Below are 56,852 nucleotides of genomic sequence, written 5' to 3'. Positions count from 1 at the left end.
CACGCGCTCCGGGTGGACACCGCGAACGCCTTATTGCGCATGTACGCCCACCGCGACCGCTTCGGCGAGCAGCGGGCCCGCCACCGGCGGACCCTGAACTCCTGGTACTGGCTGGGCTGGTGGGTACAGCCGGTGCTGGAGAGCCGGCGGGACCTCCTGCTGGCCCACGCCTCGCACTGGCTGGACGGCCGGCACGTACCCGAACTGGACCAGGCGCTGGCCGCGCTGCCGCCGGTGGACGCCGATACGCAGGTGCGGTTCCTGCACGCCTGCCGGTCCTACCTGGTCAAGGACTGGGAGCAGCTGGTGCGGCACACCGAGCCGCTGGTGAACGATCCGCTGCTCGGCATCGAGGCGGGCCTGTTCGGCGGGATGGCCCGGGTCCGCCTGGAGATGTACGGGCAGGCCGAGCCGATGCTGTCGGCGGCGCTGATGCGCTGCCGCAGCGAACAGCCGCAGCGCAAGGAGCTGCGGTACTGGCTGGCGCGGGCGCACGAGGGGACCGGGCGCAGCGCGGCGGCGCTGCCGCTGTACCGGGCGGTGCACCGGGTGGACCCGGCGTTCATGGACACGGCGGCCCGGCTGACGGCGATCGAGGACAGCGACTACGTCGACGGGGCCGACGGATACGCCGGGTACGCCGCGTCCGGCTACGAGGGGTACGCGGGCCACGATCTCTCGCCGGTCGGCGGGGACTTCGCGGCGGTGGCCCTCGGCGGCGGCCCCGTCCAGGACGTCGCGGCGGACGGGCAGGCGGATCCGGACCCGCTGATCGCGCCGGATCCGGACCCGCGGTTCGGGGCTCCGGGCGGCCCGGGCACGGGCCGGGTGGAGGGCGTACGCCGCAAGGTGGCGGTCCCGCCGCAGGCCGGGCCCGGGGGGCTGCCGACCGGGCCGGCCGATCCGGCGCTGCTCGCCGAGGCGCTGGCGGAGCTGGAGCGGATGGTGGGCCTGGAGCCGGTGAAGCGGCAGGTGAAGGCGCTCTCCGCGCAGCTGCACATGGCCCGGCTGCGGGCCGGGCAGGGGCTGCCGGTGCAGCCTCCGAAGCGGCATTTCGTCTTCTCCGGGCCGTCGGGCACGGGCAAGACGACGGTGGCGCGGATCCTGGGCCGGGTCTTCTACGCGCTCGGGCTGCTGGGCGGGGACCATCTGGTGGAGGCCCAGCGGGCGGACCTGGTGGGCGAGTTCCTCGGGCAGACCGCCGTGAAGGCGAACGAGCTGATCGACTCCGCGATCGGCGGGGTGCTGTTCGTGGACGAGGCGTACAGCCTCTCCAACACCGGGTACAGCAAGGGCGACGCGTACGGGGACGAGGCGCTCCAGGTGCTGCTGAAGCGGGCGGAGGACAACCGGGACCACCTGGTGGTGATCCTGGCCGGCTATCCGGCCGGGATGGACCGGCTGCTGGCCGCCAATCCGGGGCTGTCCTCGCGGTTCACGACCCGGGTGGACTTCCCCAGCTACCGGCCGCTGGAACTGACCGCGATCGGCGGGGTGCTGGCGGACGCGAACGGGGACTGCTGGGACGCGGAGGCCCTGGAGGAGCTGCGCAGCATCAGCGGGCACGTGGTGGAGCAGGGCTGGATCGACGAGCTGGGCAACGGCCGCTTCCTGCGCACCCTGTACGAGAAGAGCTGCGCGTACCGGGATCTGCGGCTGGCGGGCTTCCCGGGCGAGCCCTCCCGGGAGGACCTGGCGACGCTGCGGCTGCCGGACCTGATGCAGGCGTACGGGGAGGTCCTGTCGGGCCGCGGCCCGCAGGACCGCGACCGGCCGGAGCCGCCGCCGCTGTAGCGGGGGCGGCTGCGGCCCCCGCTACGGCAGCGGCGCGTCAGACTCCGGCGGCGCTGGTCTGCCGGGGGCCCGGGCGGCGGGCCGGGACGCGGTGCGCGGGGTCGCGCACCTCGCCGACCAGCATCTCCAGGACGTCCTCCAGGGCGACCAGCCCCAGCACCCGGCCGGCCGGGTCGGCGACCTGGGCCAGATGGGTGGCGTCCCGGCGCATGACGCTGAGCGCGTCGTCCAGCGGGAGGGTGGCGGACAGGGTGGTCATCCGCCGCCAGACCCGCTGGGGCACGGCCCGCTCCCGCTCCTCCAGGTCCAGTACGTCCTTGACGTGGACGTAGCCCATGAAGGCGCCGTTCTCGGAGCGGACCGGGAAGCGGGAGTATCCGGTGCGGACCGTCAGCTGCTCGATCTGGCGCGGGGTCGCCGAGGGGCCGACCGTGACGAGCCGGTCCCGGGCGAGCAGGACGTCGGTGACCGGGCGGCTGCCCAGTTCCAGGGCGTCCTCCAGGCGCTCCTGCTCGCCCGGCTCCAGGAGCCCGGCCTGCCGGGAGTCCTCGACGAGCCGGCCGAGCTGGGCGCTGGTGTAGACGGCTTCGACCTCGTCCTTGGGCTCCACCTTGAAGAGGCGCAGGACCAGGTGCGCGCAGGAGCCGAGCGCGGCGGTGACGGGGCCGCACAGCCGGGCGAAGGCCACCAGCCCCGGGCTGAACCAGAGGGCGGTCTTCTCCGGCGCGGCCATGGCGAGGTTCTTGGGCACCATCTCGCCGATGACCAGGTGCAGGAAGACGACGGCGGCGAGCGCCACCGCGTAGCCCAGCGGGTGGATCATGCCCTGCGGGACGTGCGCCGCGTGGAAGAGCGGCTCCAGCAGGCGGGCCACCGTCGGCTCGGCGACCGCGCCGAGGGTCAGGGAGCAGATGGTGATGCCGAACTGGGCCGCCGCCATCATCCGCGGCAGGTTCTCCAGCCCGTACAGGACCTGGCGGGCCCGCTTGGACTCCTTGGCCAGCGGCTCGATCTGGCTGCGCCGTACGGAGACGAGCGCGAACTCGGCGCCGACGAAGAAACCATTGGCCAGGACCAGGAGCAGGGCGAAGAGCAGTTGGAGGGCGTTCATCGGCCGGCGCCTTCCAGCTGGGCCGACTGGGCCGGCTGCGGCGACCGCGCGTCCGGGGAGGCCTGCCGGCCGGGCCCGGTGCGTACGGAGCCGGCGTCGATCAGGACGGTGGCGCGGGCGGCCTCGGGGCCGGTCCCGTGCCCGGCGGCGGGGACGGTGCCCAGCCGGACCAGCCGGACGCGTTCGGCGCGGTTGCGGCCGACCTGGCGGACGGACAGCTTCCAGCCGGGCAGTTCGGCGCGGTCCCCGGGGGCGGGGATCCGGCCCAGCAGGTCCGCGACGAGGCCGGCGACGGTCTCGTACGGGCCCTCGGGCACCTCCAGGCCTATCCGGCGCAGGGTCTGCACCCGGCAGCTGCCGTCGGCCTCCCAGGAGGGGCGGCCGTCCTCGGCGGGCACGGCCGCCAGTTCGGGGCTCTCGTCCTCGGCGAGGTCGTGCTCGTCGCGGACCTCGCCGACGAGCTCCTCGACGATGTCCTCCAGGGTGACCACCCCGGCGGTGCCGCCGTACTCGTCGACGACGACGGCCATCGGCTGCTCGCTGCGCAGCCGCTCCAGCAGCGGCTGCACCGGCAGGGAGCCGGGCACCAGCAGCGGGGCGACGCAGATCCGGCTCACGCTGGTGCGGGCGCGCTCGGACTCGGGCACGGCGAGGGCGTCCTTGAGGTGGACGACCCCGGTGACCTCGTCGATGCGCTCCCGGTAGACCGGGAAGCGGGACAGCCCGGTGGCGCGGGTCAGGTTCAGCACGTCGGCCGCGGTGGCCGTGTGCTGGAGGGCGCTGACCTTCACCCGGGGGGTCATGACGTGCTGGGCCGTGAGCTCGCCCAGCGAGAGGGTCCGTACGAAGAGGTCGGCGGTGTCCTGTTCGAGGGCGCCGGCCTGGGCCGAATGGCGGACCAGGGAGACCAGTTCGCCGGGGGTGCGGGCGGAGGCCATCTCCTCGGCCGGCTCCACGCCGAGCGCCCGCACGAGGCGGTTGGCGACGGCGTTGAGGCCGGCGATGACCGGCCGGAAGGCACGGGAGAAGACCTGCTGCGGGCCGGCCACGAACCGGGCCACCTGCAACGGCCGGGAGACCGCCCAGTTCTTCGGGACGAGCTCGCCGACGACCATCTGGACGGCGGAGGCGAGCAGCATGCCGATGAAGACGGCGATGCCGGAGACGGCTCCCGCGGGCAGGCCGGTGGCCGCGAGCGGCCCGGCCAGCAGTCCGGCGAGGGCCGGTTCGGCGAGCATGCCGACCACGAGGGAGGTGATGGTGATGCCGAGCTGGGTGCCGGAGAGCTGGAAGGACAGCTCCCGCAGGGCCTCGACCACCGTGCGGGCACGGCGGTCGCCGTCGGCTGCGGCGCGTTCGGCCTCGGGCCGTTCCACGGTGACGAGGCCGAACTCGGCCGCCACGAAGAAGCCGTTGGCGAGGATCAGGGCGAATGCCGCCACGAGCAGGAGTAGCGGGATGGTCATGCCGCCGCCTCCGTGGGGAGGGCGGCGCGGGTACTACCGGACGATCCGTCCATTGCTGGAGGGAGTCACTCCTCAAGTCGCAGGTGCCCGCGGGCCTCGGGGTCCCGGGGCCGGTGGGAGGGCGCTGGGGTGCGCCCCGCCACCAGGGTAGTCACTGAGATCGCCGCCGCAATGGGACGCAGCCGTCGGCTGTGGCTGCGGTGCTTCGTCCGAGAGCCGCTCGAGGCCCGTTCGAGGCCCGCTCCACGGCTGTTCGCCGTGTGTTCGATCTCCGCCGTCCGGGGTGCGGCGGCGGGGCGTCCGTGCGGCGGGCGGGTCAGTGGTGGTGCGGCCCGGTTCCCCGGGCCTCGGCGAGCGCGCGCAGTGCGCGGGCGTCGCCGATGGCCTGCTGCTTGGCCACGCCGGGCTGGATGCCGAGGGCGGGCAGGCTCGTACCGTCGCTCAGGTCCAGGAACACCCACGGATCGCCCGGGCGGAGGTTGACGCGCAGGATCTGCGCCCACTCCAGGCGGCGGGTGTTGGTCAGGTTCACGACGGTGACGCCCGCCTCGTCCGCGACCACCTTGGGGCGGCTGAGCAGGACGAGTACGGACGACAGCAGGACGGCGGTGAAGATGAAGCTGATCCGCTCCCCCGGGCCGAGGTTCTCCAGCAGGAGGGCGATCGCCGTGATGGTGGCGAACATGGCGAGCCCGACGCCCAGCAGGACGGCCCGGGTACGGGTCGGCCGGAAGGTGACCGGCAGGGCGGGCAGTGCGGGCTGGGCGGCGGACTCGGCCATGATGCGGGAGATGCCTTCGGGAGGGGGCGTACGGATCTGAAGGACGTACGGGTCAGAGACGGCAGGCGTGGATCGAGGTGGTGAGGATCGCGCGCGCGCCGAGCTCGTACAGGTCGTCCATGATCCGCTGCGCCTCCTTGGCCGGGACCATCGCGCGGACGGCGACCCAGCCCTCGTTGTGCAGCGGGGAGATGGTCGGCGACTCCAGGCCCGGGGTGAGGGCGACGGCCCGCTCCAGGTGCTCGGCCCGGCAGTCGTAGTCCATCATCACGTAGCTGCGGGCCACCAGGACGCCCTGGAGGCGCCGCAGGAACTGCTGGGCCTGCGGGTTCTCGGCGTCGGCCCCGTTGCGGCGGATGACCACGGCCTCGGAGGTGAGGATCGGCTCGCCGATGACCTCCAGGCCGGCGTTGCGCAGGCTGGTGCCGGTCTCGACGACGTCCGCGATGATCTGGGCGACGCCGAGCTGGATGGCGGTCTCGACCGCGCCGTCCAGGTGCACGACGGAGGCGTCGATGCCCTGCTCGGCGAGGTGCTTGGCGACGATTCCCTCGTACGAGGTCGCGATCGTCATCCCCGTGAAGTCCTCGGGGCCCTTCGCGGTGCCGGGCTTGGTGGCGTAGCGGAAGGTGGAGCGGCCGAAGTTCAGCGGGAGGATCTCCTCCGCGCTGGCGCCGGAGTCGAGCAGCAGGTCACGGCCGGTGATGCCGATGTCGAGCTTGCCCGAGGCGACGTAGATCGCGATGTCCTTGGGGCGGAGGTAGAAGAACTCCACCCCGTTCTCGGGGTCGAGGACCACGAGCTCCTTGGACTCCTTGCGCTGGCGGTAGCCGGCCTCATGGAGCATCGCCGACGCCGCTCCGGAGAGTGAACCCTTGTTCGGGACGGCGATGCGCAGCATGGGTCTTCCTTCAGTGCGTGGATTGCGAAAGATGTGGGTTGAGCGGCGGGCGGGGGACCTGCGGGACGGGCTCCGGCCTAGAGGTGCGCGTAGACGTCGTCGAGGGAGATCCCGCGCGCGACCATCATCACCTGGACGTGGTACAGCAGCTGGGAGATCTCCTCGGCGGCGGCTTCCTTGCCCTCGTACTCGGCGGCCATCCAGACCTCGGCGGCCTCTTCGACGATCTTCTTGCCGATGGCATGGACGCCCTTGCCGACGAGCTCGGCGGTGCGGGAGGAGCCGGGGTCGCCGGTGGCGGCCTTGAGCTGGAGCTCGGTGAAGAGCTCTTCGAAACTCTTGGAGGGTGTGTTCGCCATGATGGTCCTCAGAATACGGGGTCCCCCGTCGCCACTCAGCGCCAGGGTTCGCTGACGGACCGCAGGGTCGCAGCAGTCGAGACGGCGGCGATGACCGCTTCGTGCCCCTTGTCCTCGTTCGACCCCTCGAGCCCGGCGCGGTCCAGCGCCTGCTCGTCGTTGTCGCAGGTCAGTACGCCGAAGCCGACGGGGACTCCGGTGTCGATCGACACCTGCACCAGGCCTTGGGTGACGCCCTGGCAGACGTATTCGAAGTGCGGGGTGCCGCCGCGGATGACGACTCCGAGGGCGACGATGGCATCGTAACCGCGACCGGCCAGTACCTTCGCCACGACCGGGAGCTCGAAGCTGCCCGGGACGCGGAGCACGGTGGGCTCGTCGATGCCCAGTTCGTGCAGGGCGCGCAGGGCGCCGTCGACGAGCCCGTCCATGACCTTCTCGTGCCACTGGGCCGCGATGACGGCGACCCGGAGGTCTCCGCAGTTCCTGACACTCAGTTCGGGTGCGCCCTTGCCGCTCACAGCTGTGCTCCTCGGTTCTTCGTGGTTCGTGGTGTGTGGTGCGTGTGGTGGTGGTTCGTACGTGCTTACTGGTTGCCGCAGGCGGAGGTGGGTACGGCCTGGTCCAGCCAGGGCAGGTCGTGGCCCATCCGGTCCCGCTTCGTGCGCAGGTACCGCAGATTGTGCTCGCCCGCCTCCGTGGGCATGGCCACCCGGTCGTTGACCGCGATGCCGTGCCGTACGAGGGCGGCGGACTTGTCGGGGTTGTTGGTCAGCAGCCGCACGCTCTTGACGCCGAGGTCGGCGAGGATCTGCGCGCCGGCGCCGTAGTCGCGGGCGTCGGCCGGCAGGCCGAGTTCCAGGTTGGCGTCCAGGGTGTCGCGGCCGCGCTCCTGGAGCTCGTACGCGCGCAGCTTGGACACCAGTCCGATGCCGCGGCCCTCGTGGCCGCGCAGGTAGACGACCACGCCGCGGCCCTCGTCCTTGATGCGGGCCATGGAGGCGTGCAGCTGGGGGCCGCAGTCGCAGCGCAGGGAGTGGAAGATGTCGCCGGTCAGGCACTCGGAGTGGACTCTGACCACGATGTCCTGGCCGTCGCCGATCTCTCCGTGGACGAGGGCCACGTGCTCGACGCCGTCGGCGATGGAGCGGTAGCCGTACGCCGTGAAGTCGCCGTGGGCGGTCGGCAGGGCCACCGTGGCCTCGCGGCGCACGGTCGGCTCGGCGGAGCGGCGGTAGGCGATCAGGTCCTCGATGGAGATGATCGTCAGGCCGTGCTTGCGGGCGAACGGGATCAGCTCGGGCAGGCGCAGCATGACGCCGTCCTCGCCGGCGATCTCCACGATCGCGCCGACGGGGCGCAGGCCCGCGAGACGGGCGAGGTCGACGGCGGCCTCCGTGTGGCCGTTGCGGACCAGGACGCCGCCCGGCTTGGCGCGCAGCGGGAAGACGTGGCCGGGGCGCACGAAGTCCGAGGGCTCGGAAACGCCGTCGGCGAGCATCCGCAGCGTGGTGGAGCGGTCGGCGGCCGAGATGCCGGTGGTGACGCCGTGGGCGGCACTGGCGTCGACGGAGACGGTGAAGGCGGTCTGCATCGACTCGGTGTTCTTCTGGACCATCTGGGGCAGCTCGAGCCGCTCCAGCTCCGGGCCCTCCATGGGGGCGCAGATCAGACCGCGGCACTCGCTCATCATGAACGCGACGATCTCGGGGGTGGCCTTCTCTGCGGCGATCACGAGGTCGCCCTCGTTCTCGCGGTCCTCGTCGTCGACGACGACGACCGGCCGGCCGGCCGCGATGTCGCGGATGGCCTGCTCGACGGGGTCGAGCCGGAAAACGGCGTCGAGGACGGCGTCGATGTCGGGCACGGGCTTGAGGGTGGTCATGCCGTTGCTCCTTCCAGGGCCGGGGCGGGGGTGGTGCGCGAACGCTGGTACCAGTCGTGGGCGCCCCACAGGACGAGCGCGAAGTAGACGACGTAGACGAGGCCGGAGAAGGCCAGTCCGTTGGTGAAGGCGAGCGGGACGCCGACCAGGTCGACGAGGAGCCAGGCGAACCAGAACTCGACGAGGCCGCGGGCCTGGGCGACCATCGCGACGATCGTGCCGACGAAGATGTAGGCGTCGGCCCACGGGCTCCACGACAGGTTCGGGAAGAGCGTGAACAGGCCGCCGACGGCCAGGGTGCCGAGGGCCGCCCCGGCGAGGAGCAGTCCGCGCTCCGTCCAGGTGGCGGTGCGCACCGCCAGGGTGCCGTCCTGGGCCTGCTGACGGCCGCGCTGCCAGGCGCGCCAGCCCCAGGCGGCCACGCCGATGACGAGGAGCTGCTTGCCGACGCCGCCGGCCAGGTGGGCGGAGGCGTACGCGGCTATGAGGATCAGGCCGGACAGGAGCTGGGCGGGCCAGGTCCATATGGAGCGCCGCCAGCCGAGGGCGAGGGCGGCCAGGCCCATCAGGTTCCCGATCATGTCGGACCAGATGACCTTCTGGCCGAAGACCGTGAAGGCCTCCGCGTTGAGCCAGGTCAGGGCGGTCACTGTCGGCCCTCCTCGGCGGTCAGCGGGTCCACACCCGCGGCCAGCAGGCGCTCTACGTACTTCGCGAGGACGTCGACCTCGAGGTTGACCGGGTCGCCGGGTTGCTTGAGGCCGAGGGTGGTCAGCGCGAGGGTGGTGGGGATGAGGCTGATGGTGAACCAGTCCGCGGCGGCCTCGACCACGGTGAGGCTGACGCCGTCCACCGTGATGGAGCCCTTCTCCACGACGTACCGGGACAGGTTCTCCGGGAGCGAGACCTTGACGATCTCCCAGTGCTCGGAGGGCGTCCTGGACAGGATCTCGCCCGTGCCGTCCACGTGCCCCTGGACGAGGTGTCCGCCGAGCCGTCCGCCGAGGGCCATCGGGCGCTCCAGGTTGACCCGGGAGCCCGCGTGGAGGGCGCCGAGGCTGGAGCGCTTCAGGGTCTCCTGCATGACGTCGGCGGTGAACTCGCCGTCGCCGGTCTCCACGACGGTCAGGCAGACGCCGTTGACCGCGATGGAGTCGCCGTGCTTTGCGCCGTCGGTGACGACGGGTCCGCGCAGGCGGAAGCGGGAGGCCTCCGAGAGCTGCTCGACGGCGGTGACCTCGCCCAGTTCTTCGACGATTCCGGTGAACACTCAGTGCTCCTTGGGGGCGGTGGGGGTGGGGACGGCTTCGGGTACGGGTACGGCGGTGATGCGGAGATCGGTGCCGACGCGGACGGCCTCGGTGATGTCGAGGCGCACCGCGCGGGCGATGTTGGTGATGCCGGCGTCGGCGAGGGCGGCGGGGCCGGAGCCGAGGAGGGCCGGGGCGAGGTAGCCGACGACGCGGTCGACGGCTCCGGCTTCGAGGAAGGCGCCCGCGAGGGTGGGGCCGCCTTCCAGGAAGACGGAGCGCACACCGCGGGCGTACAGCCGGCCGAGCAGGTCGTGGACGGCGATGCGGCCGTCGTGCAGGGGGAGCCGGAGCAGGTCGACGCCCGGCAGGTGCCGGGTGTCGGCGTCCTCGCCGACGACGAGCAGCGTGGGCGCGGCGTCGTCGAGGATGCGGGCGGCCGGCAGCAGGGCGGCGCGGGTGTCGAGGGCGACGCGCAGGGGCTGGGTGGCGCCTTCGACGCCGCGTACGGCCAGGTGCGGGTCGTCGGTGCGCAGGGTGCCGCCGCCCACGAGGACGGCGTCGGCCTCGGCGCGCAGCCGGTGGACGTCGGCGCGGGACTCCGGGCCGGTGATCCAGCGGCTGCTGCCGTCCGCGGCGGCGCTGCGGCCGTCGAGGGTGGCGGCGTACTTCCAGGTCACGTACGGGCGGCCCAGGCGTACGGAGGTGAGCCAGGCGGCGTTGCCGGCCGCCGCCTCGGCCTCCAGGAAACCGCCCTCGGCCTTGACCCCGGCGGCGCGCAGGGTGGCGGCGCCGCCGCTGGCCTGCGGGTTCGGGTCCGGGACCGCGTAGACCACGCGGGTGACGCCGGCCTCGACGAGCGCCTGGGCGCAGGGCCCCGTACGACCGGTGTGGTTGCAGGGTTCGAGGGTGACGTACGCGGTGGCGCCGCGGGCCGCTTCGCCCGCGGCGCGCAGGGCGTGGACCTCGGCGTGCGGGCCGCCGGCCCGCTCGTGCCAGCCCTCGCCGACGACGGTGCCCGCGGCGTCGGTGATGACGCAGCCGACGACCGGGTTGGGGCTGGTGGAGCCGAGGCCGCGGGCGGCGAGCTCGACGGCGCGGCGCATGGCCCGCGCGTCGGCGCCGGTGATGGCATCGACGTGGGCGTCGGGCTCGGGCTCGCCGAAGGCGTCGTGCGGTGCGTGCGCGGCGTGGTTCGCCACCGGGTCCTCCTGCCTCGTCGGGCACGGACTCCGGGGCCTGTCGGGATACGACAGATGAAGCGGTACAGCACACGCGGGGACGCCGAGGCCGAAAAAACGGTCCGCCCGGCCGCATCCGCAGGGATGCGCCGATGAACCGCCGACGGCGGCGTACCGGTGACTGGCCCGCCGCGCACTGCCTCCCATCCGGACTTTCACCGTCGGTCCAGGAATTTCACCTGATCAACCGGCCGCTGGCTGCGGACGGGTCGCGGACTATACCGCCGGTTCGGAATTACACCGACCCCGGAGTGCGCTGCTTACTGGTACTGCTGCCAGTTTGCCACGGGTGATCGGCGGCCATGCGAGTGAGGGGCTGTGGCCTGGGTCACAGGGAGGGGCTCGCGCGGGAGTCCGTCAGGTCGGCGCGCTATTGGTCCAGACCTATTGACGGGGTGGTCTAGTCCTCTTAACGTTCCCTTCATCTTCCCCGGGAGACAGCCCGTCAGATGTGCGCACGTCACGGGCCAACACGCACCACTTCTCCGCCTGTTGTGTCCCTTGTGTCCCGCCATCCCTCCCCTCCCCAGGAGGCACCATGCCGTCCCCCACACGTACGAGAGCGATGCTCCTGGCATCCGGCGCAGCGATCGCCGGCCTGCTGGTGGGCGGGCTCTCGGCAGGCGTCTCACACGCCGCCGACAACGAGAGCTGTCGCCCGGACGGGCTGTACAAGACGGCCGGCGTCGACGTCCCGTACTGCTCCGTCTACGACTCCGAGGGCCGCGAGAAGATGGGCGCCGACCACCAGCGCCGGGTCATCGGATACTTCACCGGCTGGCGGACCGGCAAGGACGGCACCCCCGCCTACCTCGCCAACAACGTCCCGTGGTCCAAGGTCACCCACCTGAACTACGCCTTCGCCCACGTCGGCTCCGACAACAAGATCTCGGTCGGCACCGACAACGCGAACAACGCCGCCACCGGGATGACCTGGCCGGGCGTGGCGGGCGCCGAGATGGACCCGGCCCTCCCGTACAAGGGCCACTTCAACCTGCTGAACAAATTCAAGAAGCAGTACCCGAACGTCAAGACGCTGATCTCGGTCGGCGGCTGGGCCGAGACCGGCGGCTACTTCGGCGACGACGGCAACCGCGTCGCCTCCGGCGGCTTCTACTCGATGGCCACCAACGCCGACGGCTCCGTCAACCAGGCCGGCATCGACACCTTCGCGGACTCCTCGGTCGAGTTCATCCGGAAGTACGGTTTCAACGGCGTCGACATCGACTACGAGTACCCGACCACCATGAAGGACGCGGGCAACCCGCTCGACTGGCAGCTCTCCAACGCCCGCCGGGCCGGCCTCGTCCAGGGCTACGCCGCGCTGATGAAGTCGCTGCGCGAGAAGCTCGACCGTGCGGGCGCCGCCGACGGCAAGCACTACCTGCTCTCCGTGGCCGCCCCCTCCTCCGGATACCTGCTGCGGGGCATGGAGACGTTCCAGATGCAGAAGTACCTGGACTACGTCAACATCATGTCCTACGACCTGCACGGCGCCTGGAACGAGTACGTCGGTCCGAACGCCTCGCTCTTCGACGACGGCAAGGACGGCGAACTGGCCGCCGCCGGCGTCTACTCCACCTCCCAGTACGGCGGCATCGGTTACCTGAACTCCGACTGGGCCTACCACTACTTCCGCGGCTCCATGCCGACCGGCCGCATCAACATGGGCCTGCCGTACTACACCCGCGGCTTCAAGAACGTGCAGGGCGGCACGGACGGCCTGTGGGGCAAGGCCCCGGCGACCACCTGCCCGGCCGGAGCGGGGCTGACCAAGTGCGGTGACGGCGCGGTCGGCATCGACAACCTGTGGCACGACCTGGACACCAACGGGGTCGAGTCCCCGGCGGGCTCCAACCCGATGTGGCACGCCAAGAACCTGGAGAAGGGCGTCGTCGGCGACTACGTCACCAAGTACGGCTTCCCCGCGAACACCACGCTGACCGGCACCTACGCCCGCAAGTACGACTCCACGCTGGTGGCGCCGTGGCTGTGGAACGACCAGAAGAAGGTCTTCCTGTCGACGGAGGACGAGCAGTCCGTCGCCGCCAAGGCCGACTACGTGGTGAACAGGGGCATCGGCGGCACGATGGTCTGGGAGCTGGCGGGCGACTACGGGTACAACGCCGCCAAGGGCCAGTACGAGACGGGCGACACCCTCACCTCCCTGATGTACGAGAAGTTCAAGTCGGCGGCCCCCTACGGCGCGAAGAAGGCGGGTGCGGCCCTGCCCGCCCAGGCCGTGGACATCAAGACGGAGTTCACCGAGTTCAAGCTGGGCGACTCCAACTACCCGATCACCCCGAAGCTCAAGATCACCAACAACACGAAGACCACGCTGCCCGGCGGCACCGAGTTCCAGTTCGACTACGGGACCTCGGCCCCGAACAACGCCTCCGACCAGTCCGGATTCGGCACGAAGGTGATCGCCGGCGGCCACACCGGCACCAACGTCGGCGGCCTGAAGGGCGACTTCCAGCGGGTCTCGCTGAAGCTCCCGGCGTGGCAGACGCTGGCTCCCGGCGCCTCGGTCGACCTGGCGTTCAACTACTACCTGCCGGTCTCCACGCCCTCCAACTGGACGGTGAACATCTCCGGCACCACCTACGCCCTCGCCGGGGACCTGGCGCGCGGCACGACGGTGACGGAGCCGGGCACCACCCAGCCCCCGACCACCCCGCCGACCACTCCCCCGACGACGCCGCCGACCACCCCGCCGACGACTCCCCCCACCACACCGCCGGGCGGGACCTGCACGAACCCGGCGTACGTCGCGGGGACGATCTACAACAGCGGCAACCTCGTCTCGCACAAGGGCCACACCTGGAAGGCCCAGTGGTGGACGCAGAACGAGGAGCCCGGCACCACCGGCGAGTGGGGCGTCTGGAAGGACCAGGGCGCCTGCTGACACCGCGCACGTGCCGCAGGTGAAGAGACGTGAGGACCCGGTGGCCCGGCGGCCACCGGGTCCTCGCACGTCCGGCCGCGGGTGCCCTCGTACGCTGCTGCGGTGATCACACGGGACCCCGCGGCGGGCCGGTCCGCGGGGTGCGGGGCGTGGTGGATCCGGAGAAGCTGGAACGCGGGGAAGGGACGGACACCATGAGCACGATTCTCGTCACCGGAGGCACCGGGAACCTCGGCCGGCCGGTCGTCGCCCGGCTGCGGGCGGCGGGCCACGACGTACGGGTCCTGAGCCGCCGCGCGAAGGACTACCCGGTGGACCTGCGGGACGGCAGCGGGCTGGACGCGGCGATGGCCGGCGCGGAGGTGGTCGTGCACTGCGCGAGCACCCCGCGCGGCGGCGACGACGTGGCCGCCGGGCACCTGATCGAGGCGGCCCGGCGGGCCGGGACGGTCACGAACATCGTCTACATCTCGATCGTCGGGGTGGACGTGGTCCCGTTCGGCTACTACACGGTGAAGTACCGGGTCGAGCGGATGCTGGAGGCGTCGGGGCTGGGTTTCACGATCCTGCGGACGACGCAGTTCCACGACCTGGTGGCGATGCTGGTCGACGCGCTGGCGAAGGTGCCGGTGGTGCCGGTGCCGCTGCCCAAGGGGGTCCGGGTACAGCCGATCGCCGTCGAGGAGGTCGCGGACCGGTTGGCGGAACTGGCCGTCCCGGCCCCGGCGGGCCGGGTCACGGACATGGGCGGCCCGGAGATCCACACGCTGGTGGAGCTGGGCCGGGCGTACCTGGCGGCGACGGGGCGCGGGCGCAAGGTGTTCGCGCTGCCGCTGGCGGGGAAGGCGTACGCGGCCTTTCGCCGCGGCGGCAACCTGACCCCGTCCCACGCGGTCGGCAAGATCACCTTCGGCGAGTTCCTGACGGCCCGGGCCGCGGAGGGCAGGCCCTGAGGCCGGGCGGCGGGACCGCACTCTTCGGCCGGCCGCGGGTGGCGGCCGCCACGACGCCGGGCGGCGACGACCGGTAGGTCCGCCGGCCGGGTGCGGCCAGACACCTCCTAGGGGCCGAAGAGGTCCGCCTGGGCGGCTTCTCGGGCGGCCAGGCGGGCGCCCGTGAGGACCGCCGGATCGCCGAGCGCGGTGGCGCGGACCTCCATCGGCACGGGGGTCAGCTCCGCCAGCCGGCGGGCGACCGCGGCCGCCAGGCCGGCGCCGCCCGCGTGGCCGAGCCCGCCCGCCAGGACCAGGCATCCCGGGTCCAGGACGGCCGCGACGGCGGCCGCGCCCAGGGCGAGCCGCTGGGCCAGGGCGTCCAGGAAGGCCTCGCCCGCGGCGCCCGCCACCGCCTCCTCGACCGGCCCGGCGTAGCCGTGCTCCATCGCGAGCGCGGCCACGGCGTCCCGGCCGACCAGCGCGTGGAAGCCGCCGCCGCAGTCCGTCGCGGAGGGCAGTCGGCCGGTGCCCGGCACCGGGAGGAAGCCGATCTCGCCCGCGCCGCCCGAGGCTCCGCGGCGCAGGTGCCCGTCCAGCACGACCGCCGCGCCGACGCCCGCGCCGAGCCACAGCAGGACGAAGGAGTCCAGGTCCCGGGCGACGCCGACGCGTTGTTCGGCCAGGGCCGCGAGGTTGGTCTCGTTCTCCACGGCCACCGTGGCCGGCAGCCGCCGCTGGAGGGCCGCCACCAGGTCCCGGTGCCAGGCGGGCAGTCCGACGGTGCTGCGCAGCTCCCCGGCCGGGGCCACCAGACCCGGGGCGCCGACCACCACCGTGTGCAGCCGGTCCGCGCCGGCCTCCCGGGCGAGGGCCTCCAGCCGGGTCACGGCCTCGTCGACGGCGTCCACCGGGAGCGCGGCCCGGGCCAGCGGGCGGCCGAGCAGGTCCGCGACGACCGCGGTCGCGCTGTCCGTCCGTACGTCCAGGGCAGCCAGGTACGCGCGGCGGGCGACGATCCCGTACAGCCGGGCGTTGGGGCCGCGGCGCTGCTCGCCCGACTCCCCCACCACCTCGATGAGCCCGGCGTCGGTGAGCCGCTCGACGAGGTCGGCGACCGAGGGGCGGGAGAGTCCGGTCATCGCCTTGAGCTGAGTGGCGGTCAGCGGCCCCTCTCCCTGCAGGAGTCCCAGGGCCAGGCGGTCGTTGATGGCCCGGGCCGTGCTCGGTGACGCGGGCGACGGAGCGGCGGGGGTCAGGGCCTTGGCAGGAATCACGGCGCCCATCCTAAGTAGCTCCGGCACATCAACTATCAGGCAGGGTCCCTGATAGTTTAAATCCATGACAGGGGACACAGACCTCAGCCCGGCGCGCCTGCGCCATGCCCGCTTCGCCATCGCCGCCGTCTTCTGCACCCACGGGGCCGTCACCGGCTCCTTCGCCACCCGTATCCCCTGGATCCAGGACCACGCCCAGCTCGGCGCGGGCACCCTGGGCCTCGCCCTCGCCTTCCCCGCCCTGGGTGCGGCGCTCGCGATGCCGCTGGCCGGCCGGATCAACCACCGCTTCGGGGCCCGCGCCGCGCTGCGCGCGCTGCTGTCGCTGTGGACCCTGTCCCTGATCCTGCCGAGCCTCGCCCCGAACCTGGCCACGCTGTGCTTCGCCCTGTTCGTCTACGGAGCGACCTCCGGGATGGCGGACGTCGCGATGAACGCGCTGGGCGTGGAGACCGAGAACCGGCTCGGCCGCTCGATAATGTCCTCGCTGCACGGCATGTGGAGCGTGGGCGCGCTGATCGGCTCGGCGGCCGGCACGGTCGCCGCGCACGCCGGGGCCGACGCCCGGCTGCACCACCTGGTCGCCGCGCTCGTCCTGACCGCGGCCGGGCTGGTCGCCGTACGAGGAGTGCTCGATCTGCGCAGCGCCGCGGGGGCACAGGCCCCGCCGCACTTCGCGCTGCCCCCGAAGTCCGCGCTGCTGATCGGCGCGATCGGGTTCTGCGCGGTCTTCGCGGAGGGCGCGAGCATGGACTGGTCCGCGGTCTACCTGCGGGACGTGCTCGACACGGACGCCGGTCTCGCGGCCGCCTGCACCACCGCGTTCGCGCTCACCATGGCGCTCGCCCGGCTCGTCGGGGACCGGGTGGTGGACCGGTTCGGGGCGGTGCGCACCGTCCGGGCGGGCGGGGTGCTGGCCACCGCGGGCGGGGTGCTCGTGGTGACGGCCGGGGGCCCGGCGGTGGCGATCGCGGGCTTCGGGCTGATCGGGCTCGGCATCGCGGTGGTGGTCCCGCTGGCCTTCGCGGCCGCCGCGCGCAGCGGGCCGGCCCCGGCGCAGGCCATCGCGGGCGTGGCGACGATCACGTACACCTCGGGGCTGATCGCGCCGTCGGCGATCGGCGCGGTGGCGGACGCGACCTCGCTCGTGGTGTCCTTCGGGCTGGTCACCCTGCTCGCGTTCGCGCTGGTCGCAGGGGCGGCCGTACTGCGGCAGAAGCCGGTGGCGGCCGAGGCCGCACCCCTGGACCGGGAGGAACCGGCGACTGTCCGACCGTAAAATGCATGCCGGCCGCCGGGGCATGCCCCGGCGGCCGGCATGCGTGATCAATCGGTGTCGTTCGGTTCGACGGAAGTGGTGGAAACATGGGCCTCGGCGTGCGCTGGACCCTGCACGGAGACGGGCGGACCCCCGCCCCCGGAGCGGTGGTGCGGCCGGACGAGCGGCTGTCGTGGCCGCGGACCGCCGGGCTCGGCGCCCAGCACGTCGTGGCGATGTTCGGGGCGAGCTTCGTCGCGCCGGTCCTGATGGGCCTGGACCCGAACCTGGCGATCATGATGTCGGGTGTCGCGACGGCCATCTTCCTGCTGGCCACGCGCGGTCGGGTGCCCTCGTACCTGGGCTGCTCCCTCTCCTTCGTCGGCGTCGCGGCGGCGATCCGGGCGGGCGGCGGGGACAGCGCGGTCGTCACGGGCGCGGTGTTCGTGGTCGGCGTGGCGCTGTTCCTGGCCGGGCTCGCCGTGCAGCGCTTCGGGGCGCGGATCATCCACGCGGCGATGCCGCCGGTGGTGACGGGCGCGGTGGTGATGCTGATCGGCTTCAACCTGGCGCCGGTGACGGCCTCGACGTACTGGCCGCAGGACCAGTGGACCGCACTGCTGACCATGCTGTTCACGGGGATGGCCGTGGTCTGCCTGCGGGGTTTCTGGTCACGGATCGCGATCTTCCTCGGGCTGATCTTCGGGTACGCCGTCTCCTGGGTCTTCGACCTGCTCTTCGGCAAGATCCACTCGCCGGTGGGCGGGGCGGAGGCCGTCGACCACTGGCGGCTCGACCTCTCCGGGGTCGGCAAGGCGGACTGGATCGGGCTGCCGGCCTTCCACGCGCCGCAGTTCGAGTGGTCGGCGATCCTGATCGCGCTGCCGGTGGTGATCGCCCTGATCGCCGAGAACGCCGGGCACATCAAGGCCGTCGGCGAGATGACCGGCGACCCGCTCGACGACAAGCTCGGCACGGCGATCGCGGCCGACGGCGCCGCGTCGATGCTGTCGACGGCGGTGGGCGGCCCGCCGAACACCACGTACTCCGAGAACATCGGCGTGATGGCGGCGACCCGCGTCTACTCGACGGCCGCCTACTGGGCGGCGGCCTGCTTCGCGCTGCTCTTCGGCCTGTGCCCGAAGTTCGGCGCGGTCGTCGCCGCGATCCCCGGCGGGGTGCTCGGCGGGATCACCGTCATCCTGTACGGGATGATCGGCCTGCTCGGCGCGCAGATCTGGATCAACGGCGGGGTGGACCTGCGCAATCCGCTGAACCTGGTGCCGGCCGCGGCGGGCATCATCATCGGCATCGGCGGGGTGAAGCTGCAGTTCTCGGACAGCTTCGAGCTGGGCGGTATCGCGCTCGGCACGATCGTGGTGATCACGGGCTACCACGCGCTGCGGTACTTCGCGCCCGCGCACCTGAAGCAGCAGGAGCCGCTGCTCGACTCGGGCACGTCGGCGTACGACACGGGCGACGCGGAGGAGTAGGCGGACGCGGGCGCGGACACCGGCGACGCGGGCGAAGCCGCCCGGGACACCCGCCCCTGAGGGAGCCGGCGGGCGGTCCGGGTTCGCCCGAACCGGCGAAGCACACGGCCAAGTTCCCCGGATCCGCACCGCCGGCTGCGACGCTGCCACCCATGGAAGCGGTACTCGCGCGGATGCGCGCCCTGGACGAGCGGCTCCCCGCGCAGGACGGTGTCGCCGTCTTCAACCGGGTGTACCTGACGGTGACGGAGACCCTCCACGCGCGCATCTCCCACGGGGAGTTCCCGGCGCCGCGGCGGGCGCAGGCGCTGAGCGTGCGGTTCGCCGAGCGGTACCTGACGGCGGTGGAGGCGGACCGGGCCCCGGCCTGCTGGCGCCCGCTGCTCCAGTACCGCCGCCACCCCGGGGTCCGGCCGCTCCAGCACGCGCTGGCCGGGATCAACGCGCACATCGGGCACGACCTGGCACTGGCGGTGGTGGCCACCTGCCGGGCCCTGGACTGCGAACCACGGGCCCTGGAGGCGGACTTCGACCGGGTCGGCGACACCCTGGTGTCCCTGGAGGAACACATCCGGGAGGACCTGATGCCGGGCCCGGACCTGCTGGAGATCGCGGACCCGCTGACCCACCTGCTCGGCTCCTGGAGCCTGGACCGCGCCCGCGGCGCCGCCTGGTCGGCGGCCCGCCTCCTGTGGACCCTGCGCCGCTCCCCCGACCTGGCCGAGGAGTTCACGGACTCCCTGGACGCCGGCGTGGGCCTGGTCGGCCGCTGCCTCCTGACCCCGACTTCCTGATCCCGACTTCCTGACCCCGACCCCCTGATCCCGACCCCCTGACCCCGGCTTCCTGACCGGGCGCATTGAAAACGGGCCGCCGCCGCGCTCGTGGCGCGGGGGCGGCCCGTGGTCATGGGGCCGGAGGGACCGGGTGGGTCAGTCCTCCGGGAGTTCGACCGGGGCTATCTCGTCGTAGAGGTCGCCCGGGCCGGGGTTGGTGGCGTCCGTGGAGCCGCCGAGGTGGTGCATGACGCCCCAGACCGCGTTCAGCGCCGTCTGGACCGCGCCCTCGGCCCAGCCCGCCGTCCAGGAGATGTCGTCGCCCGCGAGGAAGATGCCGCGCTTGTCCTCGGGGAGGCGGTCCTGCATGAAGTGGGTGAACAGGCGCCGCTGGTAGCGGTAGTGGCCCGGCAAGTTGGCCTTGAACGCGCCCATGAAGTAGGGCTCGTTCTCCCAGGACACGGTCACCGGGTTGCCGATGATGTGGCGGCGGATGTCGACCTTCGGGTAGATCTCGCCGAGGGACTTCAGCATGACCTCCATCCGCTCGTTCGCGGACAGCGGCAGCCACTTCAGGCTGTCGTCGCACCACGTGTACGAGAGGCAGATGACGGCCGGCGCGTCCGGGCCGTTGTCCAGGAGGTACGTACCGCGCGTCATACGGTCCGTCAGGGTCATCGACATGACGTCGCGGCCCGTCTCCTCGTCCTTGTCCAGCCAGAACGGCCGGTCCACGGGGATGAAGAGCTTGCTGGACTCCATGTAGTGGGTGCGCTCGATCGCCGTCCAGTGGTCGATCGGGAACAGCGTGTCGTCGCACTCGATCTTCGAGAGCAGCATCCAGGACTGCGCCGTGAAGATCGCGGCACGGTACGTACGGATGTCGCCGGAGGCGTCGGTGACCGTGATGCGGTTGCCGGCCGTGCGGTGCAGGCGGGTCACCGCCGGGCGCGGGGTGCCCTCGTGCAGGGTGGACAGGGACGTGCCCTGGGCCCAGTGCACGATCTTCTCGGGCTCGCGCTCCCACAGCCGCACCGGCAGCTGCTGCGAGCCGCCCACGATGCCGCGGTGGTGGTCGTCGGCCTCGGTGTAGACGACGCGCAGGATCTCCAGGATGGAGTTCGGGAAGTCGGTGTCCCAGCCGCCCGTGCCGAAGCCGACCTGGCCGAAGATCTCGCGCTTGCGGAAGGACTGGAAGGCCTCGGACTTGCAGAGGAAGCCGTAGAAGGTCTCGTCGTCGAGCTTCTCGACGAGCTTGGCCCAGATCTCGCGGATGCGCGGGACGTCCCGCTCGCGCATCGCCTGGTTCATGTCGGAGAAGTCGGCGCCCTCGTCGAGGCAGGCGTTCCACGCGGCCGACACGTCGCGGTAGACCTGCGGGAGGTCGGCGATGGTCTCGGCGTAGTGGGTCTCGCCCTTGAGGTCCACGACCGTCGAGGGGGTGGCCTCGGCGAGCGGGTTCGGGAAGGGCTCGGTGACCAGGCCGACGAGGTCGATGTAGTGCTGGAGCGCGGTGGAGGACGGCGGGAAGCGCATTGCGCCCATCTCCGCCGTCAGGCCCTCGGTGCCGGCGCCCTCGAAGCCGACGGTGCGCAGCCGGCCGCCGATCTGGTCCGCCTCGTAGACGACGGGCTTGAGGCCCATCTTCATCAGCTCGTACGCGGAGATGATGCCGGACAGCCCACCGCCGATGACGGCGACCTCGGTGCCGAACTCCGTCGCCGGGATCTGGCCCAGGCCCGCGGGGTGGGCGAGGAAGTCGTCGTACGCGTACGGGAAGTCCGGGCCGAACATGGTGATCGGCGGCTGTCCGTCGCTGTGCGGGACGGCGGTGGTGGGCACCGTGGACGTCATGGGGTACGGCTCCTTGCGGGGGTGGGGCAGGGGGGAGGGCGCTGGCGGGGCTCAGACGAGGGAGGCGTAGAGCCCGGGGCGGCGGTCGCGCAGGTACGGGTTGGTCTCGCGCGATGCGCGCAGCAGCTCGGGATCGGCCTCGCCGATCACCAGCTCCTCGCCGCGCCCGGCCCGGGTGCGGGTCACCCCGTCGGGGCTCGCCAGGCAGCTGAGTCCGACGAACTCGAACTCGCCTTCCGGACCGGTGCGGTTGACGTACGCGATGTACATCTGGTTCTCGAAGGCCCGTACGGGGACGAGCTGTTCGGCGACGAACTGGAACGGGTGCATCTGCGCGGTCGGCACCAGGAGGAGGTCGGTGCCGGCCAGGGCGTGGGCCCGGACGTTCTCCGGGAACTCCACGTCGTAGCAGATCATGATGCCGATGCGGAGGCCGTTCAGCTCCGCCTGGACGACGGGGGTGTCGCCGGGGGTGAAGGCGTCCTGCTCGAAGCAGCCGAAGAGGTGGGTCTTGCGGTAGTTCGCGAGCCGGGCCCCGTCGGGGCCGATGAGCTGGGCCGCGTTGTACACCGTGTCGCCCTCGCGCTCCGGGTAGCCGTACAGGACGGCGACGCCGTGGCGGCGGGCGATCTCGCCGATGGCGCGGGCCGACATGCCGTCGGCGGCCTCGGCGAGGGCGGCGACGTCCTGGACCTCCAGCGCGTAGCCGGTCAGGAACATCTCCGAGGTCACGAGGAGCCCGGCACCCGCCTGTGCGGCGCGCTGCGCGGCCTCGTCGAGCGCCTTCAGGTTCTCGGCGGTGTCGCCGAGCCGTCCGGAACTCTGGAGGAGGGCGGTGCGCAGCGGGGGCATGGGCGTACCTCTGTGGCAGGAGGGGAGTGGGTCCTATTGAAGGTACGTTCACCCGTTCGACGTCGACAAGCCATGACTGTTGCGCTCCGCGCATCGATTCGTTGCGCGTTTCACGGCTCGGACGGAGATTCGTTGCGCGAGGCCGTTCGCTCCCTGTCGGCGGGCGCGTAGCGACTGCCGGGGCGACCGGGGCATAAACCCGACCGCGCCGGATGCTGACCCACATGACCCTTGTCCCGCATGATCCGCATGGCCCGCATGACCCGCACGATCCGCATGACCCGCACGCATGTCGTCACCAGCAGAAGGAGTCTCCCACCCCATGGCGCCCGACATCGACACGGCCACCCCGGTCCACGTACTCGACAATCCGGTCTGGGCCGCCCTGAGCGGCCCGAGCAGCGCCCTCGCCGAGACCGGACCCCGGGGCCTGGCGGCGCGGTACGTCGCCGACACCTCTCCGTTCGTCGGGATGGCGGACCCGGAGGACCCCGAGGCCTGGGCCGATCTGGCCGCACTCGCCGGCCCGGGCCAGACGGTCTGGATCACCGGCCTGCCGACGCCTCCCGCGGGGTGGACGACCGAGACCTCGATACCGGGCGTGCAGCTGGACGGTGGGGCGGTACGGATCGAGGCCGCCCCCGAGGCGGTCCTGCTGGGGCCGGCCGACGTACCGGAGATGCTGGAGCTGGTCCAGCTCACGAAGCCGGGGCCGTTCGCGCGGCGCACCGTCGAGCTGGGCACGTACCTCGGGATCCGGCACGAGGGCCGGCTCGTCGCGATGGCGGGGGAACGGATGCGCCCGCCGGGCTGGTCGGAGATCAGCGCGGTGTGCACGCATCCGGACCACCGGGGCCGCGGTCTGGCCGGCCGCCTGATCCGTGCGGTGGCGGCGGGGATCGTGGAACGCGGCGACCGCCCGTTCCTGCACGCGGCGGCGGACAACACGGGAGCCATCGCCCTCTACGAGTCGATGGGCTTCACCCTCCGCCGGCGCCCGTACTTCATGGGTGTCCGCACCCCGGACGCGACGGCCTGACGCAGGTCCCGTACGGCCGGAGTGGGGCGGCGGCAGGTTTCGCGGAGCGGAGAGCGGTCAGACGCGTCGGTAATCCACGGAAAGGAACTGCCATGACCGACGTCTCAAGGCTGCCCGGCACCGCGCACCATCACTGGCAGTGGCAGCTGCGCGCGGCCTGCCGGAACCTGGGCCCCGGGCGCTTCTACCATCCGGCCGGCGAGCGGGGCGAGGAGCGGGACGACCGCGACGAGGCCGCGAAGCGGGTCTGCGCCGTCTGCCCGGTGCGTGCCGCGTGCCTGGAGCACGCGCTGCGGACCCGGGAGCCGTTCGGGGTGTGGGGCGGCCTGACGGAGGAGGAGCGCCGGGCCCTGCCGGAGCCCGCCGGCCGCCGCACCGGTACGGCCCGCGCGAGCGCCGGGCACCGCTGAACGCCGCCCGCGGGACCCCGGACGCGGCTGCGCCCCGGCATCGGGATGCCGGGGCGCAGGGGTGTCCGAGGGCGCAGGGGTGTCCGAGGGCGTATCAGGCCGGTGCGCCCGAGGTGAAGCGGCGCAGCAGTGGGGACAGGACGAGCACCGACTTCGTGCGCTCCACGAAGGGTTCGCCCGCGATGCGCTCCAGTACGCGCTCGAAGTGGCGCATGTCGGAGGCGAAGACCTGGACGAGGGCGTCCGCGTCGCCGGTGACGGTCGACGCGGACACCACCTCGGGGTACCGCTCCAGCCCTCGCCGGATGTCGTCGGGCGAGGTGTTGTGGCGGCAGTAGATCTCTATGAAGCCCTCGGTCTCCCAGCCCATGGCGGCGGGGTCGACGCGGACGGTGAAGCCCGTGATGGCTCCCTCGGCCCGCAGCCGGTCCACGCGACGCTTGACGGCCGGGGCCGAGAGTCCGACCTCGGAGCCGATGTCGGCGTAGGAGCGGCGGGCATCCTCGGCGAGGGCGTGCACGATGCGTTCGTCGAGATCGTTCAGTCGCACTGCGGGTGGATCACTTTTCTGCTGTGGCCACTTCTGCCGTGGCCAGTCGGGAGCGGCGGATGCCGTACAGGAAGTAGACCACGAGGCCGACGGCCATCCAGACACCGAAAGCGACCCACGTCGCGGTCGGCAGGCTGTACATCATGTAGCCGCACGCGAGGAAGCCGAGGATCGGCGTGACCGGGAACAGCGCCACCTTGAAGGTGCGCGGCATGTCCGGCTTGGTGCGGCGCAGGATCACGACGGCGATGTTGACGAGGGCGAAGGCGAAGAGGGTGCCGATGCTGGTCGCGTTGGCGAGCTCACCCAGGGGGATGAACGCCGCGAGCGCGCCGCAGAAGAGGGAGACGATCACCACGTTGGCGCGGGGGGCGCCGGTCTTCTCGTCGACCTTGGCGAAGACCTTGGGGACGAGGCCGTCGCGGGACATCGCGAAGAGGATGCGGGTCTGGCCGTAGAGGACGGCGAAGACGACCGAGGCGATGGCGACGACGGCGCCGGCGGCGAGGACGACGCCCCAGAAGGAGTCACCGGTGACGTTGGTCATGATCTGGGCCAGCGCGGCCTCGGTGCCCTCGAAGTCCTGCCACGGCATGGCGCCGACGGCGACGAAGGCGACGAGGCAGTACAGGACGGTGACGATGCCCAGCGACAGCATGATCGCGCGGGGCAGGTCCTTCTTCGGGTTCTTGGCTTCCTCACCGGCGGTGGAGGCGGCGTCGAAGCCGATGTACGAGAAGAAGAGCGTGGAGGCGGCGGCGCTGATGCCGGTGACGCCGAGCGGGGCCAGCGGGGCGTAGTTGCCGGACTTGATGCCCATGACGCCGATGCCGATGAAGAGCACCAGGGTGACGATCTTCACGACGACCATGATCGTGTTGATCCGGGCGCTCTCCTTGGCGCCGCGGAGCAGGAAGACCATGGCGAGCAGGACGACGACCAGGGACGGCAGGTTGATGATGCCGCCGTCGCCCAGCGGGGCGGCGGAGAGCTTCTCGGGGAGCGTGACGCCTATGGTCCCGTCGAGGAGCTCGTTGAGGTACTGGCCCCAGCCGACGGCGACGGCCGAGACCGAGACGGCGTACTCCAGGACCAGGCACCAGCCGCAGACCCAGGCGATGAACTCGCCCATGGTGGCGTAGGAGTACGAGTACGAGGAGCCGGAGACCGGCACCGAGCCGGCCAGCTCCGCGTAGGAGAGGGCCGAGAAGAGGGCGGTCAGGCCCGCGATGATGAAGGAGATCGTGACGGCCGGGCCGGCCTTGGGGGCCGCCTCGCCGAGGACGACGAAGATGCCGGTGCCCAGGGTGGCGCCGATGCTGATCATGGTCAGCTGCCACATGGTGAGCGAGCGGCGCAGGTTCCCGCCCTCGCCCTGGCCGCCCTCGGCGACCATCTGCTCGACCGGCTTGCGGCGCAGCAGAGGGTTCACAGGCTTGCGGGGCTCGGAGGTGAGCGGTGGCGCCTGGCCGGTTTCGAGCACGAGGGGACTCCTTTGACACTGCGGATGGGGACTGAGGCATCGACCGCAGCGGTCCGGGGCAGGACACAGACAAAGAAGCCTGGGCATGGGGGACCGCCGAGCAGGCGGTCCGCGCCACTCCACGTACAGCGAGTGAGCCTACGAGCTGAGTGATACCGCCCGTAATGCACCATCCTTGCACATTGCCGCACGATCGTTGCGCGGATCTGTCCTGGATGGTCCTTTGTTGCGCGCGGATGATCGATCAATGCGTACGCCCCCTTTGTCCGTTCCGTTGACACCTCGTCAGATCTGCCGCAGCATGCCGCCGGGACCGACGACCGGAGGCTCGCCGTGAACGCCGTGAACGCCGACAGCACCGCCACGCACTGGCTGGACCCGGGGCCCTTCCTGCGCGGGGTCGCCTGGCTGGACAAGGGGCGCCCGGTCCGGGCCGACCCGGAGGACGGCATGCGGCTGCCGTGGGACACCGGTGAGCGGGCCACCCTGCCGATAGGGGTGCGTCTGGAGTTCACGGCGCACGCGGCGCACGCCGTGGAGATCCGCTACCGGGCGACCGTCCCCGGCCCCACCGACGCGCTGCGGGACCTCGCGCACTGCTTCGCCCTGTGGGACCGGCACGGGGTGGTCCGCGAGGTCTGGACCGACCCGGCCGCGGAGGCCGTCGTACGGATCGAACTGCCGGGCGGGACCGGCCCGTTCACCCTCCACCCGCCGGAGGGGCAGTCCCCGCTGGTCCTCGGCCTGCGCGGGGTCGGCGGCGCCGTGGCCCCGGCTCCGGCCGGCCCGCGCTGGGTGGTGCACGGCGATTCGATCACCGAGGGCTGGTGGTCGACCCGGCCCGCCCACGGCTGGCCCGCGGTCGCCGGGCGGGCGCTGGGCTGGGACACGGTCAACCTCGGGTACGCGGGCGCCGCCCGCGGGGAGCTCGCCACCGCCGAGCAGATCGCCGGTCTGCCCGCGGACGTCCTCACCCTGGCGTTCGGCACCAACTGCTGGTCCCGCGTGCCCTTTTCGGCGCCCCTGCTGTACGAGACCACCCGCGCGTTCCTCGACCTGGTCCGCCAGGGGCATCCGCGGACCCCGCTGCTGCTGGTCTCCCCCGTACTGCGGCCCGACGCGGAGCGCACCCCGAACCGGCTCGGCGCCACCCTGGGCGCCCTGCGCGATGCGATGGAGCGGGCCGCCCGCGACCGGATCGCCGCCGGGGACGACCGCCTCGCCCTGCTGCCGGGCCGTGACCTGCTGGGTCCGGAGCACCTGGCGGACGGACTGCACCCCAACGACTCCGGACACCAGGTCCTCGGCCTCGCTGTGGTCACGGCTCTGCGGCGCTCCGGGTTCGGTCCCGGGTGAGTGAAACAGCCCACAGGAATCCGCTTGAACAGATCGACCCCGACAGGGCGTGTCCTGAGCACAGTTGCCGACGCACCGCGGAAACGGGCGGCGGACACGGAGACACCACACGTGGGAGAGATCAAGATGGGCATCAAGCGCGGAACCACCCTGGCCGCCGTCGCAGTCGTCGTCGCCCTGACGGCGACCGCCTGCGGCGGGGACGACACGGCGGGCGACGCGAAGCCGGCCGGGGCCGCGTCCCAGGCTCCCGCTTCCGGCGCCGGCGACTACGGCTCCGACTACGGCGCGGGAACCGCCGCCGGCGCGGATGCCAAGGGCGCCGGGCAGTTGGCGGTCGCCCAGAACGAGCAGATCGGCGCCCTCCTCACCGACAGCGCCGGCTTCACCCTCTACCGCTTCGACAAGGACACCGCCAAGCCGCCGAAGTCCAACTGCGACGGGGACTGCGCGAAGGCCTGGCCCGCCGTACCGGCCGGCGACGCCACCGCCGCCGCGGGCATGGACGCGGCCCTGCTGGGCGAGGTCGTGCGCACCGACGGCAGCAAGCAGCTGACGGTCGCCGGCTGGCCGGTGTACCGGTTCGGCAAGGACACCAAGGCGGGCGAGACCAACGGGCAGGGCGTCGGCGGGACCTGGTTCGCCTTCGCCCCCGACGGCAAGAAGGCCGCGAAGGCGGCGGCCCCCGCGCCGGCCGGAGCGGGCGAGGCCACCGGCGCGCTGACCGTGGCCAAGGACCCCAAGCTGGGCGACCACATCGTCGACGGCAACGGGATGACCGTCTACCGGTTCAAGAAGGACACCGCCTGGCCGATGGCCTCCAACTGCACCGGCGACTGCGTGGCCAAGTGGCCGGTGGTGCCCCCGGTGGACAAGGCCAACGCCAAGGGCATCGTGGAGAAGGGCTACTCGGTCCTGGACCGCCCCGACGGCAAGAAGCAGCAGGCCATCGACTGCTGGCCCGTCTACACCTTCACCGGTGACAAGAAGGCCGGCGACATCAACGGCCAGGGCGTCGGCGGCACCTGGTACGCCGTGTCCCCCGACGGCAAGCTGATCACCACCTCCTGATCCACCGCCCCTCCCCCGCATCCCCCACACCCGGAACCGCGCGGCCCCCTGCCCCTCTCCCCCCTGGCAGGCGGGCCGCGCACCGTTCCGCCTCGGCCCGCTCGTCCCTACACTCCACCGCATGCTGCGCGTACTGGCCGTCGACGACGAGAAGCCGCTCCTCGAGGAGCTCCTCTACCTGCTGGGCTCCGATCCCCGGGTGCTGAGCGCCGAGGGCGCCTCGGACGCAACCGAGGCCTTGCGGCGGATCACCCGGGCCCTGGAGACCGGCCCCGAGGGGCCCGACGGCATCGACGTCGTCTTCCTCGACATCCACATGGCGGGGCTGACCGGCCTCGACATCGCCCGGCTGCTGGCCGGGTTCGCCCGGCCGCCGCTGATCGTGTTCGTCACCGCCCACGAGGGGTTCGCCGTCCAGGCCTTCGACCTCAAGGCCGTGGACTACGTGCTCAAGCCCGTCCGCCCGGAGCGGCTGGGCGAGGCCGTCCGCCGGGCCTGCGCCCAGCTGGGCCGGTCCGCCGCGCAGCCGCCCGAGGCCGCGGAACCGGCCGGGACCGTCGGCCGGTCCGGTCCGGCCGGCCGGACCGGTTTCCCAGGTCACCCGGGGCACCCCGGCCCCCACGGGCCCTCGGGTCCCCATGGTCCCTCCGTCCCGCCGCAGCGCCGCCCCGCCCCCGAGCTCACCGTCGCCGACCGCACCGCGGACCAGATCGCCGTCGAGCTGGGCGGCGTCACCCGGTTCGTGGCGATCGCCGACATCGCGTACGTCGAGGCGCAGGGTGACTACGCCCGGCTGCACACCGACGAGGGCAGCCACCTGGTCCGCATCCCGCTCTCCACGCTGGAGGAGCGCTGGGCGGCCCGCGGGTTCGTCCGCATCCACCGCCGCCACCTGGTGGCCCTCGGCCGGATCGACGAGCTCCGCCTGGACGCCGGCACCACCAGCGTCCGCGTCGGATCCGCCGAGCTCCAGGTCAGCCGGCGCCACGCCCGCCAGCTGCGGGACCTGCTGATGCGCCAGGCGACCGGCTAGAGACGGCCCGGGCGGCCGCCGACCGTCCGGCGTGCCCGTGTGCCGTTCGTCGCACCGAACGGGACGTACGGCGCCCCGCTCCTGCCGTCGGTCGCAGGGCGGGCCCCGCCGCCCGCGGCCGACCGTCCCCGGACCTATGGTGGAGCCGCCGGGAACGAGCTGGGGGTGCGGATGGCCGAGATCCAGGCGCTGCTCGACGCGTTGGCCGTACTGCCCCGGAACCCGCCCGCCGGCCCCGCCGAGGCCGAGCTGCTGCTCGCCCGGCTGCGCAGCGCCGCCGCCCGCTGGGCCGACGTCCTGTACGAGGCCAACGAGGGCGTCCGCCAACAGCTCCCGCCCCGCGCGGAGGCGGCGCTGACCCTGGCCTTCCGCCGCGCCGAAGACTCGTACGTGGAGCTGGAGATCGCCCTGCGCGACTGCGCCGAACACCGCGACCCCGCCCGCTGACACCCCTTTTCGGCCGGTGGGAGGGGGTGGGATCGGCCCGGTTCGCGTCTGTTGCGGGCTCCGGGGCCGTGCGTAGACTCCGGTACCCCCTGCCCCGGGCGATGAGGACCGAGCCTTGAACCAGACGTACGCGCTGACCGCGGTCACCGTCGTCGTCCTGGTCACGGTGCTGGTCGGCGCGCTGGGCCTGCGGATATCGCGGACCACCTCCGACTTCTACGTCGCCTCGCGGACGGTGGGGCCCCGGCTCAACGCGGCGGCGATCAGCGGGGAGTACCTCTCCGCGGCCTCCTTCCTCGGGGTGGCCGGGCTGGTGCTGCTCCAGGGGCCCGAGATGCTCTGGTACCCGGTCGGCTACACCGCCGGATACCTGGTGCTGCTGGCGCTGGTGGCGGCCCCGCTGCGGCGCTCGGGGGCGTACACGCTGCCCGACTTCGCCGAGGCCCGGCTGGAGTCGCAGGCGGTGCGCCGGGTCGCGGTGCTGTTCGTGGTGGGGGTGGGCTGGCTGTACCTGCTGCCGCAGCTCCAGGGCGCCGGGCTGACCCTGGAGATCCTGACCGGGGCCCCGCACTGGGTGGGCGGGGTGGTCGTCGCGTTCGTGGTGACCGCGGCCGTCGCGGCCGGCGGGATGCGGAGCATCACCTTCGTGCAGGCCTTCCAGTACTGGCTCAAGCTCACCGCGCTGCTGGTGCCCGCGTTCTTCCTGCTCGCCGCCTGGGCCGGGGACGGTGCGCCGCGCGCCTCCTTCGACGCCCCGGCGGTCTTCCGGGAGCACACCTCCGTCACGCTCGCCGAGGACGTACGGCTGTCGCTGGACGCGCCGCTGGCGGTGAAGGTCAGCGGGCAGGTCGACGGGCGCACCCACACGGCGGCCCCGCTGACGCTGGAGCCCGGGGAGCACTCCGTACGGGCCGGGGCGCGGCTGGAGTTCGCCCCGGACACCCGGGTTCCGCAGACCCGGGCGAAATCCGGGCGGGACACCGCCCGCTGGTCCGAGCCGATGGACGGGGGCCGGCCGGCGCTCGGCCTGTACGCGACGTACGGGCTGGTGCTGGCCACCTTCCTCGGCACGATGGGCCTGCCCCATGTGGCGGTGCGCTTCTACACGAGCCCGAACGGCCGTGACGCGCGGCGCACCACGCTGGTGGTGCTCGGGCTGCTCGGCTTCTTCTACCTGCTGCCGCCGGTGTACGGGGTGCTCGGCCGGACCTACGCCCCGGAACTCGCCCTCACCGGGGAGGCGGACGCGGCGGTGCTGGTGCTGCCGGACCGGATGGTGGGCGGGGTGCTCGGCGATCTGCTGGGGGCGCTGGTGGCCGGGGGCGCGTTCGCGGCGTTCCTGTCGACGGCTTCGGGGCTGACCATGGCGGTGGCCGGGGTGCTGCACCAGGACGTCCTGGCGCGGCGCGGTGTGCGGACGTTCCGGATCGCGGTGCTGGTGGCGATGCTGGTGCCGCTGGGCGGGAGCGTGCTGCTGACGGACGTGCCGGTGGCGGACGCGGTGGGGCTGGCCTTCGCGGTGTCGGCCTCGTCGTTCTGCCCGCTGCTGGTGCTGGGCATCTGGTGGCGCGGGCTGACCCCGCCGGGCGCCGTGGCCGGGCTGGTCACCGGGGGCGGGGCGGCACTGGGCGCGGTGCTGGCGACCCGCGCGGGGCTGCCCCCGGCGGGGTGGGTGCACACGCTGATGGCGTGGCCGGCGGCGTGGTCGGTGCCGCTGGGGTTCCTGACGATGGTGCTCGTATCGCTGGCGACCCGGTCGCGGATCCCGGCGGGGACGGCGGCGACGCTGGCCCGGCTGCACCTGCCGGAGAGCGTGACCGGGGCCGGTGCGGGCGGTGCTCCGTGACCGGAGCGGTGCTCTCGGCCCTCGCGGTGGCGGGCGCGGCCCTGCTGCTGGGCCTGGGCTGGGCCGGCGGCCGGTGGCACGCCCGGCGCGGCGAACGGGCGACCGGCCTGGACCTCGGCACCCCCGTGGAGCGGGCCACCTTCCACACCCTGCACACCGCCTCGCTGGCCGCTCCCCCGCTGCGCGCCGGGCTCACCGAGGACGCCGCCCGCAAGGCCGCGAAGCGGCTGCGCGCGCTGCTGGGCACGGAGGCCCTGTGCCTCACCGACCGGCAGTCCGTGCTGGCCTGGGACGGGCCGGGCGCCGACCACCACGAGCGGCGGGCGATGGCCCGGGTCGCCCTCATGCTGGACTCCGGCCGCAGCATGAGCGTACGGACGGAGTGCACCCGCCCCGACTGCCCGCTGAAATGGGCGGTGTTCGCCCCGCTCACCGGCGAGGACGGGGTGCTCGGCGCCCTCGTGGCCTACGGTTCGCGGGAGTCGGCGGTGCTGGTGCGGGCCGCGACGGAGCTGGCCCGCTGGGTCTCCGTCCAGCTGGAGCTCTCCGAGCTGGACCGCTCGCGCACCCGCCTGATGGAGGCGGAGATCAAGGCGCTGCGCGCGCAGATCTCCCCGCACTTCATCTTCAACTCCCTGGCCGCGATCGCCTCGTTCGTCCGCACCGATCCGGAGCGGGCGCGGGACCTGCTGCTGGAGTTCGCCGACTTCACCCGCTACTCCTTCCGGCGGCACGGCGAGTTCACCACGCTCGCCGAGGAGCTGCGGTCCATCGAGCAGTACCTGGCCCTGGCCGGGGCCCGGTTCGGGGACCGGCTGAAGGTGACCCTCCAGGTGGCGCCCGAGGTGCTGCCGGTGGCGCTGCCGTTCCTGTGCCTCCAGCCGCTGGTGGAGAACGCCGTCAAGCACGGGCTGGAGGACTCCACCGAGGAGTGCCTGATCACCATCGCCGCCCGGGACGCGGGCGCCGAGGCGGTGATCACCATCGAGGACAACGGGGTCGGCATGGACCCGGCCGTGCTGCGCCGGATCCTGGCCGGGGAGCGCGGCGGCTCCTCGTCGGGCATCGGGCTGACGAACGTGGACGAGCGGATCCGGCAGGTGTACGGGGACGCGTACGGCCCGGTGATCGAGACGGGGGTCGGCGCGGGCATGAAGATCTCCCTGCGGATACCCAAGTACCGTGCGGGCGTGCACAGTTCGGGTCCAGGACTGCAGCCGCCCCGGTACTGACCGGGCGCCGGGCATGCCATCCTGGCCGAGGCGCGGACCGACTGCCGGGGCTTCCCCGGCGGCAGCCGGGGGACAGTCTGGGAGGTTCGCCGACGTGCTGGTCGGGCGGGAACAGCAGCGCGAGGGGTTACGGGACCGGGTGCGCGGCGGTGCGCGCGGCTTCGGCGGCCGCCTGATCGTGGAGGGCGAGCCCGGCTCGGGCCGGACGGCACATGTGCGCGAGGCGCTGGCCGAGGCGGCCGCGCTGGGCTGCCGGGTGCGCTACGGGGCCGCCGACCCCTTCACGGCGGAGCTGCCGCTCCGGTCCGCCCTGGACTGTCTGCACCCCGGGGGCGCCGACCGGGCGGCCGTGGTCGCCCTGCTCCGGGAGGCCCGGGAGGCGGAGCAGCCCGGCGGGGCGTGGCTCGCCGCCATGGACCTGATGGTGTCCGGGGTCGAGGGGTGGTGCGCGCGGGGCCCGCTGCTGCTGGTGCTTGACGACCTGCACTGGGCCGACCCGGCCAGCCTGTTGCTGTGGCGGCGCCTGGGCCGGATGGCGGACCGGCTGCCGCTGCTGCTGGCGGCGACCCGAAGACCGCTGCCCCGGCGTCCCGAGGTGGAGCAGCTGTGCGCCGAGCTGGGCGCGGGCCCGGGCGGGCACACCGTACGGCTGGAGCCGCTGACCGGGCCGGAGTCGGCCGAGCTGCTCCACGAGCGGCTGGGCGCACCCCCCGGCCCGCGCCTGCGCCGGGCCGCCGACCAGGCGGGCGGCAACCCCCGCCTCCTGCACGAGCTGGCGGCGCACTGGTCCCGGGCCATCGAGATCACCGCCGACACCGCCGAACTGACCGTTCCGGAGGAGGAGTTGCCCGAGCCGCCCGGCTCCCTGCCCCGGGGCCTCGGCTACCTCTCCCGCGCCGCCTACACCACCCTGCGGCACGCGGCGCTGCTCGGGCCGGCCTTCACGCCGCGCGAGCTGGCCCTCGTACAGGCCAGGCCCGCCCGCGAAGTGCTGGCCGAGCTGGAGGAGCCGCTGCTGGCCGGGCTGCTGGAGGACACCGGCGAGGAGCTGCGCTTCCGGCATCCCGCGCTGCGCCGGGCCCTGTACGCCGAACTGCCCCGGCCCGCCCGCTCCGCCCTGCACCAGGAGGCGGCCCTGGCCCTCGCCGAGGCCGGGCGCGATCCGGCCCGGACCGCCGAACAGCTGCTGGCCGGGGGCGCCTTGGACCGCTGGGCGGTGCACTGGCTGGCTGACTCGGCGCAGTCCCTGATCGCGGCCGCGCCCGGAGCGGCCGCCGAACTGCTGGAGCGGGCCGTCGGCCAGGCCGACCGCGCGGACCGGGACGCCCTGGAGGGGAGCCTCGCGGACGCCGCCCTGATGCTGCGCCGCCCCGAGTCGGCGGAGCTGCTGGCCACCCTCCACCGGCGGGCGGCGGATCCCGGGGCCCGGGCGGCGCTGGCCTTCAAGCTGGTGTCGGCGCTGATGATCGAGGGTGACATGGGCCGGGCGCTGGCCGTCACCGAGGACGCACTGGCGCAGCCGGTCCCCTCCCCCGCGCTCCGGCTGCGGCTGGAGGCCTGCCGGGTCCTGGCCCTGGCCGAACGGGGCAGCCCGGCGCAGGCCCGCGTCCTGGCCGTCCCGGTGGTGGCGGAGGCGGCCCGGCTGGGCGATCCGCTGTGCGGGGCGGAGGCCCACCACGCGATGGCCTTCGCCCTGTTCCACCTGGGCCGCGGCCGGGAGTCGCTGCGCCATGTCGCCGAGGGGATCGCCTGGGCCCGGCGCGCCCCCGAGGCCAACGACATGCGGCTGCTGCTCCTGGCCAACCAGGCCGAGGGCCACGGGCAGTTCGACGAGCCGGAGCCCGTCGCGGCGGCGCTGCACGAGGCGCGGGAGCTGGCCCTGGCCACCCGCTCGACGGGGCGGCTGGTGGTGACCGAGGCCCTGCTCGCCGAGTTCCGGTACGGGCTCGGCGACTGGGACGCCGCGCTCGCCGGGGTGGCCCGGGCCGACGGGCTGCCCGTCTCGGACGGCTGGCTTCCGGTGGTGGTGCACGGACTGCGGGCGCTCGTACGGGGCCACCGGGACGAGCTCGACGCGGCGCGGGCCGAGCTGGCGCTGCTCCCGCCGGACGCGTTCGCGGCCCCGGCGGCCCGCCGCTACAGCGGGCACGTACTGCTGGCCCGGGCCCTGCTGGCGGAGCGGGCGGGCCGTCCGGCCGAAGCGGTGCGCGAGCTGCTGCCGGCGCTGGCGGACGGCCCGGACGAGGCGAGGGCGTACGCACGCCCCTGGATGCTGTCGGAGATCGTCCGGCTCTCCCTGGAGTGCGGGGACACGGCCACGGCCCGGGCGGCGGTGGCGGCCTGCGGGCGGACGGCGGCGGCGCTGGCCGAGTACCCGGGCCCGGCGCTGGCGCGGCTGCGCTGCGAGGGCCTGTTCGCGCAGGACCCGCAGCTGCTGGCGCGGGCGCTGGAGCGGGCGGAGCGCGGCGGCCGGCCGCTGGTGCTGGGCCACGCGTGGGAGGACCTGGCGGTGGCCCGGGCCTGGCACGGCGATCTGTCGGCGGCGCGGTCGGCGCTGACGCGAGCGGTGTCCGCGTACGAGGGGCTGGGCGCGCGGTGGGACATCGCGCGGGCCGACGCCCGGCTGCGGAGCCTGGGGGTGCGGCGCGGCAGCCGCTCGGCGCGGCGGAGGGCGGCCAACGGGTGGGAGGCGCTGACTCCGGCGGAACTGAAGGTGGCCCTGCTCGTCGCGCAGGGCCGCTCGAACCCGGAGATCGCGAGCGCCCTGTTCCTGTCCGCGCGGACGGTCCAGACGCACGTCTCGCACATCCTGGCGAAGCTCCAGGTCCGCTCGCGGACGGCGGTGGCGGCTCAGGCGGCGACGCGGCGGTCGGGTCCGGCGCCGGCGCCGGGTCCGACGGCGGGTCCGATGGCGGGGCCCGGGCCGTAGCCGGGCATGGCGTCCCTCAGCACCCGCAGGGCGTAGTACGTACGGGACTTGACGGTCCCGGCGGGGACGCCGAGCGCCTCGGCGGCCTCGCAGACCGATGCCCCGCGGAAGTAGATCTGCACGAGCACCGCGCGGTGCTCCGGGCTGAGTGATCTCAGCGCGTCGCGGACGTCGAGGACGGTGGCGGCCTGCTCGGTGCCGTCGTCGGCGACGGGCGCGTGGGCGTCGAGGGCGTCCGGCCCGACCTCGGCGGGCCGGACCAGGCGGGCCCGCCGGGCGTCGATGGCGAGGCGCCGGCCGACGGTGTAGAGCCAGGGGCGCATCGAGGCGTGGCCGCTCTCCAGCACCTCGGGATGTTTCCAGGCGCGGAACAGGGTCTCCTGGAGGAGGTCCTCGGCGCGGTGCCGGTCGCCGAAGGTGAGACCGAGGAGGAAGCCGTAGAGGGCCTTGCCGTGTTCGCTGTGGAGGCGCGCGAGGGCGTGGGCGTCGGTGCGGCGGCCGAGGGTCGTGGTCACGGGGTGCCCCTTCCAGGTCGGATGACCCGAGCGTGACGGACCCGGCACCCGGAGATATCCGCCGCATGGCGTATCCGCCCGCCACCTGCGCCGACCGGTCGAACGGCTCGCCGAACGGTCCCCGCCGAACGCCGGTGGCCCCGGGCCGCGTCCGCGGAGGACGGGCCCGGGGCCACCGGGAATGCGAAAGCGGGGAGCGGGAAAGCGGGGAGCGGAGACTAGCTCCAGCTGGCGTGCAGCGGCTTGCCCTCGGCGTAGCCCGCCGCCGACTGGACGCCGACCACGGCCTTCTCCTCGAACTCCGCGAGGGAGCCCGCGCCCGCGTAGGTGCAGGACGAGCGCACGCCCGCGATGATCGAGTCGATCAGGTCCTCGACGCCCGGGCGGGCCGGGTCCAGGAACATCCGCGAGGTCGAGATGCCCTCCTCGAACAGGCCCTTGCGGGCCCGGTCGTACGCCGACTCCTCGGAGGTGCGGTTCTGCACGGCACGCGCCGACGCCATGCCGAACGACTCCTTGTAGAGGCGCCCGTCGGCGGCCTGCTGGAGGTCGCCCGGGGACTCGTACGTCCCCGCGAACCAGGAGCCGATCATCACGTTCGACGCACCGGCGGCCAGCGCCATCGCCACGTCGCGCGGGTGGCGGACGCCGCCGTCGGCCCACACGTGCTTGCCGTGCTTCTTCGCCTCCGCCGCGCACTCCAGCACCGCGGAGAACTGCGGGCGGCCCACGCCGGTCATCATGCGGGTGGTGCACATGGCGCCGGGGCCCACGCCGACCTTGATGATGTCGGCGCCGGCCTCGATGAGGTCCTTGACGCCCTCGGCGGCCACGATGTTGCCCGCCACGATCGGGACCTGCGGGTCCAGCGCGCGCACGGCCTTGATCGCGTTGATCATCGACTCCTGGTGGCCGTGGGCCGTGTCGATGACGATCGTGTCCACACCCGCGTCGAGCAGCTGCTTGGCCTTCTGCACGAAGTCGCCGTTGATGCCGACGGCGGCCGCGATGCGCAGCTTGCCGTTCGCGTCGGTGGCCGGGGTGTACAGGGTCGCGCGCAGCGCGCCCTTGCGGGTGAGGAGGCCGACGAGCTTGCCGTCCTTGTCGACGGCCGGGGCCAGCTTGCGGTGGCCGGCGTCGAGCTTGTTGAAGGCCTCGCGGGGGTCGATGTCGGCGTCGATGAGCAGGAGCTCCTTCGACATGACCTCGGAGAGCTGGGTGAAGCGGTCCACGCCGGTCAGGTCGTGGTCGGTGACCACACCGACCGGGCGGCCGTCGGCGTCGACGACGACACCGGCGCCGTGGGCCCGCTTGGGCAGCAGGGACAGCGCGTCGGCGACGGTCTGGGTGGGCGCCAGGGTGATCGGGGTGTCGAGCACGTGGTGGCGGGTCTTCACCCAGGAGATGACGTCGGTGACGACCTCGATCGGGATGTCCTGCGGGATGACCACGATGCCGCCGCGGCGGGCGACCGTCTCGGCCATGCGGCGGCCCGCGATGGCGGTCATGTTCGCCACGACGAGCGGAATGGTGGTGCCGGTGCCGTCGGGCGAGGAGAGGTCCACGCCCTGGCGGGAACCGACCGCGGAGCGGCTCGGCACCATGAATACATCGTCGTACGTCAGGTCGTACGGCGGCTTCTGGTCATTGAGGAAACGCACGTGCTGAACATCCCAGTCGATCGAAGGATCCGGCTGCGGCCCCGGCGGGCGGCCGGGGAAACGCACGTACTTCATTCTCCCATGGCCCGGGATTAATGCCGCCCGGGCTGATCGTCCAGGACATACCGGGCCCTGTGGTCTGTTCCTACGGGACGGCCGGCCGTCCCTACGGGACTTTGGTCCTCTGCCGGTGGACCGGACCGGGCCGGTGGGCCAGGGGGAGGATCGATCCTCCGTACCGGGCCGCCGTGAACTCGGCGGCGATCGACAGGGCCGTCTCCTCGGGCGTGGCGCCGCCGAGGTCCAGTCCGATGGGCGAGCGCAGGCGGGCGAGCGCGGCCTGCGGCAGCCCCTCCTCGCGCAGCCGCTGCTCCCGTGCGGCGTGGGTGCGCCGCGATCCCATGGCTCCGACGTAGCCGAGCGGCAGCCGCAGGGCGAGGGCCAGCAGGGGTACGTCGAATTTGACGTCGTGGGTGAGGACGCAGACCGCCGTACGGGAGTCCACCCGGCCCGCCTCCCATTCCGCGGCCAGGTGCCGGTGCGGCCAGTCCACGACCACCTCGTCGGCGTCGGGGAAGCGGGCCGGCGTCGCGAAGACGGGCCGGGCGTCGCAGACGGTGACCCGGTGCCCCAGGAAGGCGCCGATCCGGGCGAGGGCGGCGGCGAAGTCGATGGCGCCGTAGACGATCAGCCGGGGCGGTTCGGCGGCCGATTCGACCAGCAGGGTCAGCGGCTGCCCGCACAGCCCGCCGGCGGTGCCGATTTCAGCCGTCCCGGTGCGCCCGGCCAGCAGCAGGTCCCGTACGTGCACGGCGGCGGCCCGGTCCAGGGCCGCGCCCCCGCCCAGGCAGCCCTCGTACGATCCGTCGGGGTGGACGGCCAGCGCCCGGCCGAGCTGCGGCGGCGGGCCGGAGACCACCCGGGCCAGCGCGGCCCGGGCCCCGCCGGCGGCGGCCTCCAGCACGGAGCCCAGGACGGGCCGCACCGGATCGTGCCCGCGCACCGGGGTGACCAGCACGTCCAGGACCCCGCCGCAGGTCAGGCCCACGGCGAAGGCGTCGTCGTCGCTGTATCCGAAGCGGTGCACGCCGCCCTCGCCGGAGGCGATGGCGTCGAGGCACAGCTCGTGCACGGCGGATTCCACGCAGCCGCCCGAGATGGAGCCGAGCGCGGTGCCGCCGGCGTCGACGGCGAGCGAGGCGCCCGGGCCGCGTGGCGCGCTCCCGGTGACGGCCACCACGGTGGCCAGGGCGAATTCCCGGTGCGCGGCACACCACGCGCGTAGTTCCTCGGCGATGTCGAGCATCAGCGGATGTACTCGCGTCTCGCGCTCTGGCCGGGGATCAGCGGCCGCGGGGGCAGCACGGGCGGGCCGGTCCGCGGTACGGGACCGGGCGCTCCGGTGCGCGGCCGGGGGGCCGGCGCCCCGCCGATCGCGGGCCGGCCGGGCGGGGGGAATCCGTCGGGGACCCGGCCGCGGGCGCTGAGCAGCTTCGAGGCGTGGGCGACGCTCGCGAGCGTGGCGTGGTGGTGCCAGCCACGGAAGGAGCGGCCCTCGAAATCACGGATGCCTACGGGTTCGCAGGTCTCGGTGAAATCGAGGGATACCCGGTCGGTGAGTTTGGCGAGCAGGAAGAGCTGGGCCAGCGGCCGGTCCCCGATGTTGGTGATCCAGAACTCGGAGGGCAGCAGGGCGGCTTCGGTCCAGGCGCCGACGAGCAGCAGCGGGGTGGGCGACATCGGCACGGGGCGGTCCTCGCCGGGGGTCGCGAGGATGGCGGCCGAGGTCAGCAGGGTCACTGCCCCTTCGGCGCGGCCGTGCCGGGTCCATTCGACGACGCGCCGCTGGGAGCGCAGGGAGTCGATGAGTTCGCGGGCGGGGGCGGTGTGCGGTCCGGGCTTGTGCCGGCCGGCGCCGCCGAAGGAGACGGGCAGCGAGCCGTCGACCTTGAAGACGAAGGGGATGTCCTGCAAGGTGAAGGACTCGATGCTCTGCGGGATGTCGGTGTTGGCGACCTCCATCACCACGGGCCGGCGCTGGAGTTGCCAGGTGGCGGCCATCCGCTGGACGGCGTGTACGGCGTCCTGGGCGGGGGTGAGCGAGCGGGCGGTGTCGGGGATGCCGGCCCGCCTGCGGCGCATCAGCTCGTTCGTCCAGGGCCCGGGGAGGGTGAGGGTCCATTCGACGGGGAAGCTGGCCTCGCTGGAGGCGAGCCAGATGCCGCTGGCCTGCTGGCAGTTGGCGGTGCGGCCGAGCTGGGGGACGAACTGCCTGCCGACCCCGACGGAGCGGTCGCCGGCCTTCTCTATGACCATGGGCTGGACCACCCAGGCCAGCGGGCGCTGGGCGGTGCGTTCGAGGTACTGGGCGAGGGAGCGGCGCACCGGTGTCCAGTCCCACGGGGACTTGCTGATGAACTGCTGGAGGCTCTGCTCGACGGAACTCGCCCCGGTTCCGGCGATGTTACGGATTGTTTTCTTCCCGCTGGTCCGCACGAGGCCGTTGAGATAAACGCGGGCCCAGTTTCGCTGGTCCCGCCGGGGTAATGATTCGAAGAAAAGAGAGATCAGGACGTCGATCAATTCGGAGATTTCCTTGGTGGATTCCTCCGGCAGGACTGCGCGAGCCATCTGGGCCTCCCCCGCGACCACTAGATCCAATACCCTACTTGACCGTACTGAGCGGCCGTAGGCCCCGGCGGCTACTTCCTGAGGTCGCTCGCAGATTCGAGCCGCTCTTCCTCTACCACGAGGGGGATGGGGATCTGGTTCGCCGCATAGTAGAGCGCGATCAGGAAGTGTGTGGCGAGAGTGAGGGGAGCGGAGAAGAAGGACAGGAGAACGGTCAAGGGGTAGGCCACGGCGCCGAGGCCGAAGCGCACGCGGGTGGCCCGCGCGCCGTCCTTGTCCACCCGCTCGTGGAACAGGTGGCCGACCCGCGTGACGTACCACCAGAAGGCCAGGAACGCCAGTGCGTAGGCCACGGTGACCGAACTGTAGAGGACCGCGGCGGCGTTGGCGGAGCCGCCCTCCTCGACGAGGTGCTCGGCGAGAACGGTGGTGGTGTAGGGAATGACCGATACCACCATCAGCACCAGGAGATTCAGGAACAACAGCGGCCGGTCCACCCGCTTCAGGTGACTGAAGATGGTGTGGTGATTCACCCACATCACGCCGATGATGAGGAAACTCACCACGTATGCGGCATAGTGCGGCCACTGTTCCGACACCCCGTGCCAGAAGTCCGATCCCTTTTCCTCCGGAACCTTGAGTTCCAGGACCAGAATCGTGATGACGATGGCGAATACACCGTCACTGAATGCCTCGACACGTCCGGTTTCGCGTTCCATGACCTCCCCTTTGCCATTTCACAAGCCAAGCCAAGACAAGCCCTGACCCCGGTCGCCGGACGGGCTTGCGCGTGCGGGGAGGGCGCTGCCTCCGCCCTCCCCGCACACGCTACCCAGATATCGTTGGTCAGCCGCCGAAACCGGCGGTCTGGCGCCAGATCCGGCCATCGCGGACCACCAGTGTCCCGAACGCGTGCTCCGGTTCGCCGTTCAGGTTCATGATCGCGCGGTAGAAGATCGTGTCCTCGGTCTCGATGTACTCCTGGAGCTCCACCAGGGTCGGCTTCACCGTCAGGTAGCCGGTGAACGTCTCGCGCACGGCGTCGATGCCGACGGAGACCCCCTCGAAGCGCAGCAGCACCGCGTCGTCGGTGTAGTTCTTCATGACCGCCTCGATGTCCAGGGCGGCCAGCGCCTCCATCTGGCGGACGAAGACCGGGTGGAGCTTGGAGATGTCGTACTTGGCCATGTCGACTCCGTTCATTCAACTGGTGGTGGAGCGGTCGGAGGTGGGCTCATCAGGTGTTTCGGCGCAGGCGGCGGCCGCGGTGAGCGGCAGCCGGACGACCATCCGGGTCTCGCCGGGACGCGAGCGGGCGGTGATCGAGCCGTGGTGGCGCTGGGTCACGATGCGGTAGCTGAGGTGGAGTCCGAGGCCCGTGCCCTTCCCCACGTCCTTGGTCGTGTAGAAGGGTTCGAAGATCCGCGGCAGGGAGTCCTCGGGGATGCCCCGCCCGGTGTCGGCGATCTCCACGACCAGGCACACGCCTTCGGCGCGCACCCGCAGGGTGAGGGTGCCGGCGCCCTCCATGGCCTCGGCGGAATTGTCGACCAGGTTGGTCCACACCTGGTTCAACTCGCTCGGATAGCCCGTCAGTTCGGGCAGGTCCGGTTCGTACTCACGCACGATGGTGATCCCGCCGAGCTTGGCACGCAGGACGACCAGCGTGTTCTCGATCCCGTCGGCCACCGCGAAGCGCTGTTCGGGCGCCCGGTCGAGATTGGCGTAATCCCGGGTGGCGGCGACGAGTTGGGAGATCCTGGGGCCGGCCGCACGCAGCTCCGCGGCGAGCGAGCGGATCTCCAGCAGGGCCGCCAGGTGGTCGAGGGCGGCGGGCAGGGCCGGTTCCCCGACCCCTTCCAGCCGCTGCAGCAGCCAGCCCAGTTCCAGCCCGAGGTCCGAGATCCCCGAGCCGAGCAGCCCGGGCCGCTCGGTGCCCGCCTCCTCGGCCCAGTCGGCGATCTCCTCCTCGGCGTCGGCCTGGGCGAACGGATCGGTGGTCACCGGAGGCGGCAGCTTGTCGAGCTCCTCGGCCAGCCGGTCGAACACGGAGCGCTCCGCGCCCGTCGCCGCGGCGCCCCAGGCCTGGGCGGTCCGCGTGAGGCCCTCCAGGGCCGGCGCCAGCTCCTGCGCGGCCCGGGCCACGGCGGCCGCCGGGTTGTTCAGCTCGTGCGCGAGGCCGGCGGCCAGGGTGCCGAGCGCCTCGACGGTGGCCCGCTTGCGGGCCTGCACCTCCGAGGACTTGATCCGCCAAGCCAGCACCGGGATCAGCACGGCCGCCACCCCGTGGCAGCGGGTCAGCATCTCGAAGAACACCGGCTTCGGGTAGGCGACGACGGTGGTCGCCGGGCCGCTCGCGGCGGCGGTGGCCACGTACGCCCCGTCCGTCAGCAGCGGCAGCTCTCCGGTGAAGCGGTGCGCGGCGGAGGGCTTCCCGTCGTGCTCCTCGGCGGCGGCGCTCTCCTCCTCCGTGGAGTGCCGGGTCAGCACTTCCTCCCGGCCGTCGACGACCTTGGTGACGACCAGCCCGCCCGCGAGCAGGACGTGGAAGCCGGTGGCCTCCTCGCCGTCCCGGAACAGGACCTCCCCGTCACCGAGGACCCGGGGCTCGGAGACGGACACCAGCCAGTCCAACTGGTCCTCGGTGAGTCCGGCGAAGACCTCCAGTCCGAGCAGGGCCGACCGCAGCTCCGCGGTGCTCATGTCGGCAGCCTTCATGTCGTGCTCCCTTCGGCCCGGGTGCGGGCGGCCAGCCGCAGTGTGACGAACAGGGCCAGCGCGCACACCCCGGCGACGGCGGCCATGAAGCCGACCGAGGTGCGGTGCAGACCGTGGATGTTGGTGAGCATTCCGGCGAGGACCGCCGGCACGCTCATCGCGAGGTACGCGAAGACGTAGACGGCGGCGGTCAGTTCGCCGCGGTGCGCCGGGTCGGCGAGCGCGCTCAGCGCCCGGAAGGAGCCGAGGAACGCCGCGCCCCAGCCGCCGCCGAGGACGGCGGTGCCCGCGAGGAACACGGGGGCCGAGCGCAGGCCCAGCGCGAGCAGGACCAGGCCCAGCCCGGCCAGCAGCCCGCACAGGCCCAGGACGGCGGTGCGCAGGGCCTCGACGCGGCCCAGCAGCAGCTGGGCCGCGGTGGCGGCGCCCGCGAGCAGGGCCACGGTGGCCCCGCCGACCAGGTAGTTGGAGCTACCGAGCAGGGAGAGGGCCAGGTGCGGCCCGAGCGAGAGGTAGAAGCCGCCGACGGACCAGACGGCGACGATGGTCAGGACGAGGACGGCGAACCGGCCCCGCACGGCGGCCGGGACGTGGATCCGGCGTGCGCTGATCCGCATCCTCCCCCCGGAGCGGGCCTCGGGAGCGCTCTCACGCATCCTGAACACCCCCACCAGCGTGACCGCGAAGGCCGCGACCAGCAGCAGGTAGCTGAGCACGGTCGGGGCGGGTGCGTACTGGACGAGCAGCCCGGCCCCGATCCCGCCGAGTCCGATCCCCACCGTCGGCCCCGCGCTGTTGACCTGGGCGCCGAGCGCCGGCCGCGAGCGCGGGGCCAGTTCGAGCAGGGCGGCGCCCATCGCCCCGGTGGCCAGGCCCACCGCGAGGCCCTGCACCGCGCGGGCGGCGAGCAGCAGCCCGAGCCCCTGTGCCCCGGCGAACAATCCCATCGAGACGATCGCCAGGACCAGGCCGACGCCCAGCACGGGGCGCCGGCCCAGGGTGTCCGAGAGGGACCCGAACAGCAGGAGCCCGATCAGCACGGTGACGGCGTACAGGGCGAAGACCACCGTGATCATGCCGGAGGACAGGCCCCATCTCTGCTGGTAGAGCACGTAGAGGGCGGAGGGCACGGACGAGGAGAGCATCAGCAGGACGAGTACCGCCCCGACCACCCAGAAGCCGGAGCCTCTGGGGGCCGCGGCCGCCTGGGCGGCCGGCCCGGCCGGAACCCCCGTGGTCGTCCTGGACAATTCGGCCACTGCGTCAACTCCCCGTGGTGGGCGGTCAGGCGAGGGCCTGGTCTGCCCTCTGCAGCGCGCGGGCGGCGAGCACCCCCGCGAGGTGGCCGAGGTACTCGGCCGAGGTGCCTCGCCCGGGGACGAACAGCTCCCTGGGCTCGGCCCGGAAGGCCGCGAGCACGGCCTCCGTCGTGTACGGGCCCCCGCGCAGCCGGTCCTCGACCCCGCGCAGCCGCAGCGGGCGGGCGGTGGCCCCGGTGACCGCGATGCGCGGCCCGTCGGGGGTGATCCGTACCGCGGTGGCGCACACCGGGTAGCGGGTGGCCCGGTCGGCGGTCTTCTCGAAGGCGGCGGCCCGCCCGGCGGCGGGCACCAGCAGTGCGGTGACCACGGACCCGGCCGGAGCCCCGGAGACCGCGAACTCCTCGGCGGGCACGGTCCACCGCCCGCCGGGTCCGGCCAGTTCGACCTGGGCGTCCGCGGCGATGGCCGCGACCGGCAGGTCGGTGGCGCGCCCGGCGGCGGCGAGGTTCCCGCCGGCCGTGCCGAGGTTGCGGACCTGGGGGTCCCCGTTGGCCCGGGCGGCGGCCGCCAGTTCCGGGGCCTCGGCGAGGACCACCGGGTGGGTGGCCAGCTCGGCGAGCGTGGTCAGCGCGCCGATCCGGATGGCGGCGGCGCTCCGCTCGATGCCGCGGAGCTCTTCGAGGTGGCGTACGTCGACGAGCAGCCGGGCGGTGTCCTCCCCGGTGCGCAGCCCGGGCAGCAGGCTCTGGCCGCCGGCCAGCACCCGGGCGCCCCGGGTGCCGCAGAGCAGGGTCAGGGCCTCTTCGAGGCCGACGGGCCGGACGTAGTCGAACTCGGTGAGGATCACTGGGCTTCCCCTCTCAGGCGGCGCCAGACCTTCTCGGGGGTGAGCGGCATGTCGATGTGCTGGACGCCCAGGTCGGACAGGGCGTCGACGACCGCGTTGGTGACGGCAGCGGCGGGCGGCACGGTGGCGATCTCGCCGGCGCCCTTGGCGCCCAGCGGGTTGTGCGGGCTGGGCGTGGTGGTCTTGCCGAGGGTGAAGAACGGCACGTCCGCGGCGCGCGGCAGGGCGTACTTGGTCAGGTCGGAGCTGAGCAGCAGGCCCTGTTCGTCGTATACGGCGGCCTCCATCAGCGCCTGGCCCAGGCCGTGCGTGATGCTGCCCTCGATCTGCCCGAGGACGATCTTCGGGTTGCCGATGTTCCCGGCGTCGTCGACGGCGGTGTAGGCCACCACCTCGGTCTCGCCGGTGAGTTCGTCGACCTCGACGACCGCCACGTGCGTGCCGAAGGGGTAGTTGAAGTCGGGCGGGTCGAAATGGGTGGTCTCGTCGATGGCCGGCTCGATCTCGTGGGGCAGTCCCCAGCCGTACCACATGGCCATCGCCAGCTCGGCGAAGGTCTTGGTGTTCTCCTCGTTGCCTTCCTCGTAGACCTTGCCGCCCGCGTAGACGACCTTGTCCTCGGGGACGCCGAGGAACACGGCCCCGGCCTTGACCAGTTTCGCCTTGATCTTCCGGGCGGTCAGGGCGACGGCGGGCGCGGCCATGCTGTAGGAGCGCGAGCCGTACGTGCCCTGTCCGTACGGGGCCTTGAGCGTGTCCCCCTCGTACACCTGGACCAGGGCCGGGTCGATGCCGAGCTCGTCGGCGGCGACCTGCGCGAAGACCGTGTGGTGGCTCTGGCCGGTGGAGGCGGAGCCGACGGTGACGGTGACCTCGCCGGTCGGGTGGACGCGGATGTTCGCGCTCTCCCAGGTGCCGCCGAGCATGCCCTCCTTGGACATCCGGGTGGAGGGGCCGACCCCGCAGATGGCCACGTACGTGGCGATGCCGACGCCGAGCCGCTTGCCGCGGGTGCGGGCCTCGGCCTTGCGGGCGGGCATGTCGGCGTAGCCCGACAGCTCCATCGCCTTGTCGAAGTTCACCTGGTAGTCCCCGGAGTCGTACGTCCAGCCGAGGCCGTTGTCGTACGGGAACTTCTCGTTCGGCACCAGGTTCTTGCGCCGGACGGCGGCCGGGTCCATGCCGATCTCGGAGGCGAACCGGTCGACGAGCCGCTCCATCAGGAAGGCCGCCTCGGCGCGCCCGCTGCCGCGCTGGGCGCCGAGCGAGACGGTGTTGGTGAACGCGGCGTACACCTCGCAGAAGGCGGCCGGGATGTCGTACATGCCGCTGATGGAGCGGCCCATCAGGGCGGTGGCGACACCGGGGCCGATGGTGGAGGGGTACGCGCCGAGGTTGGCGTAGCTGGTGGCCCACAGGCCGGTCATCCGGCCGTCGCGGGTGCCGGCGAGCACCACGTGCTGGCGGTGGTCGCGGCCCTGGACGGTGGAGTTCATCAGCCCGGTGCGGGTGTCCACCCATTTCACGGGCCGGCCGAGCGCCTTGGAGAGCAGCAGGACCAGCGCCATGTCGGGGTACAGGTACCCCTTGGTGCCGAAGCTGCCGCCGACGGTCGGGGCGATCACCCGGAGCTTGTTGAACGGGATGCCGAGGACCAGCGCGGCGAGCAGGAAGCGGTGGTTGTGCGGGCCCTGGGTGGAGGCGTACAGCGTGTACTCGTCGGTGGCGGCGTTGTAGTCGCCGACCGCGCCGCGCGGCTCGATGGGGCTGTTGATGGTGCGCTGGTTGACCAGGTCCAGCTCCACCTTGACCTCGGCCTCGGCGAGGGCCGCTTCGGTGCGGTCCTTGTCGCCGCAGGTCCAGTACGCGTTCAGGTTGCCCGGTACGGCCTCGTGCAGCTGGGGCGCGCCCTCGGCGAGTGCCGCGTCGGCCCGGGTGACCACGGGCAGCGGTTCGTACTCGACGGCGATGGCGGCCAGGGCGGCGGCGGCCTGGCGCGGGGTCTCGGCGACGACCACGGCGATCGGGTCGCCGACGTGCCGGACGGTGTCACCGGTCAGGACCGGGCGGGCGCCGGGAAGTCCGTACGGGTGGGGCGGGAAGTGGCTCTCGACCCCGCCGGGGATCCAGATGCAGGGCAGCGGCATCACGTCGGTGAAATCGGCCGCGGTGGCCACCTTCAGCACGCCGGGCATCTGCTCCGCGGCCTTGGTCTCGATGGAGAGGATCTTCGCGTGGGCCACCGGGCTGCCGAGGATCGCCATGTGGGCGGTGCCCGGCAGGTCGATGTCGGCCACGTACTTCGCCTCGCCGCGCAGCAGCTGCGGATCCTCGCGGCTGTCCAGAGGCTGGCCGAGCAGGCCCGATCCCTGGAGGGGTGCCTCCCCCGTCACTGCGGTCATCTCCCTCACACCTCCTTGCCGGACGCCGACGCGGAGGCGGACACGGCCGCCGGCTGGGGCTCGGGCCCGGCGGGCGCGGAGACGGCGGCGCCCCCGCTGATCTCCTCGGGTATCTCGGTCCGGGCGGCGGAGCAGGCGCGCTGCACGCCCCGTACGACGCTGTGGTAGCCGGTGCAGCGGCACAGGTTGCCGGTGAGCCACTCGCGGATCTCGGGCTCGGTGGGCGCCTCGCGGTCCGCGGTGTTCTCGACGAGCTCGCCGAGGGCCATCACCATGCCGGGGGTGCAGAACCCGCACTGGGTCCCGTGCTCCTGGCGCAGGGCTTCCTGGAGGCCGTTGAGTTCGCCGCCGCGCGTGGTGACCCCCTCGATGGTGGTCACCCGGGATCCGGCGGCGGACGCGGTGAGGATCAGGCAGCTCTTGACCGACCGTCCGTCGAGCTGGACGACGCAGGTGCCGCACTGGCCGGTGTCGCAGCCGACCTTGGTTCCGGTCAGCCCGAGGCCGTCGCGGAGCCGTTCCACGAGCAGTTCGTTCGGCTCGGCCGCGAACTGCTCGGGTCTTCCGTTCACGTTCAGTGAGAGATCCATGCCAGCGCCTGCGCTTCCGTGAGCGGCCGGTTGAAAAGGGGCCCGCCGGGCTGCTGGAGAATTCCTCCGGAGTGCAGCGAGCCGGTGTCGACGGGCGCGAATCCCAAATCCGCGATGATTCCCGCGACGATTTCCTTCGCCTTCTCGTCGTCGCCCGCCGTGAAATGGGCCAGGCGTTCGCCCCCCGCGGTACCAGCGACGGCGAGAGTCTCGAAATGCATGGTGTTCAGGGATTTCACGACCCGGGCGCCGGGATACCACTCGGCGACCAGTTCGCTGGAGGCGCGCCCGCCCAGGTCGGCGGGCTTGCCGCCACCGCTGAACGCGTTCGTGGCGTCCACCAGCACCTTGTCCTGCACGGCCGCGGACGGGAGGAGTCCTCGGATGCTCGCGTACGGCACCATCAGCACCAGCAGTTCGGCCTGGTCGGCGGCCTCGGCGGGGTGCGCCGCCGAGGCCGCCGGGCCCAGTTCGGCCAGTAAGGGGCCGATGGACTCGGGGCCGCGGGCATTGGCCAACAAGACCTCGTGCCCGGCCGCCACCAGGATCCGCGCGAGGGTGGAACCGATCCGCCCGGTGCCGATGATGCCTGTGCGCATTGCCGCTCCTACTCCGTCGGTCGCTCGGTCGGTCAGCCGGTCAGCCGGTCGGGCACTCAGTCCATGCCGATCCAGACCGACTTCGTCTGCGTGTAGCTCTCCAGGGATTCCGGTCCGCACTCGCGCCCGTATCCGGAGGCCTTGTAGCCGCCGTACGGCACGGAGGGGTCGTACTGGTTGTAGCAATTCACCCAGACCGTGCCGGCCTTGATCTGGGAGGCCACCCGGTGGGCGCGCCGCAGGTCCTTGGTGTGGACGCCCGCGGCGAGCCCGTACGCGCTGTCGTTGGCGATCCGGATCGCGTCTTCCTCGGTGTCGAAGGGGATGATCGACAGGACCGGGCCGAAGATCTCCTCCTGCGCGATCCGCATGCCGTTGTCGACGCCGGTGAAGATCGTCGGCAGGAAGTACAGGCCCTGGCTGGAGGCCCCCTCCGGGGTCCAGCCGGTGCCGCCGGTGCGCAGGACCGCGCCTTCCTTCTCGCCGATCTCGATGTACGAGCTGACCTTCTCGAACTGGCCGCGGTGGGCCAGCGGCCCGAAGAGGGTCTCCGGGTCGCGCGGGTCGCCGGGCTTGAGGGCGGCGGCCCGGCTCACCAGGCGTTCGACCAGTTCGTCGTGGATGGGGCGCTGGAGCAGCAGGCGCGAGCCGGCGGTGCAGATCTCGCCCTTGTTGTAGTAGATGCCGAAGAAGGCGAGCTCCTCGGCGGCGTCCAGGTCGGCGTCGGCGAAGACGATGTTGGCGGACTTGCCGCCGAGCTCCATCGTCACCTTCTTCAGGGTGCCGGCCGACTTGCGGATGATCGTCTGGCCGACCGCGGTGGAGCCGGTGAAGGCGATCTTGTCGATGTCGGGGTGGCCGGTGAGGGTCTCACCGAGTTCCACGCCCGGACCGGTGATCACGTTCAGCACGCCGTCCGGGATCTCCGCCTCCTGGAAGAGCTCGGCGATCTTCAGCGCGGTGAGCGGGGTGGCCGGGGAGGGTTTGTGCACGACCGTGTTGCCCGCCGCCAGCGCCGGTGCGATCTTCGTCATCGACAGCAGCAGCGGGAAGTTGAACGGGGTGATGGCGCAGACCACGCCCAGCGGCTCGCGCAGGGTGTACGCGAGCTGCCCGCCGGCCGGGGCCCGCGAGGAGCCGTCGACCCGGGTCACGGCGCCGGCGTAGTAGTGCATGAGCTGGGCGGCCATGGGGGCGTCGACCGTGCTGGAGAAGGCGAACGGCTTGCCCATGTCCACCGTCTCCAGCAGGGCGATCTCCTCCAGGTCGCGCTCGATGAGCTCGCCGACCCGGTTCAGCCGCAGCGCGCGTTCCTGGGCGGACAGTCTGCTCCAGGGACCTTCCTCGTACGCCTGGCGGGCGGCGGCCACGGCCGCGTCCGCGTCCGCGGCGGCGGCCTGGGCCACCGGTACGATCTCCTGTCCGTCCACGGGGCTGATGTCCGGCTCGGTACGGCCGTCCTGGGCCGAGACCCATGTGCCGCCGATGAACAGCTTCCCGGGGTTGGCCAAGGGCTGGTCGCTGAGCGCGCGCTTGGTCATGGCTGCCTTCCGGTGTCGGATGCGGGGGCGTTCTCTATCCCTTGGCGAGCTGCTCCAGGAACGTCTCGGCAAGGGCCTTGGAGGAGTACGGGTTCTGGCCGGTGGTGAGCTTGCGGTCCACGACCACGTGCGAGTCCCAGATCTTCTCGGCCTTCTCGTAGCGCGCGCCGAGCCGGGTGAGCTCGGCCTCGAGGATCAGCGGGAGGCGGCCGGCCATGTTGGTGACCATCTCCTCGCTGTGCGAGAAGGCCGTCATCCGGTAGCCCTCGAACGGCCAGCGGCCTTCGCCGTCGCGCAGCGCGAGCAGCGAGGTGTGGCCGTGGCAGACGGTGGCGAGCGGCTTGTCCTGGGCGAGGGCCCAGCGCAGGATCTGGGCGAGTTCGTCGGAGTGGGGCAGGTCTCCGATCGCGCCGTGGCCGCCGCTGACGTAGATGCCGTCGTACTCGGCTATGTCCTTCTCTCCGAGGGACTCCAGGGCGAGGGGGTTCTTGAGCTGGGGGGTGCTCTCGACGACTCTCACGTACTCGGCGGCGTTGGCCGCGTCCTCGTCCGGCGAGCCCTCGGGGCGGACCCACCGGATGAACTGGGGGTCGATGCTGGTCTGGTCGACCGTGGGGGCCTGGCCCCCGATCGTCGCCACGTCCACGGTGTGGCCTGCGGCCTTGAAGAGGGTGTAGGGAACGACGAATTCCTCGGCCCAGAAACCCGAGGGGTGTTGTTCCCCGTCCAACAGGTGGAGCGTTGCCTTGGCCGTCATGACGACGAGAATCTTCATGACTGTTCTCCTTGTTCTGGAATCGCTGCCGATTCAACACGCCCCCCGCAGGGGGCGTAAGGGGGGAGCGTCAGGCGCGCGATACTTCGTGAGGTGCGTCCAACGCGGAGATGATGGTGCGGAATTCACCGACCAGGGGGTGGTCGGGATGGGCTTCTGCGAATATGCGTTCGCCGTACAGGGCGGCCATTTCCGGAACATAGGGAAGGATTCCGGCCAGGGGGGCGCCGTACACCTCCTCGGCACGCCGGCGGATCCGCTCCCCGTCGATGCCCTCGGGGGCCATGCTCATGACCAGGGCCCGCCGACAGGCCAGCCGCCCGGCGAGGGCGATGGTCTCCTCGACCCCGGAGAGGTCGATCCGGTCGGCCCGGGCCATGATCATCAGTACGTCGGCGCTCGCCATGGCGGTCACCGACTCGTTGTTGAGCCCGGCGTGGGTGTCGAGCAGCAGCACGTCGAGCGCGTAGCACTCGACCAGCCGGTCGAAGCCCTCCGGCAGCAGCCCCACGTCGTATCCGCTGGTCATGAGCTCGCGCAGGGCCGCCGTCCCGGTCCGTGCCGGTACGACGTACAGCCCGGGCACGCCGACCTGCTGGGCCGTGGACTCGATCTCGCAGCGCCCGAGCAGGTAGTCGGCCAGGGAGGGACCCGGGCCGAGCCGGAAGAGCAGGTCCAGGGTGGGCGACTGGATGTCCGTGTCGACCACCCCCACCCGGCGCCCCTCGCCCGCGATGAGCAGGGCGAGGTTCGCCAGTACCGAGGACTTGCCGGTGCCCCCGCGGTGCGAGTGCACCACGATGGTCCGGGCCATCAGGCCACCGCCGCACGGCCCGCGGCCGTGGTCCGGTCCGCGTGCGGCCCCCGCGCCGCACGTGGCCGGTGCAGGGCCAGCATGGTGACATCGTCGTGCTGTTCGGCCGTTCCGGTGTGCTCCCGTACCGCGGTGTCCATGAGGTCGACCACCTCCCTGCCGCTCGCCGGGGGGCCGGCGAGCAGCTCCAGCATCCGCTCGTCACCGAGGAAGCTGCCGTCGGGGCAGCGGGCCTCCGGCACTCCGTCGGTGAACACGAACAGGGTGTCGCCGGGGTTCAGCTGGGCGTAGCCGAGCGTGTACACGCAGTCCGGCAGCACCCCGACGGCGGGTCCGGTGACCTCCAGGGCGAGCGGGTCGCCGCCGTCGGCGCGCAGCAGCAGCGGCGCGTTGTGGCCCCCGTTGATGTACACGAGGCTGCCGGTCACGGGGTCGAGCACACCGAAGAACAGGGTGGCGAAGTAGCCCTGTCTGAGGTGGTTGCGGGTCAGGTATCCGTTGGTGGCGGTGACCGCGTTGAGCAGCGGTGTCGCGCCGACCACCGGGATCCGCCGGCTGCCGCCCGCGCGCCCGGCGGCCACCAGGTGCTGGAGTCCGCTGTTCTCCGCGGTGTGCCGCAGCAGCGAGCGGATCAGTGCCATGAACAGCGCGGCGCCGACCCCCTTGTCGCAGACGTCGGCGACGACGAAGGCGAGGCGGCGGCCGCGGGAGATCTCGAAGACGTCGTAGAAGTCCCCGGCGACCTGCCGGGCGGGCCGGAAGCGCACGTCGATCTCCCAGCCCTCGGGGACCGGCAGCGATTCGGGCAGGAAGCCGGCCTGGATCTCCCGGCCGATCTCCAATTCCTTCTCGTAGCCCATGAGTTCGGCGCGTGCATCGGCTTCGCGCAGGGTGCGGCCGAGTCCGGCGCGCTCCGAGCAGCTGTGCAGCCGGGCCCCTACGAGAGCGGGCAGGAAGGGCGGTACGAGGTAGTCGTGGCCGAGCCGGACGTGCTCCTCCAGGGCGGCGAACTCCGTCACCGTCCAGACGACCACGATGGGGGCCCCGGCCCAGCGGCGCAGCCGCCGTACCGCGAGGCGCACCGATTCGCCTTCGGCCTGGGCCGGGGCGAGCAGGACGTCGGCGACGGGCAGCTCGTCGAGCGGGCCGCCCCGCAGCTCCGCCAGGGTGCGGGTGACGAGCTCCGCGTCCATCGAGCGCAGCGCGTCGAGCAGTTCGAGCGGAGGCGGCGGGTACTCGTCGAGGATGATCACGGTCGTGGAGGGCATGGGTCCGTCCCCTCAGCGTTCACAGTCAGCGTGCTGATGTTGCGGCCGTCCCTGCGTACGTAGCTGAATTCGTCCACGCTGGTCAGCGCCAGGTGGATGCCGAGTCCGCCGATCCTGCGCCGCTCGGGGGGAACCCCGGGGGCGGGGGGCAGGCAGCCCTCGACGGGGTCGAACGCCGGCGCGGAGTCCGCTATGGAGATCTGCACCCGGCCGGGACCGGAGCGGCCGCGGACGGTGATCCGCCCGTCGCCGCCCCGGTACCCGTGCATCACGATGTTCGTGGCCAGCTCGTCCACGGCCAGCCGGATCCGGTACGCGGGCCCCTTGCCCAGGCCCGCCCGGCCGGCCAGCCGCAGGACGAACGAGGCGATGTCGCCCAGTGCCCCCAGCGTGGCGGGCACCTCCAGTTCGGCGGGCGTCCTCGCCAGTTCGACCATGTCACTCATGCGATTCACTCATCGGAGAGCACGATGCTGCGGTCCAGCCCGGCCGTCCGGATGGTCCGGGACACGGGCTCGATCGCGCCGACCACCTTGATGGTCACGTGGTTCGCGACCTTCTGCTGGGCGAAGACCAGGGACCGCAGTCCGGCACTGGCCATGTAGCCGACGCCGGCCATCCTGATCTCGACCGTGCCGGTGCCGTGCCCGGCGGCCTTCTCGATGGTCTGGTGGAAGTCCGGCGCGGTCTTGGCGTCCAGCTCGCCCGCCAGCTCTATGACGGTGGTGTCGCCCTCGATGCTCAGGGACACGGAAAGCGGCATGTGAGGTCTCCTTCGGCCGTACGGTTGGAGCGTTCGTGGGATCAGGGAGCGGGCGCGGCTAGAGCTCGGGATCGGGCGTCCGGCCGACCAGGATCACGACCGAGCGCGGACCGATCAGGTACTTCCCGGCGTTCTCCAGCTCGGGCTCGCCGCCCGGGGTGCGGATGTCGTGCGGGGCCTCGGCCCCCGTGTCCGCGAACAGGTGCCAGCTGCGCCCGTGCGGCAGCGCGGGCAGCTCCAGGTCGTGCGCCTCCCAGTGCGAGTTCATGGCCACGTACACCACGTCGTCGTCCCCGGTGCCGCAGCGGGCCACCGCCAGCAGCCGGCTCTCCGCCGACCAGTCCGGCTGCCAGGCCCGCTCGCCGTGCCAGCTGATGTCCGGCAGGCCCAGGCTCTCGCGGACCTGGCCGGTGGGGTGGGAGGTGGAGCGCAGTTCGCGGTGGCGCCCGCGGAAGGCGATCATCTCCCGGGTGAACCGGAGCAGTTCGGCGTTGTCGTCGACCTGGTCCCAGTCGAACCAGGACAGCTCGTTGTCCTGGCAGTACGTGTTGTTGTTGCCCTGCTGGGTGCGGGCGACCTCGTCGCCGGACAGCAGCATCGGAATGCCCTGGCTGGTCATGAGGATGGCCAGGGCGTTCTTCATCTGGCGCGTGCGCAGCCGGTTGACCTCGGGGTCGTCGGTCGGCCCCTCGGCCCCGCAGTTCCAGCTGTTGTTGTCGTTGGCCCCGTCGTTGTTGCCCTCGCCGTTCGCCTCGTTGTGCTTGTCGTTGTACGAGACGAGGTCGGCCAGGGTGAAGCCGTCGTGGGCGGTGAGGAAGTTGACCGAGGCGGAGGTGCCGCGGGTGGAGTACAGGTCGGGCGAGCCGGCGATCCGGGTGGCCAGCTCCCCGGTCACCCCGGGGTCGCCCTTGAGGAAGCTGCGCACGGTGTCGCGGTACTTCCCGTTCCACTCGGCCCAGCGTCCGTACGCCGGGAAGTTGCCGACCTCGTAGAGGCCGCCCGCGTCCCAGGCCTCGGCGATGAGCTTGGTGTGCCGCAGGACGGGGTCGTAGGCGAGCAGTTCCAGCAGCGGCGGGTTGGGCAGCGGGGTGCCGTCCAGGGCCCGGCCGAGGATGGCCGCGAGGTCGAAGCGGAAGCCGTCGATGTGGTAGTCGGCGACCCAGTGGCGCAGGCAGTCGAGCACGAAGTTGCGCACGACGGGGTGGTTGCAGTTGACCGTGTTGCCCGTGCCGCTGAAGTTGAAGTAGTACCCCTCCGGCGTGAGCATGTAGTACGTGGCGTTGTCGAGCCCCTTGAAGGAGATCGTCGGGCCCTGCTCGTTGCCTTCGGCGGTGTGGTTGAAGACGACGTCGAGGATGACCTCGATGCCGGCCGCGTGCAGGTCCTTGATCAGGGTGCGGAACTCGTCGCCCTGCATCCCGTAGCGTCCGGTGGCCGCGTAGCCGGCCTTCGGCGCGAAGAACGAGACCGTGTTGTAGCCCCAGTAGTCGAAGAGGTGCTCGCCCGTCTCCGGGTTGGAGCGCATGTTGTCGCTCTCGTCGAACTCGAACACCGGGAGCAGCTCGATGCAGTTGACCCCGAGCTCCTTCAGGTACGGGATCTTCTCGCGCAGCCCCGCGAACGTGCCGGGGGCGGTGACCTGCGAGGAGGGGTGCCGGGTGAAGCCGCGCACGTGGGTCTCGTACACGACGAGGTCCTCGGCGGGGAGCCGCAGCGGCGTGTCGTCCCCCCAGTCGAAGTCCTGGAGGCAGACCCGCGAGCGGTACTGGTAGCCGCGGCTGCGGTCCGGCTCCACGCCCCACACGTCGCGGCCGGAGATCAGCCGGGCGTAGGGGTCGGAGAGGACCTGGCGGGCGTCGAAGCGGTGCCCGGTGACCGGGTCGTAGGGGCCGTCGGCGCGGTACCCGTACTCGATGTTCTCGTGGTCGAGGCCGAAGACCGTCATGGCGAAGACGCTGCCGGTGCGGAACTCCTCGGGGAATTCCAGCTCGGCCATCGGCTCGGGCTCTCCGCGCTTGAAGATGACCAGGGTCATGGAGGTCGCCTGGTCGGAGAAGACGGAGAAACTGACCCCGCCGGGGACCACGTTGGCCCCGAAGGGGAACGGTTTGCCGGCGCGGACGCGGTACCCGCCCACTTCGTGGGTCGGGTACGCGTCGACGCGCAGCACCTGCTCGGACTGGCCCTCGCTCATCGCGCGGCCTTGGCCTTGGCGCTCGCCGCGACGGCCTCGCCGGTCTCGAAGAAGTCGAGGAAGCCGGTGGCCGACATGACGAACCGGACTTCCTCGCTCACCCCGTAGAGGGTGACGGCGACACCGGCGTGCTGGGCCTCGCGGTAGACGACGAGCAGGGTGCGCAGGCCCGCGCTGGACACGTACGTGACGGCCGTGAGGTCGATCCGCAGCGGCCGGCCCTCGCGGACCAGCGGCAGCAGGGCCTGCAGCAGCTGTCCGGAGGTCTCACTGTTGATCTCGCCGGTGGCGACGAGGACGGTACCGCCCTTGTTGCGGCGTTCCTTGACGTTCAGAGACATTGCTTTCCCCTCTAGTCGGGGCGCCCCCCGTTGAGCGCTATGAAGTCACCGGGCGCAGCCGGACCTTGACCTTGACCCGCCCCTGGACGTCCGGCAGCCGGACGGTCAGGCCGTCGGCGTCGAAGTCCCGGTACGGCTTCTCGTCGATCTCGACGGACGCGATCTGCACGGAGCCGGCGGGCAGCAGGTCGGGAGAGACGCGCAGCACGCGGTCGGGCAGGTTGGTCGGGTCGGGCTTGAAGTGGAAGTCCATTTCCCGCTTGTTGATCAGCAGGTTGTTGTAGACGGCGGACAGGTAGCAGAGCTCCGCCGAGTGGTACATGGACATCGAGTGGCTGCCCTTGAGCCGCTCCGTGCCGAGCAGGTACGGCGTACCGCTGGCGAGCACGTTGAAGTA

51 protein-coding genes and 1 riboswitch (2 of these 52 running past the window's edge) are annotated in these 56,852 nt (G+C 72.5%); of the genes, 15 read left to right on the top strand and 36 right to left on the bottom strand.

The window, feature by feature from the left end:
• A protein-coding gene (locus IF02_RS0116555) for an AAA family ATPase (RefSeq protein WP_030157599.1) crosses the window boundary here: on the top strand, positions 1-1,794 show its 3' portion. Its footprint begins 156 nt before the window's first position; 1,794 of the gene's 1,950 nt are visible here — the last part of the coding sequence; its start codon lies beyond the left edge, outside the window; its stop codon occupies positions 1,792-1,794.
• Positions 1,795-1,831: 37 nt separating this feature from the next.
• Here IF02_RS0116555 and IF02_RS0116550 read toward each other — a convergent pair whose 3' ends face one another.
• The 10 genes from IF02_RS0116550 to ribD all read right to left on the bottom strand — a co-directional run bounded on the left by IF02_RS0116550 (position 1,832) and on the right by ribD (position 10,653).
• Positions 1,832-2,905: a hemolysin family protein gene (locus tag IF02_RS0116550; protein WP_030157597.1), complete on the bottom strand. Its 1,074-nt coding sequence runs from the start codon at positions 2,903-2,905 to the stop codon at positions 1,832-1,834.
• Positions 2,902-4,371 (bottom strand): hemolysin family protein, encoded by a 1,470-nt coding sequence (locus IF02_RS0116545; protein ID WP_234318221.1) that lies wholly within the window; start codon positions 4,369-4,371, stop codon positions 2,902-2,904. Before IF02_RS0116545 ends, IF02_RS0116550 begins: the two co-directional genes overlap by 4 nt.
• A 316-nt stretch (positions 4,372-4,687) precedes the next feature.
• On the bottom strand, positions 4,688-5,152 hold the full coding sequence (locus IF02_RS0116540; protein ID WP_030157594.1) for a PH domain-containing protein: 465 nt from the start codon (positions 5,150-5,152) through the stop codon (positions 4,688-4,690).
• Positions 5,153-5,204: 52 nt separating this feature from the next.
• Positions 5,205-6,053: an ATP phosphoribosyltransferase gene (gene hisG / locus IF02_RS0116535; protein ID WP_030157592.1), complete on the bottom strand. Its 849-nt coding sequence runs from the start codon at positions 6,051-6,053 to the stop codon at positions 5,205-5,207.
• A gap of 77 nt (positions 6,054-6,130) precedes the next feature.
• A complete protein-coding gene (locus IF02_RS0116530) occupies positions 6,131-6,412 on the bottom strand; it encodes a phosphoribosyl-ATP diphosphatase (RefSeq protein WP_030157590.1) in 282 nt (93 codons plus the stop codon).
• A 35-nt stretch (positions 6,413-6,447) separates the two neighbouring features.
• Positions 6,448-6,933: a 6,7-dimethyl-8-ribityllumazine synthase gene (ribH, locus tag IF02_RS0116525; protein ID WP_030157588.1), complete on the bottom strand. Its 486-nt coding sequence runs from the start codon at positions 6,931-6,933 to the stop codon at positions 6,448-6,450.
• Between the two features lie 65 nt (positions 6,934-6,998).
• The gene (locus IF02_RS0116520; RefSeq protein WP_030157587.1) at positions 6,999-8,297 is read right to left on the bottom strand and encodes a bifunctional 3,4-dihydroxy-2-butanone-4-phosphate synthase/GTP cyclohydrolase II; all 1,299 of its coding nucleotides are present in this window, start codon (positions 8,295-8,297) and stop codon (positions 6,999-7,001) included.
• Positions 8,294-8,947: a nicotinamide mononucleotide transporter family protein gene (locus IF02_RS0116515; RefSeq protein ID WP_030157585.1), complete on the bottom strand. Its 654-nt coding sequence runs from the start codon at positions 8,945-8,947 to the stop codon at positions 8,294-8,296. The genes IF02_RS0116520 and IF02_RS0116515 overlap by 4 nt, the downstream gene beginning before the upstream one ends.
• A complete protein-coding gene (locus IF02_RS0116510) occupies positions 8,944-9,567 on the bottom strand; it encodes a riboflavin synthase (protein ID WP_030157583.1) in 624 nt (207 codons plus the stop codon). The genes IF02_RS0116515 and IF02_RS0116510 overlap by 4 nt, the downstream gene beginning before the upstream one ends.
• Positions 9,568-10,653: a bifunctional diaminohydroxyphosphoribosylaminopyrimidine deaminase/5-amino-6-(5-phosphoribosylamino)uracil reductase RibD gene (gene ribD / locus IF02_RS0116505; RefSeq protein ID WP_037836431.1), complete on the bottom strand. Its 1,086-nt coding sequence runs from the start codon at positions 10,651-10,653 to the stop codon at positions 9,568-9,570.
• 264 nt (positions 10,654-10,917) lie between these two features.
• Positions 10,918-11,047, bottom strand: a riboswitch (FMN riboswitch).
• Between the two features lie 279 nt (positions 11,048-11,326).
• On the opposite strand from ribD, the gene IF02_RS0116500 reads away from it, so the two are divergent.
• Both IF02_RS0116500 and IF02_RS0116495 read left to right on the top strand, forming a co-directional pair.
• Positions 11,327-13,696: a chitinase C-terminal domain-containing protein gene (locus IF02_RS0116500; protein ID WP_030157580.1), complete on the top strand. Its 2,370-nt coding sequence runs from the start codon at positions 11,327-11,329 to the stop codon at positions 13,694-13,696.
• A 194-nt stretch (positions 13,697-13,890) separates the two neighbouring features.
• Positions 13,891-14,649, top strand: a complete 759-nt coding sequence (locus tag IF02_RS0116495; RefSeq protein WP_030157578.1) for an SDR family oxidoreductase — start codon at positions 13,891-13,893, stop codon at positions 14,647-14,649.
• 107 nt (positions 14,650-14,756) lie between these two features.
• On the opposite strand, the gene IF02_RS0116490 is transcribed toward IF02_RS0116495, so the two are convergent.
• Entirely contained in the window at positions 14,757-15,914 is a 1,158-nt protein-coding gene (locus IF02_RS0116490) for an ROK family transcriptional regulator (protein WP_051696255.1), read from the bottom strand.
• A 55-nt stretch (positions 15,915-15,969) separates the two neighbouring features.
• Between IF02_RS0116490 and IF02_RS0116485 the strand changes: the two genes are divergently transcribed.
• The 3 genes from IF02_RS0116485 (at position 15,970) to IF02_RS0116475 (ending at position 19,450) form a co-directional block, all read left to right on the top strand.
• Positions 15,970-17,184, top strand: a complete 1,215-nt coding sequence (locus IF02_RS0116485; RefSeq protein WP_030157575.1) for an MFS transporter — start codon at positions 15,970-15,972, stop codon at positions 17,182-17,184.
• Positions 17,185-17,270: 86 nt separating this feature from the next.
• On the top strand, positions 17,271-18,656 hold the full coding sequence (locus IF02_RS0116480) for a uracil-xanthine permease family protein (protein ID WP_030157573.1): 1,386 nt from the start codon (positions 17,271-17,273) through the stop codon (positions 18,654-18,656).
• A 152-nt stretch (positions 18,657-18,808) separates the two neighbouring features.
• Positions 18,809-19,450: a DUF5995 family protein gene (locus IF02_RS0116475; RefSeq protein WP_030157572.1), complete on the top strand. Its 642-nt coding sequence runs from the start codon at positions 18,809-18,811 to the stop codon at positions 19,448-19,450.
• A gap of 138 nt (positions 19,451-19,588) precedes the next feature.
• Here the strand turns inward: IF02_RS0116475 and IF02_RS0116470 are convergent, their stop codons facing one another.
• A complete protein-coding gene (locus IF02_RS0116470; RefSeq protein ID WP_030157570.1) occupies positions 19,589-21,286 on the bottom strand; it encodes a flavin monoamine oxidase family protein in 1,698 nt (565 codons plus the stop codon).
• A gap of 51 nt (positions 21,287-21,337) precedes the next feature.
• Complete coding sequence (locus IF02_RS0116465) at positions 21,338-22,138, bottom strand: carbon-nitrogen hydrolase family protein (protein ID WP_030157568.1); 801 nt, start codon at positions 22,136-22,138, stop codon at positions 21,338-21,340.
• Between the two features lie 322 nt (positions 22,139-22,460).
• On the opposite strand from IF02_RS0116465, the gene IF02_RS0116460 reads away from it, so the two are divergent.
• Both IF02_RS0116460 and IF02_RS0116455 read left to right on the top strand, forming a co-directional pair.
• The gene (locus IF02_RS0116460) at positions 22,461-23,177 is read left to right on the top strand and encodes a GNAT family N-acetyltransferase (RefSeq protein ID WP_051696254.1); all 717 of its coding nucleotides are present in this window, start codon (positions 22,461-22,463) and stop codon (positions 23,175-23,177) included.
• 92 nt (positions 23,178-23,269) lie between these two features.
• A complete protein-coding gene (locus IF02_RS0116455) occupies positions 23,270-23,587 on the top strand; it encodes a WhiB family transcriptional regulator (RefSeq protein WP_030157565.1) in 318 nt (105 codons plus the stop codon).
• Positions 23,588-23,681: 94 nt separating this feature from the next.
• Here the strand turns inward: IF02_RS0116455 and IF02_RS0116450 are convergent, their stop codons facing one another.
• Together IF02_RS0116450 and IF02_RS0116445 are read right to left on the bottom strand one after the other, a co-directional pair.
• Complete coding sequence (locus tag IF02_RS0116450) at positions 23,682-24,137, bottom strand: Lrp/AsnC family transcriptional regulator (protein ID WP_007262967.1); 456 nt, start codon at positions 24,135-24,137, stop codon at positions 23,682-23,684.
• Positions 24,138-24,147: 10 nt separating this feature from the next.
• Complete coding sequence (locus IF02_RS0116445) at positions 24,148-25,620, bottom strand: amino acid transporter (RefSeq protein WP_030157563.1); 1,473 nt, start codon at positions 25,618-25,620, stop codon at positions 24,148-24,150.
• Between the two features lie 333 nt (positions 25,621-25,953).
• Between IF02_RS0116445 and IF02_RS0116440 the strand changes: the two genes are divergently transcribed.
• The 7 genes from IF02_RS0116440 to IF02_RS36105 all read left to right on the top strand — a co-directional run bounded on the left by IF02_RS0116440 (position 25,954) and on the right by IF02_RS36105 (position 35,534).
• Positions 25,954-26,976, top strand: a complete 1,023-nt coding sequence (locus tag IF02_RS0116440; RefSeq protein ID WP_234318220.1) for a GDSL-type esterase/lipase family protein — start codon at positions 25,954-25,956, stop codon at positions 26,974-26,976.
• 126 nt (positions 26,977-27,102) lie between these two features.
• Entirely contained in the window at positions 27,103-28,047 is a 945-nt protein-coding gene (locus IF02_RS0116435; protein WP_030157559.1) for an SCO0930 family lipoprotein, read from the top strand.
• 121 nt (positions 28,048-28,168) lie between these two features.
• Complete coding sequence (locus IF02_RS0116430; RefSeq protein WP_030157557.1) at positions 28,169-29,080, top strand: LytR/AlgR family response regulator transcription factor; 912 nt, start codon at positions 28,169-28,171, stop codon at positions 29,078-29,080.
• 39 nt (positions 29,081-29,119) lie between these two features.
• Positions 29,120-29,527, top strand: coding sequence for a hypothetical protein (locus tag IF02_RS0116425; RefSeq protein ID WP_234318219.1), 408 nt, complete (start codon positions 29,120-29,122; stop codon positions 29,525-29,527).
• Positions 29,528-29,642: 115 nt separating this feature from the next.
• The gene (locus tag IF02_RS0116420) at positions 29,643-31,373 is read left to right on the top strand and encodes a cation acetate symporter (RefSeq protein ID WP_030157554.1); all 1,731 of its coding nucleotides are present in this window, start codon (positions 29,643-29,645) and stop codon (positions 31,371-31,373) included.
• On the top strand, positions 31,370-32,605 hold the full coding sequence (locus tag IF02_RS0116415) for a histidine kinase (RefSeq protein ID WP_030157552.1): 1,236 nt from the start codon (positions 31,370-31,372) through the stop codon (positions 32,603-32,605). Before IF02_RS0116420 ends, IF02_RS0116415 begins: the two co-directional genes overlap by 4 nt.
• A gap of 94 nt (positions 32,606-32,699) precedes the next feature.
• Positions 32,700-35,534, top strand: a complete 2,835-nt coding sequence (locus IF02_RS36105; RefSeq protein ID WP_158708501.1) for an ATP-binding protein — start codon at positions 32,700-32,702, stop codon at positions 35,532-35,534.
• Here IF02_RS36105 and IF02_RS0116405 read toward each other — a convergent pair.
• From IF02_RS0116405 to IF02_RS0116305, 21 genes are all read right to left on the bottom strand, one after another.
• Complete coding sequence (locus tag IF02_RS0116405; RefSeq protein ID WP_051696252.1) at positions 35,456-36,049, bottom strand: sigma-70 family RNA polymerase sigma factor; 594 nt, start codon at positions 36,047-36,049, stop codon at positions 35,456-35,458. The two genes, IF02_RS36105 and IF02_RS0116405, sit on opposite strands and share 79 nt — an antisense overlap.
• A gap of 218 nt (positions 36,050-36,267) precedes the next feature.
• Positions 36,268-37,710 carry a GuaB1 family IMP dehydrogenase-related protein gene (locus IF02_RS0116400; RefSeq protein WP_030157548.1) on the bottom strand — a complete coding sequence of 481 codons (1,443 nt, stop codon included), beginning with the start codon at positions 37,708-37,710 and terminating at the stop codon, positions 36,268-36,270.
• Between the two features lie 166 nt (positions 37,711-37,876).
• Positions 37,877-39,016 (bottom strand): XdhC family protein, encoded by a 1,140-nt coding sequence (locus IF02_RS0116395; protein WP_030157546.1) that lies wholly within the window; start codon positions 39,014-39,016, stop codon positions 37,877-37,879.
• A complete protein-coding gene (locus IF02_RS0116390) occupies positions 39,016-40,341 on the bottom strand; it encodes a transposase (RefSeq protein ID WP_158708500.1) in 1,326 nt (441 codons plus the stop codon). The genes IF02_RS0116395 and IF02_RS0116390 overlap by 1 nt, the downstream gene beginning before the upstream one ends.
• A gap of 71 nt (positions 40,342-40,412) precedes the next feature.
• Positions 40,413-41,060: a TMEM175 family protein gene (locus IF02_RS0116385; protein ID WP_037836388.1), complete on the bottom strand. Its 648-nt coding sequence runs from the start codon at positions 41,058-41,060 to the stop codon at positions 40,413-40,415.
• A gap of 127 nt (positions 41,061-41,187) precedes the next feature.
• Positions 41,188-41,544: a nuclear transport factor 2 family protein gene (locus IF02_RS0116380; RefSeq protein ID WP_030157542.1), complete on the bottom strand. Its 357-nt coding sequence runs from the start codon at positions 41,542-41,544 to the stop codon at positions 41,188-41,190.
• Positions 41,545-43,059 (bottom strand): ATP-binding protein, encoded by a 1,515-nt coding sequence (locus tag IF02_RS0116375; protein WP_051696250.1) that lies wholly within the window; start codon positions 43,057-43,059, stop codon positions 41,545-41,547.
• Positions 43,056-44,318 (bottom strand): MFS transporter, encoded by a 1,263-nt coding sequence (locus IF02_RS0116370; RefSeq protein WP_051696249.1) that lies wholly within the window; start codon positions 44,316-44,318, stop codon positions 43,056-43,058. Before IF02_RS0116370 ends, IF02_RS0116375 begins: the two co-directional genes overlap by 4 nt.
• 25 nt (positions 44,319-44,343) lie before the next feature.
• Entirely contained in the window at positions 44,344-45,168 is an 825-nt protein-coding gene (locus IF02_RS34820) for an FAD binding domain-containing protein (RefSeq protein WP_051696248.1), read from the bottom strand.
• On the bottom strand, positions 45,165-47,570 hold the full coding sequence (locus tag IF02_RS0116360) for a xanthine dehydrogenase family protein molybdopterin-binding subunit (protein WP_051696247.1): 2,406 nt from the start codon (positions 47,568-47,570) through the stop codon (positions 45,165-45,167). Before IF02_RS0116360 ends, IF02_RS34820 begins: the two co-directional genes overlap by 4 nt.
• Before the next feature lie 5 nt (positions 47,571-47,575).
• Positions 47,576-48,160 carry a (2Fe-2S)-binding protein gene (locus IF02_RS0116355; protein WP_078622120.1) on the bottom strand — a complete coding sequence of 195 codons (585 nt, stop codon included), beginning with the start codon at positions 48,158-48,160 and terminating at the stop codon, positions 47,576-47,578.
• Positions 48,145-48,759: an NADPH-dependent F420 reductase gene (locus IF02_RS0116350; RefSeq protein ID WP_030157532.1), complete on the bottom strand. Its 615-nt coding sequence runs from the start codon at positions 48,757-48,759 to the stop codon at positions 48,145-48,147. The genes IF02_RS0116355 and IF02_RS0116350 overlap by 16 nt, the downstream gene beginning before the upstream one ends.
• Positions 48,760-48,815: 56 nt before the next feature.
• Entirely contained in the window at positions 48,816-50,300 is a 1,485-nt protein-coding gene (locus IF02_RS0116345) for an aldehyde dehydrogenase family protein (RefSeq protein ID WP_030157530.1), read from the bottom strand.
• Positions 50,301-50,334: 34 nt separating this feature from the next.
• Positions 50,335-51,075 carry a type 1 glutamine amidotransferase domain-containing protein gene (locus IF02_RS0116340; protein WP_030157528.1) on the bottom strand — a complete coding sequence of 247 codons (741 nt, stop codon included), beginning with the start codon at positions 51,073-51,075 and terminating at the stop codon, positions 50,335-50,337.
• A gap of 70 nt (positions 51,076-51,145) precedes the next feature.
• On the bottom strand, positions 51,146-51,889 hold the full coding sequence (locus IF02_RS0116335) for a MinD/ParA family ATP-binding protein (protein WP_030157526.1): 744 nt from the start codon (positions 51,887-51,889) through the stop codon (positions 51,146-51,148).
• Entirely contained in the window at positions 51,889-53,157 is a 1,269-nt protein-coding gene (locus IF02_RS0116330; protein WP_051696246.1) for a PP2C family protein-serine/threonine phosphatase, read from the bottom strand. The genes IF02_RS0116335 and IF02_RS0116330 overlap by 1 nt, the downstream gene beginning before the upstream one ends.
• Positions 53,139-53,603 carry an ATP-binding protein gene (locus tag IF02_RS0116325; protein ID WP_234318218.1) on the bottom strand — a complete coding sequence of 155 codons (465 nt, stop codon included), beginning with the start codon at positions 53,601-53,603 and terminating at the stop codon, positions 53,139-53,141. Before IF02_RS0116325 ends, IF02_RS0116330 begins: the two co-directional genes overlap by 19 nt.
• Before the next feature lie 5 nt (positions 53,604-53,608).
• Entirely contained in the window at positions 53,609-53,920 is a 312-nt protein-coding gene (locus IF02_RS0116320) for an STAS domain-containing protein (RefSeq protein ID WP_030157520.1), read from the bottom strand.
• A gap of 58 nt (positions 53,921-53,978) precedes the next feature.
• Positions 53,979-56,114: a glycogen debranching protein GlgX gene (glgX, locus tag IF02_RS0116315; protein ID WP_234318217.1), complete on the bottom strand. Its 2,136-nt coding sequence runs from the start codon at positions 56,112-56,114 to the stop codon at positions 53,979-53,981.
• Positions 56,111-56,455: an STAS domain-containing protein gene (locus tag IF02_RS0116310; RefSeq protein ID WP_030157517.1), complete on the bottom strand. Its 345-nt coding sequence runs from the start codon at positions 56,453-56,455 to the stop codon at positions 56,111-56,113. Before IF02_RS0116310 ends, glgX begins: the two co-directional genes overlap by 4 nt.
• A 37-nt stretch (positions 56,456-56,492) precedes the next feature.
• On the bottom strand, positions 56,493-56,852 hold the end of the coding sequence (locus tag IF02_RS0116305) for an AGE family epimerase/isomerase (RefSeq protein ID WP_030157515.1). The gene runs 1,470 nt beyond the window's last position; 360 of the gene's 1,830 nt are visible here — the last part of the coding sequence; the start codon falls outside the window, past its right edge; its stop codon occupies positions 56,493-56,495.

Origin of the sequence: Streptomyces sp. NRRL S-244 (assembly GCF_000717915.1) — a bacterium.
Classification (GTDB): domain Bacteria; phylum Actinomycetota; class Actinomycetes; order Streptomycetales; family Streptomycetaceae; genus Streptomyces.
The sequence above is the reverse complement of the archived record's forward strand: the minus strand, read 5'-3'. Positions and strand labels throughout refer to the sequence as shown.

Bases quoted from the DNA above. Each gene is read 5' to 3' on its own strand.
- IF02_RS0116550 (WP_030157597.1), bottom strand. From the start codon at position 2,905: ATGAACGCCCTCCAACTGCTCTTCGCCCTGCTCCTGGTCCTGGCCAAT.
- IF02_RS0116545 (WP_234318221.1), bottom strand. From the start codon at position 4,371: ATGACCATCCCGCTACTCCTGCTCGTGGCGGCATTCGCCCTGATCCTC.
- IF02_RS0116540 (WP_030157594.1), bottom strand. From the start codon at position 5,152: ATGGCCGAGTCCGCCGCCCAGCCCGCACTGCCCGCCCTGCCGGTCACC.
- hisG (WP_030157592.1), bottom strand. From the start codon at position 6,053: ATGCTGCGCATCGCCGTCCCGAACAAGGGTTCACTCTCCGGAGCGGCG.
- IF02_RS0116530 (WP_030157590.1), bottom strand. From the start codon at position 6,412: ATGGCGAACACACCCTCCAAGAGTTTCGAAGAGCTCTTCACCGAGCTC.
- IF02_RS0116520 (WP_030157587.1), bottom strand. From the start codon at position 8,297: ATGACCACCCTCAAGCCCGTGCCCGACATCGACGCCGTCCTCGACGCC.
- ribD (WP_037836431.1), bottom strand. From the start codon at position 10,653: ATGCGCCGCGCCGTCGAGCTCGCCGCCCGCGGCCTCGGCTCCACCAGC.
- IF02_RS0116500 (WP_030157580.1), top strand. From the start codon at position 11,327: ATGCCGTCCCCCACACGTACGAGAGCGATGCTCCTGGCATCCGGCGCA.
- IF02_RS0116495 (WP_030157578.1), top strand. From the start codon at position 13,891: ATGAGCACGATTCTCGTCACCGGAGGCACCGGGAACCTCGGCCGGCCG.
- IF02_RS0116490 (WP_051696255.1), bottom strand. From the start codon at position 15,914: ATGGGCGCCGTGATTCCTGCCAAGGCCCTGACCCCCGCCGCTCCGTCG.
- IF02_RS0116485 (WP_030157575.1), top strand. From the start codon at position 15,970: ATGACAGGGGACACAGACCTCAGCCCGGCGCGCCTGCGCCATGCCCGC.
- IF02_RS0116480 (WP_030157573.1), top strand. From the start codon at position 17,271: ATGGGCCTCGGCGTGCGCTGGACCCTGCACGGAGACGGGCGGACCCCC.
- IF02_RS0116475 (WP_030157572.1), top strand. From the start codon at position 18,809: ATGGAAGCGGTACTCGCGCGGATGCGCGCCCTGGACGAGCGGCTCCCC.
- IF02_RS0116470 (WP_030157570.1), bottom strand. From the start codon at position 21,286: ATGACGTCCACGGTGCCCACCACCGCCGTCCCGCACAGCGACGGACAG.
- IF02_RS0116465 (WP_030157568.1), bottom strand. From the start codon at position 22,138: ATGCCCCCGCTGCGCACCGCCCTCCTCCAGAGTTCCGGACGGCTCGGC.
- IF02_RS0116460 (WP_051696254.1), top strand. From the start codon at position 22,461: ATGGCGCCCGACATCGACACGGCCACCCCGGTCCACGTACTCGACAAT.
- IF02_RS0116455 (WP_030157565.1), top strand. From the start codon at position 23,270: ATGACCGACGTCTCAAGGCTGCCCGGCACCGCGCACCATCACTGGCAG.
- IF02_RS0116435 (WP_030157559.1), top strand. From the start codon at position 27,103: ATGGGCATCAAGCGCGGAACCACCCTGGCCGCCGTCGCAGTCGTCGTC.
- IF02_RS0116430 (WP_030157557.1), top strand. From the start codon at position 28,169: ATGCTGCGCGTACTGGCCGTCGACGACGAGAAGCCGCTCCTCGAGGAG.
- IF02_RS0116395 (WP_030157546.1), bottom strand. From the start codon at position 39,016: ATGCTCGACATCGCCGAGGAACTACGCGCGTGGTGTGCCGCGCACCGG.
- IF02_RS0116390 (WP_158708500.1), bottom strand. From the start codon at position 40,341: ATGGCTCGCGCAGTCCTGCCGGAGGAATCCACCAAGGAAATCTCCGAA.
- IF02_RS0116385 (WP_037836388.1), bottom strand. From the start codon at position 41,060: ATGGAACGCGAAACCGGACGTGTCGAGGCATTCAGTGACGGTGTATTC.
- IF02_RS0116380 (WP_030157542.1), bottom strand. From the start codon at position 41,544: ATGAACGGAGTCGACATGGCCAAGTACGACATCTCCAAGCTCCACCCG.
- IF02_RS0116375 (WP_051696250.1), bottom strand. From the start codon at position 43,059: ATGAAGGCTGCCGACATGAGCACCGCGGAGCTGCGGTCGGCCCTGCTC.
- IF02_RS0116360 (WP_051696247.1), bottom strand. From the start codon at position 47,570: ATGACCGCAGTGACGGGGGAGGCACCCCTCCAGGGATCGGGCCTGCTC.
- IF02_RS0116355 (WP_078622120.1), bottom strand. From the start codon at position 48,160: ATGGATCTCTCACTGAACGTGAACGGAAGACCCGAGCAGTTCGCGGCC.
- IF02_RS0116350 (WP_030157532.1), bottom strand. From the start codon at position 48,759: ATGCGCACAGGCATCATCGGCACCGGGCGGATCGGTTCCACCCTCGCG.
- IF02_RS0116345 (WP_030157530.1), bottom strand. From the start codon at position 50,300: ATGACCAAGCGCGCGCTCAGCGACCAGCCCTTGGCCAACCCCGGGAAG.
- IF02_RS0116340 (WP_030157528.1), bottom strand. From the start codon at position 51,075: ATGAAGATTCTCGTCGTCATGACGGCCAAGGCAACGCTCCACCTGTTG.
- IF02_RS0116335 (WP_030157526.1), bottom strand. From the start codon at position 51,889: ATGGCCCGGACCATCGTGGTGCACTCGCACCGCGGGGGCACCGGCAAG.
- IF02_RS0116330 (WP_051696246.1), bottom strand. From the start codon at position 53,157: ATGCCCTCCACGACCGTGATCATCCTCGACGAGTACCCGCCGCCTCCG.
- IF02_RS0116325 (WP_234318218.1), bottom strand. From the start codon at position 53,603: ATGAGTGACATGGTCGAACTGGCGAGGACGCCCGCCGAACTGGAGGTG.
- IF02_RS0116320 (WP_030157520.1), bottom strand. From the start codon at position 53,920: ATGCCGCTTTCCGTGTCCCTGAGCATCGAGGGCGACACCACCGTCATA.
- glgX (WP_234318217.1), bottom strand. From the start codon at position 56,114: ATGAGCGAGGGCCAGTCCGAGCAGGTGCTGCGCGTCGACGCGTACCCG.
- IF02_RS0116310 (WP_030157517.1), bottom strand. From the start codon at position 56,455: ATGTCTCTGAACGTCAAGGAACGCCGCAACAAGGGCGGTACCGTCCTC.